This window comes from Streptomyces sp. NPDC034049 (assembly GCF_055575575.1).
In genome coordinates this window covers 169,540-227,210 of the sequence record NZ_JBVISJ010000015.1, presented here as the reverse complement: position 1 = coordinate 227,210, position 57,671 = coordinate 169,540, and the positions used below count along the sequence as shown (strand labels likewise).

At 69.5% G+C, this 57,671-nt stretch carries 44 protein-coding genes and 8 pseudogenes (1 of these 52 running past the window's edge); 28 read left to right on the top strand and 24 right to left on the bottom strand.

Annotated features, from left to right (window positions below):
• On the bottom strand, window positions 1–1,522 hold the 5' portion of the coding sequence (locus ACZ52C_RS34145; RefSeq protein WP_469078408.1) for a serine/threonine-protein kinase. The gene continues 485 nt to the left of window position 1, outside the view; only the first 1,522 of its 2,007 coding nucleotides appear in the window; the start codon lies at window positions 1,520–1,522; its stop codon lies off the left edge, out of view.
• A gap of 896 nt (window positions 1,523–2,418) precedes the next feature.
• Between ACZ52C_RS34145 and ACZ52C_RS34140 the strand changes: the two genes are divergently transcribed.
• Both ACZ52C_RS34140 and ACZ52C_RS34135 read left to right on the top strand, forming a co-directional pair.
• Window positions 2,419–5,346: a glycosyl hydrolase 115 family protein gene (locus ACZ52C_RS34140; protein ID WP_469078407.1), complete on the top strand. Its 2,928-nt coding sequence runs from the start codon at window positions 2,419–2,421 to the stop codon at window positions 5,344–5,346.
• Window positions 5,347–5,642: 296 nt separating this feature from the next.
• Window positions 5,643–6,581, top strand: coding sequence for an NADP-dependent oxidoreductase (locus ACZ52C_RS34135; RefSeq protein WP_469078406.1), 939 nt, complete (start codon window positions 5,643–5,645; stop codon window positions 6,579–6,581).
• 15 nt (window positions 6,582–6,596) lie between these two features.
• Here ACZ52C_RS34135 and ACZ52C_RS34130 read toward each other — a convergent pair.
• A pseudogene (locus ACZ52C_RS34130) lies at window positions 6,597–7,418 on the bottom strand (IS5 family transposase).
• A gap of 221 nt (window positions 7,419–7,639) precedes the next feature.
• Here ACZ52C_RS34130 and ACZ52C_RS34125 point away from each other — a divergent pair.
• Window positions 7,640–7,882 carry a hypothetical protein gene (locus ACZ52C_RS34125; protein ID WP_469078405.1) on the top strand — a complete coding sequence of 81 codons (243 nt, stop codon included), beginning with the start codon at window positions 7,640–7,642 and terminating at the stop codon, window positions 7,880–7,882.
• A 184-nt stretch (window positions 7,883–8,066) separates the two neighbouring features.
• Window positions 8,067–8,900 carry a PIG-L family deacetylase gene (locus ACZ52C_RS34120; protein WP_469078404.1) on the top strand — a complete coding sequence of 278 codons (834 nt, stop codon included), beginning with the start codon at window positions 8,067–8,069 and terminating at the stop codon, window positions 8,898–8,900.
• Between the two features lie 372 nt (window positions 8,901–9,272).
• Here the strand turns inward: ACZ52C_RS34120 and ACZ52C_RS34115 are convergent.
• Window positions 9,273–9,578 (bottom strand): annotated as a pseudogene (locus ACZ52C_RS34115) (IS1380 family transposase); the annotation flags it as partial.
• Window positions 9,579–9,773: 195 nt separating this feature from the next.
• On the opposite strand from ACZ52C_RS34115, the gene ACZ52C_RS34110 reads away from it, so the two are divergent.
• Window positions 9,774–10,199, top strand: coding sequence for a transposase (locus ACZ52C_RS34110; protein WP_469078403.1), 426 nt, complete (start codon window positions 9,774–9,776; stop codon window positions 10,197–10,199).
• An 81-nt stretch (window positions 10,200–10,280) separates the two neighbouring features.
• The gene (locus ACZ52C_RS34105; protein WP_469078402.1) at window positions 10,281–10,757 is read left to right on the top strand and encodes an NUDIX hydrolase; all 477 of its coding nucleotides are present in this window, start codon (window positions 10,281–10,283) and stop codon (window positions 10,755–10,757) included.
• 204 nt (window positions 10,758–10,961) lie between these two features.
• Here the strand turns inward: ACZ52C_RS34105 and ACZ52C_RS34100 are convergent, their stop codons facing one another.
• On the bottom strand, window positions 10,962–12,032 hold the full coding sequence (locus ACZ52C_RS34100; protein ID WP_469078401.1) for a hypothetical protein: 1,071 nt from the start codon (window positions 12,030–12,032) through the stop codon (window positions 10,962–10,964).
• A gap of 142 nt (window positions 12,033–12,174) precedes the next feature.
• The gene (gene tpg / locus ACZ52C_RS34095) at window positions 12,175–12,681 is read right to left on the bottom strand and encodes a telomere-protecting terminal protein Tpg (protein ID WP_469078400.1); all 507 of its coding nucleotides are present in this window, start codon (window positions 12,679–12,681) and stop codon (window positions 12,175–12,177) included.
• A 548-nt stretch (window positions 12,682–13,229) separates the two neighbouring features.
• Here tpg and ACZ52C_RS34090 point away from each other — a divergent pair.
• Window positions 13,230–14,198: an SGNH/GDSL hydrolase family protein gene (locus tag ACZ52C_RS34090; RefSeq protein ID WP_469078399.1), complete on the top strand. Its 969-nt coding sequence runs from the start codon at window positions 13,230–13,232 to the stop codon at window positions 14,196–14,198.
• Window positions 14,199–14,497: 299 nt separating this feature from the next.
• Here ACZ52C_RS34090 and ACZ52C_RS34085 read toward each other — a convergent pair whose 3' ends face one another.
• Window positions 14,498–15,586 carry a glycosyltransferase family 4 protein gene (locus tag ACZ52C_RS34085; protein WP_469078398.1) on the bottom strand — a complete coding sequence of 363 codons (1,089 nt, stop codon included), beginning with the start codon at window positions 15,584–15,586 and terminating at the stop codon, window positions 14,498–14,500.
• 226 nt (window positions 15,587–15,812) lie between these two features.
• A complete protein-coding gene (locus ACZ52C_RS34080; protein ID WP_469078397.1) occupies window positions 15,813–17,309 on the bottom strand; it encodes an NHL repeat-containing protein in 1,497 nt (498 codons plus the stop codon).
• Between the two features lie 902 nt (window positions 17,310–18,211).
• Between ACZ52C_RS34080 and ACZ52C_RS34075 the strand changes: the two genes are divergently transcribed.
• A complete protein-coding gene (locus tag ACZ52C_RS34075) occupies window positions 18,212–19,030 on the top strand; it encodes an IS5 family transposase (RefSeq protein WP_469078396.1) in 819 nt (272 codons plus the stop codon).
• Window positions 19,031–19,401: 371 nt separating this feature from the next.
• Here ACZ52C_RS34075 and ACZ52C_RS34070 read toward each other — a convergent pair whose 3' ends face one another.
• The 4 genes and pseudogenes from ACZ52C_RS34070 to ACZ52C_RS34055 all read right to left on the bottom strand — a co-directional run bounded on the left by ACZ52C_RS34070 (window position 19,402) and on the right by ACZ52C_RS34055 (window position 22,774).
• On the bottom strand, window positions 19,402–19,842 hold the full coding sequence (locus ACZ52C_RS34070; protein WP_469078395.1) for a hypothetical protein: 441 nt from the start codon (window positions 19,840–19,842) through the stop codon (window positions 19,402–19,404).
• Window positions 19,843–20,100: 258 nt separating this feature from the next.
• Window positions 20,101–21,141: pseudogene (locus ACZ52C_RS34065) on the bottom strand (IS1380 family transposase); the annotation flags it as partial.
• Between the two features lie 1,016 nt (window positions 21,142–22,157).
• The gene (locus ACZ52C_RS34060; protein ID WP_469078394.1) at window positions 22,158–22,535 is read right to left on the bottom strand and encodes a fic family toxin-antitoxin system, toxin component; all 378 of its coding nucleotides are present in this window, start codon (window positions 22,533–22,535) and stop codon (window positions 22,158–22,160) included.
• Window positions 22,535–22,774 carry a hypothetical protein gene (locus tag ACZ52C_RS34055; RefSeq protein WP_469078393.1) on the bottom strand — a complete coding sequence of 80 codons (240 nt, stop codon included), beginning with the start codon at window positions 22,772–22,774 and terminating at the stop codon, window positions 22,535–22,537. Before ACZ52C_RS34055 ends, ACZ52C_RS34060 begins: the two co-directional genes overlap by 1 nt.
• A gap of 375 nt (window positions 22,775–23,149) precedes the next feature.
• Here ACZ52C_RS34055 and ACZ52C_RS34050 point away from each other — a divergent pair, with 375 nt between their 5' ends.
• Entirely contained in the window at window positions 23,150–24,640 is a 1,491-nt protein-coding gene (locus tag ACZ52C_RS34050) for a cryptochrome/photolyase family protein (RefSeq protein WP_469078392.1), read from the top strand.
• An 83-nt stretch (window positions 24,641–24,723) separates the two neighbouring features.
• Here ACZ52C_RS34050 and ACZ52C_RS34045 read toward each other — a convergent pair whose 3' ends face one another.
• On the bottom strand, window positions 24,724–25,992 hold the full coding sequence (locus ACZ52C_RS34045; protein ID WP_469078391.1) for an NAD(P)/FAD-dependent oxidoreductase: 1,269 nt from the start codon (window positions 25,990–25,992) through the stop codon (window positions 24,724–24,726).
• A gap of 164 nt (window positions 25,993–26,156) precedes the next feature.
• Window positions 26,157–27,296 (bottom strand): PucR family transcriptional regulator, encoded by a 1,140-nt coding sequence (locus tag ACZ52C_RS34040; protein ID WP_469078390.1) that lies wholly within the window; start codon window positions 27,294–27,296, stop codon window positions 26,157–26,159.
• Between the two features lie 86 nt (window positions 27,297–27,382).
• On the opposite strand from ACZ52C_RS34040, the gene ACZ52C_RS34035 reads away from it, so the two are divergent.
• Both ACZ52C_RS34035 and ACZ52C_RS34030 read left to right on the top strand, forming a co-directional pair.
• Window positions 27,383–28,438 carry a ferredoxin reductase gene (locus ACZ52C_RS34035; RefSeq protein WP_469078389.1) on the top strand — a complete coding sequence of 352 codons (1,056 nt, stop codon included), beginning with the start codon at window positions 27,383–27,385 and terminating at the stop codon, window positions 28,436–28,438.
• 7 nt (window positions 28,439–28,445) lie between these two features.
• Window positions 28,446–29,564 (top strand): fatty acid desaturase family protein, encoded by a 1,119-nt coding sequence (locus ACZ52C_RS34030; RefSeq protein ID WP_469078388.1) that lies wholly within the window; start codon window positions 28,446–28,448, stop codon window positions 29,562–29,564.
• Between the two features lie 251 nt (window positions 29,565–29,815).
• On the opposite strand, the gene ACZ52C_RS34025 is transcribed toward ACZ52C_RS34030, so the two are convergent.
• Window positions 29,816–29,941 carry a hypothetical protein gene (locus ACZ52C_RS34025; RefSeq protein ID WP_469078387.1) on the bottom strand — a complete coding sequence of 42 codons (126 nt, stop codon included), beginning with the start codon at window positions 29,939–29,941 and terminating at the stop codon, window positions 29,816–29,818.
• A gap of 1 nt (window position 29,942) precedes the next feature.
• Here ACZ52C_RS34025 and ACZ52C_RS34020 point away from each other — a divergent pair, with 1 nt between their 5' ends.
• The 6 genes from ACZ52C_RS34020 to ACZ52C_RS33995 all read left to right on the top strand — a co-directional run bounded on the left by ACZ52C_RS34020 (window position 29,943) and on the right by ACZ52C_RS33995 (window position 35,949).
• On the top strand, window positions 29,943–30,854 hold the full coding sequence (locus ACZ52C_RS34020; protein WP_469078386.1) for a LysR family transcriptional regulator: 912 nt from the start codon (window positions 29,943–29,945) through the stop codon (window positions 30,852–30,854).
• A gap of 158 nt (window positions 30,855–31,012) precedes the next feature.
• The gene (locus ACZ52C_RS34015) at window positions 31,013–32,182 is read left to right on the top strand and encodes a CaiB/BaiF CoA transferase family protein (RefSeq protein ID WP_469078385.1); all 1,170 of its coding nucleotides are present in this window, start codon (window positions 31,013–31,015) and stop codon (window positions 32,180–32,182) included.
• 19 nt (window positions 32,183–32,201) lie between these two features.
• Window positions 32,202–32,978 carry a crotonase/enoyl-CoA hydratase family protein gene (locus ACZ52C_RS34010; RefSeq protein WP_469078384.1) on the top strand — a complete coding sequence of 259 codons (777 nt, stop codon included), beginning with the start codon at window positions 32,202–32,204 and terminating at the stop codon, window positions 32,976–32,978.
• 7 nt (window positions 32,979–32,985) lie between these two features.
• A complete protein-coding gene (locus ACZ52C_RS34005) occupies window positions 32,986–33,732 on the top strand; it encodes an acetoacetate decarboxylase (RefSeq protein ID WP_469078383.1) in 747 nt (248 codons plus the stop codon).
• Window positions 33,729–34,730 (top strand): 3-hydroxyacyl-CoA dehydrogenase NAD-binding domain-containing protein, encoded by a 1,002-nt coding sequence (locus ACZ52C_RS34000; protein WP_469078382.1) that lies wholly within the window; start codon window positions 33,729–33,731, stop codon window positions 34,728–34,730. The genes ACZ52C_RS34005 and ACZ52C_RS34000 overlap by 4 nt, the downstream gene beginning before the upstream one ends.
• A gap of 1 nt (window position 34,731) precedes the next feature.
• Window positions 34,732–35,949, top strand: coding sequence for an acyl-CoA dehydrogenase family protein (locus ACZ52C_RS33995; protein WP_469078381.1), 1,218 nt, complete (start codon window positions 34,732–34,734; stop codon window positions 35,947–35,949).
• A gap of 691 nt (window positions 35,950–36,640) precedes the next feature.
• Here the strand turns inward: ACZ52C_RS33995 and ACZ52C_RS33990 are convergent.
• Window positions 36,641–38,494: a S8 family peptidase gene (locus ACZ52C_RS33990; protein ID WP_469078380.1), complete on the bottom strand. Its 1,854-nt coding sequence runs from the start codon at window positions 38,492–38,494 to the stop codon at window positions 36,641–36,643.
• Between the two features lie 68 nt (window positions 38,495–38,562).
• Here ACZ52C_RS33990 and ACZ52C_RS33985 point away from each other — a divergent pair, with 68 nt between their 5' ends.
• Complete coding sequence (locus ACZ52C_RS33985; protein ID WP_469078379.1) at window positions 38,563–38,820, top strand: hypothetical protein; 258 nt, start codon at window positions 38,563–38,565, stop codon at window positions 38,818–38,820.
• A 215-nt stretch (window positions 38,821–39,035) separates the two neighbouring features.
• On the opposite strand, the pseudogene ACZ52C_RS33980 reads toward ACZ52C_RS33985, so the two are convergent.
• The 4 genes and pseudogenes from ACZ52C_RS33980 to ACZ52C_RS33965 all read right to left on the bottom strand — a co-directional run.
• Window positions 39,036–39,323, bottom strand: a pseudogene (locus ACZ52C_RS33980) (M23 family metallopeptidase); the annotation flags it as partial.
• Between the two features lie 114 nt (window positions 39,324–39,437).
• A pseudogene (locus tag ACZ52C_RS33975) lies at window positions 39,438–39,668 on the bottom strand (peptidoglycan-binding protein); the annotation flags it as partial.
• 501 nt (window positions 39,669–40,169) lie between these two features.
• Window positions 40,170–40,901 (bottom strand): dienelactone hydrolase family protein, encoded by a 732-nt coding sequence (locus ACZ52C_RS33970; protein WP_469078378.1) that lies wholly within the window; start codon window positions 40,899–40,901, stop codon window positions 40,170–40,172.
• A 270-nt stretch (window positions 40,902–41,171) separates the two neighbouring features.
• Window positions 41,172–41,894, bottom strand: a complete 723-nt coding sequence (locus tag ACZ52C_RS33965; RefSeq protein WP_469078377.1) for a hypothetical protein — start codon at window positions 41,892–41,894, stop codon at window positions 41,172–41,174.
• A 365-nt stretch (window positions 41,895–42,259) separates the two neighbouring features.
• On the opposite strand from ACZ52C_RS33965, the gene ACZ52C_RS33960 reads away from it, so the two are divergent.
• From ACZ52C_RS33960 to ACZ52C_RS33935, 6 genes and pseudogenes are all read left to right on the top strand, one after another.
• Window positions 42,260–43,090 (top strand): transglutaminase-like domain-containing protein, encoded by an 831-nt coding sequence (locus ACZ52C_RS33960; protein WP_469078376.1) that lies wholly within the window; start codon window positions 42,260–42,262, stop codon window positions 43,088–43,090.
• A gap of 137 nt (window positions 43,091–43,227) precedes the next feature.
• Entirely contained in the window at window positions 43,228–43,761 is a 534-nt protein-coding gene (locus ACZ52C_RS33955; protein WP_469078375.1) for a 2,4'-dihydroxyacetophenone dioxygenase family protein, read from the top strand.
• A gap of 67 nt (window positions 43,762–43,828) precedes the next feature.
• On the top strand, window positions 43,829–45,691 hold the full coding sequence (locus tag ACZ52C_RS33950) for an SDR family oxidoreductase (RefSeq protein WP_469078374.1): 1,863 nt from the start codon (window positions 43,829–43,831) through the stop codon (window positions 45,689–45,691).
• A 102-nt stretch (window positions 45,692–45,793) separates the two neighbouring features.
• Window positions 45,794–46,012: pseudogene (locus tag ACZ52C_RS33945) on the top strand (carboxylesterase family protein); the annotation flags it as partial.
• 52 nt (window positions 46,013–46,064) lie between these two features.
• On the top strand, window positions 46,065–46,238 hold the full coding sequence (locus ACZ52C_RS33940) for a hypothetical protein (RefSeq protein WP_469078431.1): 174 nt from the start codon (window positions 46,065–46,067) through the stop codon (window positions 46,236–46,238).
• A gap of 367 nt (window positions 46,239–46,605) precedes the next feature.
• A complete protein-coding gene (locus ACZ52C_RS33935) occupies window positions 46,606–47,316 on the top strand; it encodes an AAA family ATPase (RefSeq protein ID WP_469078373.1) in 711 nt (236 codons plus the stop codon).
• Between the two features lie 127 nt (window positions 47,317–47,443).
• Here ACZ52C_RS33935 and ACZ52C_RS33930 read toward each other — a convergent pair whose 3' ends face one another.
• Window positions 47,444–48,706 (bottom strand): TolB family protein, encoded by a 1,263-nt coding sequence (locus ACZ52C_RS33930; protein ID WP_469078372.1) that lies wholly within the window; start codon window positions 48,704–48,706, stop codon window positions 47,444–47,446.
• Window positions 48,707–49,056: 350 nt separating this feature from the next.
• On the opposite strand from ACZ52C_RS33930, the gene ACZ52C_RS33925 reads away from it, so the two are divergent.
• The 4 genes and pseudogenes from ACZ52C_RS33925 (at window position 49,057) to ACZ52C_RS33910 (ending at window position 52,153) form a co-directional block, all read left to right on the top strand.
• Complete coding sequence (locus ACZ52C_RS33925; RefSeq protein WP_469078371.1) at window positions 49,057–49,452, top strand: GNAT family N-acetyltransferase; 396 nt, start codon at window positions 49,057–49,059, stop codon at window positions 49,450–49,452.
• 188 nt (window positions 49,453–49,640) lie between these two features.
• Window positions 49,641–49,835, top strand: coding sequence for a hypothetical protein (locus ACZ52C_RS33920; protein WP_469078370.1), 195 nt, complete (start codon window positions 49,641–49,643; stop codon window positions 49,833–49,835).
• A 278-nt stretch (window positions 49,836–50,113) separates the two neighbouring features.
• Window positions 50,114–50,414 (top strand): annotated as a pseudogene (locus ACZ52C_RS33915) (hypothetical protein).
• 710 nt (window positions 50,415–51,124) lie between these two features.
• The gene (locus ACZ52C_RS33910; RefSeq protein WP_469078427.1) at window positions 51,125–52,153 is read left to right on the top strand and encodes a LacI family DNA-binding transcriptional regulator; all 1,029 of its coding nucleotides are present in this window, start codon (window positions 51,125–51,127) and stop codon (window positions 52,151–52,153) included.
• A 35-nt stretch (window positions 52,154–52,188) separates the two neighbouring features.
• Here the strand turns inward: ACZ52C_RS33910 and ACZ52C_RS33905 are convergent, their stop codons facing one another.
• The 4 genes and pseudogenes from ACZ52C_RS33905 to ACZ52C_RS33890 form a co-directional block, all read right to left on the bottom strand.
• Window positions 52,189–53,286 carry an aminotransferase class I/II-fold pyridoxal phosphate-dependent enzyme gene (locus ACZ52C_RS33905; protein ID WP_469078369.1) on the bottom strand — a complete coding sequence of 366 codons (1,098 nt, stop codon included), beginning with the start codon at window positions 53,284–53,286 and terminating at the stop codon, window positions 52,189–52,191.
• Window positions 53,283–54,623 carry a radical SAM protein gene (locus ACZ52C_RS33900; RefSeq protein WP_469078368.1) on the bottom strand — a complete coding sequence of 447 codons (1,341 nt, stop codon included), beginning with the start codon at window positions 54,621–54,623 and terminating at the stop codon, window positions 53,283–53,285. The genes ACZ52C_RS33905 and ACZ52C_RS33900 overlap by 4 nt, the downstream gene beginning before the upstream one ends.
• Window positions 54,624–54,725: 102 nt before the next feature.
• The gene (locus ACZ52C_RS33895; RefSeq protein WP_469078367.1) at window positions 54,726–55,166 is read right to left on the bottom strand and encodes a VOC family protein; all 441 of its coding nucleotides are present in this window, start codon (window positions 55,164–55,166) and stop codon (window positions 54,726–54,728) included.
• Window positions 55,167–55,342: 176 nt separating this feature from the next.
• Window positions 55,343–57,625, bottom strand: a pseudogene (locus ACZ52C_RS33890) (family 43 glycosylhydrolase); the annotation flags it as partial.
• Between the last annotated feature and the right edge of the window lie 46 nt (window positions 57,626–57,671).

Below are 57,671 nucleotides of genomic sequence, written 5' to 3'. Positions count from 1 at the left end.
CGACGAAGTCCTCCTGCCATGTCACCTGCGGGTCGCGGCCCGCCTCCTCGCGCACCGTGACGTAGGTGCGATACGGCAGGCCCGGGTGGACGTTGAGGACCGCATCGCGCAACGCGAGACACATCGCTCTGGCGATCTCTGTCTCCGCGATCAGCGTTCCGTGGGCGTCGGTTTCCAGGCTGTACGAGAAATAGACCTCACGGCGTGCCTCATGGAACGTCACGCTCCCCGGCGAGAGCCGGAGGTCGCTCATCTCCCCGGACAGAACGCTCTGGTCATGCAGGACGGACCGGGCCACGTCGTGTTCGGCCTGCCCCTGGGCCGTACGGGCTTCCGCCCAGCTCACGGCGCTCGCCGCGCCGTCGCTCACGGTTGTGCCCCGCTCCGCCGCCGTGCCCCCCTCGTCGGTGTTCACGGCCCGCGGCCCAGGCCCGGCGGGCGCGGAGGATGAGGTCGATGCCTCGCGCTTCCCGCCGACGGTGGTGTCAGGCATCAGAGCCGTCACTCCGCCGACCAGGCCGCCGATCACCGCCGCCGCCACGAGCACGGCCCCCACCCGGTGCTTCGCCGATCGGCCCGGCGGCGCCTGCCATGCCGGGTCGTCCCCGGCCGGTACGTCCCAGAGTTGGGCGACCATGTCACCGGCCTGGGTCGGCAGCGCGTGGACGCCCACGATCTGGGTGGCCTGGGAGGCCAGCAACGCCCCGCACAGCTGGGCCACTTCGGCGGCCGCCGGACGGGCCCCCGGTTCCTTCGCCAGCGCCTTCTCCAGGATCCCGCGCAGGGACGGGGCGACGCCGTCCAGGTCCGGTCCCTCCGACATCACGCGGAAGGCGACCACGTCGGGCGTGCCGGCGCCGAAGGGCAGCCGTCCGGTCGCCGCGTAGGCCACGAGCGCTCCCCACGCGAACAAGTCGCCCGCCGGGCCCGCGGTGCCCTGCCGGTACTGTTCGGGGCTGATCCAGCCCGGCGTCCCGGTCATGACGCCGGTACGGGTGACACTGGTGCCGTCGAAGGCGTGAGCGATACCGAAGTCCAGAATGCGGGGGCCGGCGGGCGTGAGAATGACGTTCTGAGGTTTCACGTCGCGATGCACCACGCCTGCGGCATGGATGGCGGCCAGTGCCTGCGCGGTGGCCGCCGCGAAAGCGTGCGAGCTTCCTTCGGCGAGCGGACCATGCTCGCGCACCTGCTGGTCCAGGGTCGGGCCGGGGACGTAGGCGGTGGCCAGCCATGGGGTCGGCGCATCGGTGTCGGCGGCGAGCAACGGAATCAGATACGGGCCGGTGACACGGGAGGACAGTGCCACCTCACGTGCGAAACGGGCCCTGAACTCCGGCTCCTGCGCCTGCTCGGAATGGATCACCTTGACCGCCACGCGTGTTCCGTCCGAGGTGACTCCGGCGTGGACCGTGCCCATGCCGCCCGCGCCGAGACGTCCGACGATGCGGTAGGGGCCTATACGGGAGGGATCGCCGGGACGCGCCGGTTGGACTCTTGCGCCGGAGCCGATTGCGCTCACGCGTACTTCCTTGCGCTGAGGGGCGGCCTGGAACAGGCCGACGGGGAGTGACGGATCGACAGAGTGGCGTGTCCGCCGAAAGACCGACGGTCGATGGGTGGACGAGGTGTCGAGTGGGCGCAACCTGCAGCTCCGCAAGCCCGCAGTCGTAGCCGTAGCCGTAGGCGCGTCAGCACCGGCCACCTCGCGCGCACCCGCTTCAGCAGCCGCTGTCGCTGTCTCAGCCGCTGCCGCTGCCGCTGTCCCTTCGGACTCTCCGCAGGGCCCGAGGGGGCACCTCCGATGTCGCCATTCATCGCATCATCGTCCCCGATCCCCTCCCCCGCTGTGGCCTGAACAGCGCGAATAAACGGGTCCGTTGAGGCAGATCGCTCCTCGGCGGCGGTCTCCTGGCGGGTCTCGGCATGGACAGCAAGCCGGCCGGCTGCCCCGTCAGGGGCCCGCCCGCGCCGAGGTGTACGCCGGTGGGCTCGCCGCCGCCTCCAAGCGGGCCCGAGCCGCCGCGCGCCGACCACGCGAGTTCGAAGAAGTGCCGTGCGGCACGCCCGAGTTCGGCGACATGCGGTCCGCGCCCCCGTCTCCCGTGCGCGGCGTACGACGGCGGCCGTGCGACGACGGTCCCCCGTGTCTGGACGCGTCCGCATGCCTGACCTAGGGTACGCAGTAAGCGCTTTCTGGCCTGGTCATGCCAACCCGTGACCAGGCCGTGCCCCACGCCCAGGCCCCGCGCCGACAGCACCGCTCCCCCGCCTCCGCCAGCGAGTCATGCGTCAGCCCTGCCCGACGGCCCGGACGTGGCATCGGTGCGGTCCGACGCGGAAAGGCAGCGCCCCGTGCCGCACGACGAACCACAGAGCCCGTCGCCCGCGTGGACCCGTAAGTCGTTCCTCCGGGGAATGGCGGCCGTCGGTGTGGCCCCGCTGCTCCCCGGGGTGCTGCCCTCGCCGGCCCGGGCCGCCTCGTCGGACGGTGCCGGAGGCTTCCCGCTGCTGCGGGACGGCGTGGTCGTCGACCTGTTCGTCGACCCGGCCGACGATCCCGCCGTGGCCCGCGCGGCCGGGGATCTCCAGGCGGACATGGAGCGGGTCGGCGGGGTGCGTCCGCGACTGCTGCGCGCCCTGCCCCAGGAGGCCTCGCTCCTCGTCCTGGTGGGCACCATCGGCGCGAGCCCGGCCATCGACCGGCTCATCGCGGACCGGCGGCTGGACGTCTCCCGGGTGAAGGGCCGCTGGGAGGCGTCCGTGACGCAGGTCGTGGACCGCCCACTGCCCGGCGTGGCACGCGCCCTCGTGATCGCCGGCAGCGACAGGCGCGGCACCGTCTACGGCGTGTACGACACCTCGGAGCGCATCGGGGTGTCGCCGTGGCACTGGTGGGCCGACGTTCCGGTCGAACGCCGCGACACGGTGACGGTCCCGTCGGGCACGCGGAAGCGGTACGAGCCGTCCGTGCGCTACCGGGGCATCTTCATCAACGACGAACAGAACCTCACCACCTGGTCCCACCGGACGCAGGAGCCGGACAAGAACATCGGCCCGGAGACCTACCGGCGCGTCTTCGAGCTGCTCCTCCGCCTCAAGGCCAACTACCTGTGGCCCGCCATGCATCCGTACTCCGACTTCTTCAACAAACACCGCGCCAACCCCGAACTGGCCGACCACTACGGCATCGTCGTCGGATCCAGCCACCCCGAGGCCATGCTGCGCAACGGCGTCCACGAGTGGGACCCCTGGGCCAGGGAACACCCGGCCGCCGACGGCAGCCTGCCGGTGTACGACTACACGGTGAACCCCGCCGTCATCTCCGACTACTGGCGGGCGAGAGCGCGGCAGAACGCCGGCTACGAGAGCAGCTGGACCCTGGGGATGCGCGGTCTGCACGACAGCGCGCTGGAGACCAAGCACGCCACCACCCTCGCGGAGAAGGTCGTGGTGATGAACGACATCATCGCGGACCAGCGTCGCCTCCTGGCCGAGGAGGTGGGCGCCGCGGCCGAACCGCAGATCTTCATCCCGTACAAGGAGGTCCTGGACCTGTACAACGCGGGTGTCCAGGTGCCCGACGACGTCACACTGATCTGGCCGGACGACAACCACGGCAACATGCGCCAACTGCCCGACGAGGCGGAGCGGCGGCGATCGGGCGGCAACGGCATCTACTACCACCTCTCCTACTGGGGCCGCCCCAAGAGCTATCTCTGGCTGGACACCACTCAACTAGCCAAGATCTGGCAGGAGTTGCGTCGAGTGTACGAGCACGGCGCCGACCGTATGTGGATCTTCAACGTGGGAGACATCAAGTCCATCGAGACCGGGCTGTCCTTCTGCATGGACATGGCCTGGGACGTGGACCGGTGGGGCGCCGGTGATGTGGAGGATTTCCTCGTCGAATGGGCCGGGCGGCAGTTCGGACGCCGCCACGGCACGGAGATCGCCGCGATCCGCACCGAGTACTACCGTCTCGCGGCCGAGCTGCGCCCGGAGTTCGTCGCCCGCGGTCTGCTCTCCGTGGTCCACCACGGCGACGAGGCGGGCCGCCGGATGGCCGCGTACGACCGTCTCCTGCAGCGGGTCCGCGCGCTCGGCGCCAAGCTGCCGGAAGCCTACCGGGACGCCTTCTACGAACTCGTCGAATACCCGGTCCACGGCGCCTACTTGATGAATCTGAAGTTCTACTGGGCGGAGCGCAACGCACTCGCGGTCCGCCAGGGACGCGGGGCCGGCGCGAACCGTTTCGCGGACCTGTCCGACGCTGCCCACGCCGAGGAGGCCGCGCTCACCCGGCGCTACAACACCGAGGTTGCCGGCGGAAAATGGAACGGGATCGTCAACCCGTACCCCACGGAGATCCCCAAGGCGCCGGGCCGTCCGAGCGTCACCAGGGTCGCCCGGCAGGAGACTTCGGGCCTGGGCGTAGCGGCCGAGGGCAACGAGACCGGCACCGCGCGGCCGCTGTCCTTCTCCTCCTACACCCGTGACCGGCGCTTCGTCGACGTGTTCAACACCGGCTTCCTCCCCCTGGACTGGGCCGCCGAGACGAGCCACCCCTGGGTACGGCTGAGCACCTCCGGCGGCACGATGACCGAGCAGACCCGGGTGTCGGTGGAGATCGACTGGGAGCGGGTGCCCGAGGGCGCACACGACGCCACGGTCACCGTCACCGGTGCGGGGAACAGCTTCGACGTGCCTCTGCGGGTGCTGAACGACGGAAGGCGGGCGCGCAAGCGGGCGCGCGGCTTTGTCGAGGCCCACGGGTACGTCTCGATCGACGCCGCGCACCACGACCATCGAGTGGCGCGCGGCGGGGCGCGTTGGCGGACGGTACGCGGGCTCGGCCGCCGTACGGCCGCCATGGAGACGACGCCTTCGACGGCGGCGCCGATCACCGAGGAAATCACCACGCGAGCACCGGAGTTGCGCTACCGGGTCCGTTTCGCGGGCACAGGGGACTTCCGGGTCACCGTCTTCCGGCTGCCCTCCCTCGACGAACGCGGGCGCCGCCGGGTCGCCCTCGCCCTCGACGACCAGCCGGTCACCGTCCTGACGGGACAGGCCGTCGCCACCGGCAACCGCGGTGACGCCTGGGCCCGCAACGTCGAGGACGGCATCGAGAAACTGACCACCACCGTCACTGTCACCGAACCCGGCGAACACGTCCTGCGGCTCTTCATGGTCGACCCCGCGATCGCCGTGGACCAGATCGTCATCGACACCGGCGGGCTGCCCGTCACCTACCTCGCGCCGCCGGAGAGTTACCACCGCTCCTTCAACCCCGATCCCGTGCCGGAGGACGCCCTGGGGCTGCCGGGCACAGCGGGCCGCTAGGCCGTCTCTTTCGGATCTTGCCGGTTGAGCCCGCGTCGTCTGGTGCCGCGCCTCGCCAGGCGGAGAGGCTCCCGATGACCGGACGTACTGGGGGGGGGTCTCGACAACGCAGGGGGCACCTCCCAGCGGTAGCTGGGGGGAGGTGCGGTGCCGGGGCGGCGCGGGTCAGGCAAGATCCGGAAGAGACGCCCTAGTCGGTCGAGTCCGAGGTCCTGGGCGCTGGCGGCCCAGGACCACCGGAGTCCGGAGGCCGGAATCCGTTCGTGTTACTGACCGGCGTGTAGAAAATGATCAACATGACGACGACACGAGTGATCACGCAGCAGGCCATCGGCGGCTCCGACGTACTGGAACTCGCCGAGATCCCCCTTCCCTCGCCGGGGCCCGGTGAAGTCCTGGTCCGGGTACGGGCCACCGGCATGAACCCCGCGGACTGGAAGGTCCGCATAGGCAAGGTGGACTTCTTCGGGCCGCCGCCGTACGTACTCGGCCACGAGTTCAGCGGCACGGTCGAGGCCGTGGGTGAGGGGGCGACCCGCTTCGCGGTGGGGGAGGACGTGTACGGCTGGACCGTCCCGCCGCACGGCAGTCATGCCGACCACGTGGTGGTGACGGAGGACCGCATCGCACCGGGGCCTCGCACCCTGGACCACATCGGTGCCGCCGCGCTGCCGATCTCGGGCCTCACGGCCTACCAGGCCCTCGTCACCCTCGCCGACGTACAGCCGGGCCAGCGGGTCCTGATCCACGGCGCGGCCGGCGGCGTCGGCCACCTCGCCGTACAACTGGCCAAGGCCCGGGGCGCGTACGTCATCGGCACCGCCCGCGCCGCCAAGCACGACTACGTGCGCGGACTGGGCGCCGACGAGCTCGTCGACTACAAGGTGGAGGACTTCTCCACCCTGCGCGACATCGACGCCGTGCTCGACACCATCAGCAACGACTACGGACCGCGCTCCCTGCCCACCCTCAAGCCGGGCGGCATCCTCGTCGACGTGGTCGGCGTGGGCGTCGACCGGACCGAGGTGACGGCGCGCGCCGCCGAACTCGGCGTACGGTTCGTCGAGTTCTTCCTCGAACCCACCCCGCGGGTGCTGGCCGCCTTCGCCGAGCTCGTCGACGCCCACGGGATACGCCCCACGATCGCCGAGACCCTCCCGCTGACGCAGGCCGCGAAGGCCCACGACCTCAGCGAGACGGGCCGGGTCCAGGGCAAGATCGTCCTCGTTCCCTAGGGCGTTTTCTTTGGATCATCTCGCTGACCAGATGAAGATGGCGGCGAGGTGGAGTCCGGCGAGGTAGATGGTGGCGGTCTTGTCGTATCGGGTGGCCAGGCCGCGCCACTGCTTGAGTTTGTTGATGCACCGCTCGACGGTGTTCCGCTGTTTGTAGGCCTCTCGGTCGAACGCTGGCGGCCTGCCTCCGCGACGGCCCAGCCGCCGACGGTTCGCGGCCTGGTCCGCGGGCTGCGGGATCACTGCCCTGATCCCGCGCCGCCGCAGATGCCCTCGGATCGCGGCCGACGGCCGCTGCCAGCCGCTCGCCTTCGTCATCACGCCGGGTCAGGCTGGTGACGCTCCCGCATTCGATCAGGTCATGGCCCGGATCCGGGTGCCCCGGCCGGCAGGCAGACCTCGCACGGCATCGGCAGCTGTCCTCGCGGACAAGGCGTATTCGTCCCGGGCCGCCGCGGGAGCGTCCGAGGGCATGGTCGGCGGGCTCGCCGGCCGGGGCCCCTCTTGACGGGCCCCGGCAGCGTGCTGATGTGCGCGCACGATCGTGGAATCGACCGCGACGACCCAGTCCAGGTCGCCCTCCGCGTCGGCCCGCGCGAGAAGGGCGGTGAAGACCTTCGCCCAGGTGCCGTCGGCCGCCCAGATCCGCAGGCGATTGTGAACGCCCTTCCATGACCCGAAGTGCTCTGGGAGGTCCATCCACGGCGTGCCGGTGCGGTACTTGAACGCGATCGCGTCGATCACCTGCCGGTGATCCCTCCACCGCCCACCCCGCCGGGGTGCCCGGTCCGGCAGCAACGGCTCGATCCGCGCCCACTGGGCATCAGCCAACGACACACATCAACCAACGATCCGATGATCCGAAAGAGACGGCCTAGCCGGCGCCGGGCGGTAGGTGTGCAACGCATTGCCGTCCCTCACGGTGGACGCCGCGACAGCCCATGGCCAGCCGGGGCGTCCCCGTACACCGCCACGAACGTCGTGCGTGACGCCGTCCCTGACGGGCGGGCGGTGGTCCGGTTCAGCTTCCCGGACGTGCCTGCGAGCACCCGGAACTGGTGTTGGTGATCACGCCGGACGACACCGACGTCTGCGACGTGGACCCCGGTTACCCGGTGACGGTCACGGTGACCGCCGACCTGCGCGGCATGATCGAGGTGTGGCGCGGTGTCGTCACCTGGTCGGAGGCTCTGCGGGTGGGCGCGGTCAAGGTGGAGGGCCCGGAACCACTGCGCCGGGCGGTGCCGGGGTGGTTCGCGCTGTCGGTGTTCGCCGCGTGCTTCTTGCGAGCGGACCGATAGGTCGAAAGGGCCCAGCGCCAGCCGGGCCCTCGTCCTCGCCCACCTCTTTCGACGATGCGGCGGTCTCCTTTTACCTCCCCATGGCGAGAAAGCGTTCGAAACGAGCGGCCGTGCTGGGAACAGCCGGTCCGGTCGGCATGGTTACGCAAGCAGACCCAGACGCTTTTCGCAGGAGGACTTGTTCATGGCTGACCGGCCGCTGACGCTCATGGCAGTGCACGCCCACCCCGACGACGAGGCCACCGGAACCGGAGGGGTCCTCGCGCGGTACGCGGCGGAGGGCATCCGGACGGTTCTCGTGACGTGTACCGACGGCGGTTGCGGCGACGGACCGGGAGGAGTCAAGCCGGGCGACCCCGGGCACGATCCCTCGGCTGTCGTCACGATGCGCCGTCAAGAACTCCGGGCGAGCTGTGACGTCCTGAAGATCAGCGATCTGGAGATGTTGGACTACGCCGACTCCGGCATGGCGGGCTGGCCGAGCAACGACGCCCCCGACTCCTTCTGGCAGACACCCGTGCAGGAAGGCGCGGCCCGACTCGCGGAACTCATGCGGCACTACCGACCTGATGTGGTCGTCACCTATGACGAGAACGGCTTCTACGGCCACCCCGACCACATCCAGGCCCACCGCATCACGATGGCGGCGCTGGAGATGACCGCGTTGACACCGAAGGTGTACTGGACCACGGCGCCCCGCTCGATGATGCAGCGGTTCGGCGAGGTCATGCGCGAGTTCCACGAGGACATGCCGGAGCCGGACCCCGCCGAGGCCGCCGCGCTGGCCGAGATCGGCCTCCCCGACGACGAGATCACCACGTGGGTGGACACCACCGCGTTCAGCGGTCAGAAGTTCGACGCGTTGGCCGCGCACGCCAGTCAGGGCGAGAACATCTTCTTCCTCAAGATGGGCAAGGAGAGATTCGGCGAGCTGATGGGCATGGAGACCTTCGTACGCGTCCAGGACCCCACCGGCGCGGCCGTACCCGAGAACGACCTCTTCGCCGGACTGCGCTGATCACCCGGAACCTTCTCGGCGCGGGTACCGCCCGGCAGCCCGCTTCCTGGCCTCCGCCAGTGGCGTCGGCGGGCGAACCGACGCCACGGACGCGACCCATGGTGATCTTGAAACGTCCCTCAGCTGTAGTCGGTGGGCCATGACACCATGGACAGGGGCTGGGACCGGGACGGTACACGGCTTCTGGACCCGCAAGTTGCTGGTAGACGCGGGTGTGGATCCGGACGATCTGCGGCTGGACGTATCCGAACACGTGGACCGAGGGGTCGCGCTCGCCATGGGCGGGTTCGGCTCCACGCGCCCCGAGCTGGTCGAGGGCGCGATCGCCATCGCCTCGGACATTCTGCGGCGATGGCGTACGCCCCGGCCGGAGCCGGTGGTGTTGGTCGCGAAGCACGTGATCCGCATGCCGTCCGCGTCCGTGATCCTCAACTGGGCGCCAGGATGGGGCCGTTCCTTTCGGACGATGAGCCGCATGCCTTTGGGACAGCCGTCCAGGAGCTTGCCGGTGAGCTCGGCGACCCAGGCCCCGTCCCGGGCCTCACCGTCGGCCTCGACGGCCGGGGTCCAGGCCGAGGCGGGGACCTTCAGCACGTGTTCGTGGATCGCTTCGGTGACCGTCATGCCGACCGAGTAGGACAGCCATCGGCCCCGCTTCGCGAGCCAGGACACGAATTCAGCGAACATAAGCTCGCCCGCCGCCTGCTTGCCTCCCTGCGGCCAGGCATACTGCTGCTGGCCGACCGCAACTTCGCCGGTCATGAACTGTGGGGCCTGGTCGAAGCGACCGGCAGCCACCTCGCCTGACGGATCAAGAACAACCGCGTCCTGCCACCCCTGTGGGTTCTGCCCGACGGCTCGTACGTGTCCGTCATGCCCACCCCCGCTGAGAGCGAGCGCCTGGGCAACGCCCGCTTTCACGGCCGCACCTCGACAGGGCTCCCCGAGGGCCACCTCATGCGCGTCATCGACTACACCGTCACCGTCCGGCCCCAGCACGGGCCGGTACAGGCCGAGAAGTTCCGCCTGGCAACCAGCCTGCTGGACCACCGGCACGCGCCCGCACGGCAGTTGGCCCAGCTTTACCACCAACGCCAGGAGATCGAGAACGGCTTCGCCGAACTCAAAAACCGGCTGCGGGGCGTCGGCTTCATCCTGCGCTCCAAGACCCCCGAGCTCATCTGCCAGGAGATCTACGCACGACTCACCGTCTACCAGGCACTGTGCGCCTGTCTCCCCCAGCCACCACGACGCGGCGTTCCGGGGCTTTCACTGATGTCCAGTGACAGCGAACCTTGACCGTTTGCCACTGAAGTTTGACCCGCCGGAGAGCGGGGGCGGAGGGGCTTCTCGCGGAGTCACACGGGGAAGCATCCGACCATGGCCTACCCCGCAGATGAACCGCTTGCAGCCGATGGCCGTGGCAACTCCTTGATCTCGTTCGCGCGGGGCGGCGAGACAGCGCCGCCCCAGGACGCCCCGCTGCCGGCGGCGCTGGTGGCCTTGTGGCGAGCCGGCCGGGTCCTCATGGTCTTCGATCGGTACCGTCAGTCCTGGGAGCTTCCAGGGGGGAGCATCGAAGAGGGCGAAACCCCCCGCCAGGCGGCCGCACGCGAGCTACTGGAGGAGAGCGGGCAGCAGCCTGACGAACGGTTGCGGTTCATCGGCTACGCACGATTCGTGCTGGCGCCTGATCGGCGAGCCGAATATCTGGCCCTGTACGCAGGATCCTGCGCAGAGACCCGCGCCTTCGAGCCCACCGAGGAGATATCGGCCATCCGCTGGTGGGACCTCCTCGAACGCCTCCCAGGGCATGTGCAGCCCCTGGACGCCTACCTCGCCGCGCTCACCCGGTAGCCCAACAGCCGACGCCACTGCGCCAACGAGCAGTGGTCAATGTTCAGTGGCAAACGGTCAAGGTTCGCTGTCACCGGACAACTGACCCGGTCGGCGTGAGCGGAGCGTGAAGACCTGGCCGGGCCGCCGGGCGGGGGTGTCACGCTGTCACGCCGGATCGGGCCCCAGAGGGGGTTCGGGGCCCTCCCGGCACTCAAAAAGCGTTCAATACGGACATCCGGCGGGTGCTGTCGCGTGGTGGCCCGGCGGGCGTGACAGGGCGCGTGACACCTCCGGTGTGACGCACGGTGAGCGTGACAGGCGGCCGGTGCCTCTTCGCCTCCCAGGAGTGCTGGGGCTGGGGTCGGTCAGTTCCGGAGCGGCGGCCAGACGTGCGGGCCGGTGCACTGCCCGCAGGCGGCGCAGCCGGCGCACTCCATGCAGAACTGCTTCGGGACGCGCGGGCACGAGCAGATCGGGTTGTAGTCCGGGGCGTCGTCGCCCTCGAACCAGGGCTCCCCGAGCGGGGGCGTGTAGTCGACGTGGACCTGTCCGTCGGCCGTCAGGTCTTCGTACCGGGTGCCGCAGCCGGTCGCCTGTACCCATGTGGCGACCACGGGGTCGGCGGCGCTCACCGGGTGCTCCGGCCGGGGCCTCGATCCACGCGGCGAGGGCGAGGACGGCGTCCGGGTAGGCCTGCGCCAGGCGCACCGCGTGGACCGCGTCGAAGCCCTCCAGCGGCCCGGCCCGCGCCATGGCCCGCAGCAGCGCGCTGTGCGCCCCGCACCGACGCCGGGACGGCGTCCGCGCCCCTCGGAGGGCCATGCCGTAACCCTCCAGGATGCGGAACATCTCGTAGAACTCGCCGTACTCGTTCAGGTAGTCGAGGGCGTAGCGGTCCTCGGGCTCGTGCAGCACGAGCGGGCCTTCGGCGCCGTAACGCCCCTCGGTCGTGCCGAGCAGGCCGGCCCTCTCCAGGGCCATCAGCATGTGGGCGCGCTCGGGCAGCCCGTTGGAGTGCAGCCGCTCCTGCCGCTCCTGCTCCAGCTCCAGGTCCCGGAGTTCTGCTTCGGCTTCGGCGGCAGCCGCGGCTTCGGCGGCGAGCTCGTCCTGGACGACGGCGTCGGCCTTCGGGTCGTACGTCCCGCCGGTGGTGGCGAGCAGCTGCGCGATGCGCTCCCACTCGCCGACTTCGGCCGGTCCGCGTTCGTCGTCGGCCAGGTCCTCGCGGTCGCGGTCGATGTGCTGCTGCAGTTGGGCGTCCTCGAGGGCGGCCGCGGCCTCGGTGGCCGTCATGCCGGTGGCGCGTCGGCGGACCGAGCTGCGGCCGATCTTCGCCTGGCCGACCGGCTGGCGGGGCGCGGCCGCGCCGGGTGCGGGGATGCGGGGACGGCGGCGGGGATGCGGGGACGGCGGCGGGATCGGGGCGCAGGGGTGCTCACACGAGCCTCTCAATCGTCACGGGAAAAGGACGGGATATTGGTGCCGTCGCACATGAGGCGCAGCGGTCACAGACAGGTTTATCGCAGTCTCGAATTCCGTGCGGCTGAAACGATATGTTGAGCCACTCCACGTCCTTGAATTCCACCTTCAGGCCCGCCCGGCAGGAGATGACCAGCCCTGCGGAGGCCGCCGCACGCTGCCGTGCCTGCGCTCTGACCTGCGGTTGCCACTCCGCTTCGATCTCCTTCACCAGAGCTGTCTGGAGGCGCTTCTGAGGCTTCCTGGACGCTCCGGAGAGGTAGCGCTCCACCGTCTTGCGGGAGACGCCCAGGCGCTCAGCGAGGGTCTTGGTGGAGCCCTTCTCCCGCGTGCGCAGGAATTTCATCTGGGCTCGCGCGAATTTCGGCGCGGGCCGGGTGAACAGGGCACGCTCCGCACGGGCGAAGCCGTCCATGATCTTGGCCCGGATCCCAGCCGTACGCTGCACGTCGTCATCAGTCATGTGATCAGCACACGCGTACCGGCCTGTGGACAGAGGCCGGCGGGCTCTCGCCGCCCGTAGAAGGGGTGCGTCGTTGATCGGTAGTTGGCGAGCCGTGGTCCGTTGACTGTGAGTTGGCGCCTGGCCTCCATCAGCACTGAGCCGACGCCAAGAGGCTGACGAGCTCACCCGCCGAAAGAGGTCCGCGTCCGATAGCTCCTCCGCAGCCACGCGGGTCGAGCCGTCGATGCCAGTGATAGAGGGGCTGCAGAGCATCGGCATCAGCCTCGCGCCGAGTCCTCACTTGTCGGTGATCGAGAACAAGACAGCCGCAACGAACGTGCATCTCAGGCCGTGATCACCCAGTCAGTCAGGGGTCTCTCCGTATCAGGCAAGTGACGCGTCAAGGCGGTCACGAAGAGAGCCCGCCCGGTCGACAGGTCGAACCCAAGTCCCCCACACAGACGCATCCCACAGCCCGCAGACTACTGACCGTATTGGATCTAGTGCTCTGAGTGACGATCGCTTTATGGTCAAAACGATGTCAACGCCGCATCTCTGGAGGATTCGTGGCACGCTTCCGCACCCGTCTGGCCCTGCTCGGCTCGGCCGCAGCTCTCGCCGTCGGCGCTCTTGTCCCCGCGCAGTTCGCCGGCGTCCAAACCGCCACCGCGGCCGAGAAGAAGCAGTGGGTCGCCCTGGGTGACTCCTACACCGCCGGGGTCATCCGGGCCGCAGGCAACATCTTCGAAGTCCCGCGCGACGGCTGCGACCGCACCGACCGCTCCTACCCCCAGGTCATCGACCGCGACCTCGCCGGTCTCTTCGAGCTGACCAACGTCAGTTGCGGCGCCGCCACCGTCGAGAACGTCACCGACACACCCCAGAACCCGATCGGCCGTCACCTGCCGCCCCTCTCCGAAGACCCGGACTACCCCTTCCCCCCGGTGCCCCCTCAGTCCGAGGCGGTGGGCCCCGACACCGACGTCATCACCGTCGGCGTCGGCGGAAACACCCTCGGCTTCGCCGACCTCCTCACCAAGTGCACGCAGCTGGGCGGCGAAAGCAGCGGCAAGGGCACCCCGTGCAAGGACGCCCTGGCCGCCGGCATCCCCGACCGGCTGAAGAACGTGCGCCAGGAATACGACCGGATGCTCGAGGTGCTCCACGAGCGTGCCCCGCACGCGAAGATCCTGGCCGTCGGCTACCCCACAGTCATCCCCAAGGACACCTCCAGCTGCGGCTTCGGCGACCTGACGCAGTTCGGCACGATCACCCAGGGCGACCTGGACTGGCTGCGCGACGACGTCCTGGAACCCCTCAACAAGGCCATCAACAACTCCACCGGCACCCAGGAAGCCGCCAGCTTCGTCGACCTCTACACCCCCTCCCGCAACCACAGCGTCTGCGACGACTCCAAGTGGGTCGAGGGCTTCGTCACTCTCCCTGACCAGCTGTCCTTCGTGCACCCCAACGCCCTTGGCCACCGCAACGCCGCAGACCACGTCGAAGAAGCGATGTTGAACGCCATCCTCTGAGCCCGCACCCGGCACCCCGCTGACGAACCCACAGTGAACTGGCTTCCGGTACCAGCCAGAAGCCAGTTCCGCGTTGCTAGCACACCCGCCCTTGGCCGAAATCAGGCATGAGAGCCAGGGCGTAGTTCGCTACGGAAGTGACCGTCTACTCGCCAATCAGCGTTCAACAGAGCCGCCAGTTCGGGCTCGGATGTCCTGCACGGTGATGGGTGAACGCTGGGATGGGGGCCTTGTCCGTTGCGGACGGTGACGTCGTCACCCGAACTGGCCACGCGGAAAGAGCCCAGTGAGTGGGCTGCCTAGCGGAGGAAGGGGAGCAGGCGCTTTGCGAGGGCTGGAGTATCCGGGAGCGGTTCACGTGGGGTCGGCTGGTTTGCTGTCGGGGAGCTGGTCCGTCGCTTTGTGTGGTGCAACGTCTCGATGGCGTCGCACCAGATGTCCAGGTCGGGAGCTGCGCTCAGCTCGATGGAGCGGGCTTTGGCACGGCGGGAGGCCCGGGCCCAGGTGGCCGGGTCCCGAAGGGAGGTCAGAGCATGGTTCCAGGCGTTGAGGTCGTCGCGGTAGGCGAAGATCCCGGCTTCGCCCAGGGACTCGACGAGCCCGGGTGTGGGATGGGCGATCACCGGGATGCCCGAGGCGAACGCCTCGACCGCTACCCGTCCCCAGGACTCGTACAGGCTCGGCATGAGCATCACGCGCGCCCGGCTGTAGACGTGTTCGCGCATCTGGCGACCGGGCACCCCGTCGACGACCTCGCAGTTGGGCAGTCGGGGCGGCGGCATGATCTGCTGCCCGTAGGCGCCGCGGACACCGAGGAAGTTCCATTCCGGTGTCCAGGCGGCGATCTGCCAGAACAGTTCGCCGCCCTTGTCGGAATTGAGATTGACGAGGGTCGCGCAGTCGCCGGGCTGTGTACGGTATTCCTCCGCGATCACCGGCGGTCGGACGACGATGCTGTGCCTGGGCAGGAATTCTCGGGGGTAACGGGCGTAGAAGATTTCGGCGTCCCGTCTGATCCACTCACTGTTGTAGACGACGAGTTCGGCGCCGGCCGCGTTGTGGAAGCTGGTGGCAAAGTTGTCGTGGCAGATCACTGCCAGGGGAATGCGGCGGTCTCGTGCGAGCCCCGCCACCAAGGGCACGTTTTCGAAGTGGGACAGCAGCACGTCCGTCTTCTGGGCCTGGGCGGCGAAATCCATGCCTTCCTGGAAGGGGACGACCTGTACGCCGTCGATCTCGTAACTCTTGTCGATCCTTCCGGGGTGTGACAGCCAGACCTCCACCTGGTGACCACGCTCGGCCAGCGGACGGAGCATCGAGTGGAGCATCCATTCGGATCCCGCGTTGTGGTCGGGTGGGTATCCGTACACACGGGCCATGATGTGCATGGTCCGCGACCTGGCCGGTGCGGTCGGTGCGGGCCTGTGCGGGCGAGGCGCCACCATGTCCACCTGTGGGTACTCCCTTTGTTTGAGGACAAGACGACAACACGGCGCCGGAGGGGCGCCCTCGAACGTCCGGCCCGCGGGTCCGCAGGCCGCGGACCTGCCGCGGCCTGCGGAGCCTGCGGGCGGGATGTCTGTCGTGGCGGCCTTCCGGTGGGAAGGCCGCTGCTCACCCGGCCGTCGGATCCTCGACGCGGATGGTGGTGGAATCCGAGGTCCGGGCGCCGATGCGGAACGTCAGCCTGGCGTCTCCCAGCCGGGCGCCGGCGGAGGCTTTCACCGCGACCCAAGCCGCGGACACCGAACCCCTTCCCGACAGGGCCAGATCGACGTTGTCGAAGGTGAGGCTCTGCCCGTCCGCCGACACAGTCCCGTAGTAGGCACGCGAGGTCCCGCCGGCAGCCAGCACGGTCAGCTGGTACTGGGGTTCGGCCACGAACTGCAGACCTGCTCCCGCGGGAAGGTCCACGCGGACGCTCTGCGCAGGGACTGTGCCGTCTTCCTCCGCACGCAGTTGCACCCCGGGGTAGCCGGTGTTGCCGCCTCGTTCCAGTCGCACATCCGGCGGTCCGCCAGGCGCCACCGAGAACTGGACCGTGGCAGCGACGCCACTCACCTTCCGCACCCGCTGGTTGCTGGTGTCGGCGATGAAGAGGTTGCCGCCGGAGTCCACCGCGACACCGACGGGGGAGCTGAGTCGGACATCGATGGCCGGCCCGCCGTCGCCGTTGAAGCCGGCGGTGCCGTTGCCGGCGACCGTGGTGATCTGCCGGGTCGCCGCCTCCACCTTCCGCACCCGGTGGTTGCTGGTGTCGGCGATGAAGAGGTTGCCGCCGGAGTCCACCGCGACAGTGTGTGGATAGTAGAGCCGGGCGTTGACGGCGGGCTGGTTGTCGCCGTTGAAGCCGGCGGTGCCGTTGCCCGCGACCGTGGTGATCTGCCCGGTCGCCGCCTCCACCCTGCGCACCCGGTGGTTGTTGTAGTCGGCGATGAAGAGGTTGCCGCTGGAGTCCACCGCGACACCGACGGGGGCGTTGAGCTGGGCGTTGACGGCGGGCTGGTTGTCGCCGTTGAAGCCGGCGGTGCCGTTGCCCGCGACCGTGGTGATCTGCCCGGTCGCCGCCTCCACCCTGCGCACCCGGTGGTTGTTGTGGTCGCCGATGAAGAGGTTGCCGCTGGAGTCCACCGCGAGACCAATGGGGGTGTGGAGCTGGGCGTTGACGGCGGGCTGGTTGTCGCCGTTGAAGCCGGCGGTGCCGTTGCCCGCGACCGTGGTGATCTGCCCGGTCGCCGCGTCCACCCTGCGCACCCGCTGGTTGGAGTTGTCGACGATGTAGAGGTTGCCGCTGGAGTCCACCGCGAGACCGCGGGGACCGTTGAGCTGGGCGTAGACGGCGGGCTGGTTGTCGCCGTTGAAGCCATTGGTGCCGTTGCCGGCGACCGTGGTGATCTGCCCGGTCGCCGCGTCCACCTTCCGCACCCGGTGGTTGCTGTAGTCGGCGATGTAGAGGTTGCCGACGGAGTCCACCGCGACTTTGCGGGGGCCGTTGAGCGGGGCGCAGACGGCTGGCCCGTAGTCGCTGCTGTAACCCGTGGTGCCGTTGCCAGCGATCACGTAGATGGCAGGCTCACGCTCGGCGACACGCGGGCTTTGAGGATTGGTCACAGCATTTGTCCTTTGTCTCCAGAGGGCAGGGGAATGCACCAGCACAGCCCAACGTCACACGCCGCAGAAGCCAGGGACGCGCGATGGGCAAGCTGGCGGGAATGGGGAATGGAAACGCCTGGTACGGGCATCCGGATTACGCGGCCGGATGGCAATCAGCGTTCCAGCGTTACCCCAAAGAGCGGGCTATCGGCTGCGCTATGTCGCTCTCACTCATGCGCACACCTCCTATTGCCCGAATTTATAGACGACTGCGGGAATGTTCGAATTGTGCAGTCACTGTCGCGCTCGAAAAGGCTGCCCTATCCCGGGCTTCTACAAAAGGAGATCTGTCCGTACGAACGTCGTTCCCGCCACACGGTTGTCGACCGAGGCCCGCATCAAGTGGCGGCACCTGCCACACGCACACCGGGCGAACTGCGCTCACGTTCCCAAGCATCCCGCAGCACACTCCACCCCTCCATGCCACCGGACGCCCCACGGGTGAAGCGATTCACAATGGCCGGAAAGCCACTCGCAGATGACGACCGCAGGACAGGGGCGCTGGCCCTGTCTTCGCTCTGCGTGACGACCATCCGGGCGGCGCATCGCGCAGGCTCATCTCCCTCCCCCAGGGCGGGGGCTGGCAGGTGCTGCCGGCGCCATTGGCCCGCCAACACGACGCAGGCCCGGTCTTGTCGTGGTCCAGGACGAGGGCGGGCCGGGGCTTCGGGGAAGCATCAGCAGCGTCACGGCGCCGCTGCCCAGCTTGTACGACGCGCCCTGCAAGCGAGCTCGCCCGGGACGTATCGTCCCTGGGCGGCGCACTGTTGGGTGACGATGTGGCTTAGGAGTCCTTGCAGAAAGATCGTGTCGTGGCACGGTGGAGAGGTACGTGATCCCGTCTTTTGTGGGGTGTGACCATGGCGCGGCGGAAGCCGTGGGAGGTCAGTGACGAGTTGTGGGCGGTGATCGAGCCGCTGTTGCCGAAGCACGAGCGGCGGTTCCGGTACCCGGGGCGCAGGCGGATCGATGACCGCAGGACGCTCCAGGGCGTGCTGTTCGTCCTCTACACAAGTGTCCAGTGGGAGTTCCTGCCGCAGGAGTTGGGGTTCGGTTCGGGGCCGACGTGCTGGCGTCGGCCGGCCGAGTGGCAGGAGGCGGGGGTGTGGGAGGAACTCCAGCGGGTGCTGCTGGACGGGTTACGGGCGGCGGACCGTCTCGACTTCTCCCGTGCCACCGTCGATGCCTCGCATGTGCAGGCCAAGCGGGGGCGAAGCAGCCCAAAAGTCGGTCCGAGCCCGGTTGACCGCGCCCGGCCGGGCTCGAAACACCACGTGCTGACCGATGCCCGCGGCACTGCGCTGCGGGTGTCGCTGACCGGCGGTCACCGTCACGATGTCACCCAGCTTCTGCCGCTGGTCGACAGCCTTGGGCCGGTACGGGGCAAGCGGGGCCGGCCCCGGCGCAAGCCCCGCACGTTGTATGCCGACCGCGGCTACGACTACGACATCTACCGCCGCCGTCTGCGCGAGCGCGGCATCACACCGAGGATCGCCCGGCGAGGCCAGCAACACGGCTCGGGTCTGGGCAAAGTCCGGTGGGTCGCCGAGTCGGCCATCGCCTGGCTCCACGGACCCCGCCGCCTACGGACCCGCGGGGAAACCAGAGACGACATGCACAACGCCCTCCTCCAGCTCGCCCACTGCATGACCCTCGCCCGCAAGCACCCGGCTTTCTGAAAGCACCCCTTTACGGGCGCCCCTGCTCGGGAAGCAGCCCGAGACCATCACTGCCGGGCAGATGTCCTACGACCTGCGCCGCCTGTGTGTCCACGGAGTCATCCAACGCATCCCGCGCACTCACCGCTACCTGCTCACCCTTGCCGGCCATGAACAGACCCTCTCCTCACCCGGGTCCATGACCGGCTGATCCGAACCGGGCCGGCCGACCTCGCCGACCCCGACCAGCCCACGCTCCGGACCGCCACCCGCGCCTACGACAAGGCCGTGGACGACTACCTCCGACGAGCCGGACCAGCCACCTGAACAGCCAAAATCTGCACCATCACGCAAACTTGACCCGATCAGGACGGCTAGCTCGTCCAAGCCTTCTAGGGGATCCTGACCGTGTAGGTGCCGTTGGAGACGTCGGCGGCCGTGGGCTTGACGGTCACGCCGCCGAGGGACTGCATCCCCCCACCCGAGCCGCAGTTGCCGCCCTCCCAGGCGGAGATGTTATAGGTGGTGCCCGTGGTGATCTTGTAGTCGGTAGCGAGTATGATCCGGCCGTTGCCGCCGGAGACGTCGGCGTCCCGCGCGCCCAGGCAGGTGACGGAGGTGCCGTCGTCGATCCGGAGAGTGCCGAAATACACGACGGACATGCCGGCCCCTCGGGCGGCCATCGGTACGTTGGCGGTGAGTGAGGCCGTGGTGGCTGCGGACGCCGTGGGCGCTGCGGCAAGGGCGGTGGCACCGGTGAGGGCGAGCAGGGCGGCCAAGGAAGCGGAACGGACCGTGCGGCGCGTGCGGCTGTGGGGGGTCGTGAGGCGCATGCCTTCTTCCAATCGCCGAAGGGTTGTCCAAGTCTCAAGTAACTTACGTGACCAGTGATACCCGAGGGAATATCAGCACGGGACCCCAGTTTCGGCCATGTTTGAGCTCCGTCGGGACCCGGACGTACGGAGGAACCGCCGACCCCGTTCCGGCCTGTGGATAAGAGGTCGCGCGGATAGGCGTGATGGACGACCCCGGCAGCAGAACGGGCACAGATCCCGGCTCAACGCCGTCCCAGCGACCGCCTATTCGCGAGACCTCTTAGGGGTGCTTTCAGAGGTCAGCCGCAGCCCGTCGAGGTCGGTGAACCGCAACTGGGCGCCGGGGTGCGGCCGTTCCTTGCGGACGACCAGCAGCATCCCCTTCGGCCACGTGCTCAGGTCGGGCATGTCGGTGATCTCGGCGACCCAGGCGCCGGGCCGTTCGGTGCCGCCCGCGTCGTAGGCCGGCGTCCATGCCTTCTTCGGGATCTTCAACACGGCCTGGTGGATGGCGTCGGTGATGGTCATTCCGACGGAATACGACAGCCACCGGCCCGGCCTGGAGAGCCAGTCGAGGAAGGCGTGAGTGCCGCCGGCGGAATCGGTGCGGATCGGCGTCTGGTGTCCCCGCCGCAGGTGTCTGGGGAGTTGGGCCAGGGCGAGCTGGGCGGTTTCGATGTGGTCGGCGGCGGTGTTGGAGCCGGCGTTGCCGGGCCGCAGCAGGGCAGCCACCGGCTCTCCGGACCCGGCCGGGCCGTGGTCGACGAACGCGACGAGCGGATGATGGCCGAAGGTCTTCTTCCAGGTCGCGGTGGCGTCCTGCTTCTCGGAGTGCGCGAGGACGAGGACACCGTCTATGTCCACGGTCACGCTGCCGTCGGCCGCCGGGCCGCTCGTCCCGGCCAGCTCCCAGACCCGCGTGCGTACGTCGGCTCGGGCCGTGCGGATCGCGGTGAGGGCCTTCGGTCCGGCTGCGGCGAGGGCGTCGACGAGCCGGGAGACCGTGGGGTCGGATGCCACCGGGCCGAACACGTCGGGCTCGGCCCGCAGTATGGCGACGTCGGCGAGGCAGTCCCCGCCCAGAGCTGTCGCGAGCGCGACATCCAGCAGGCCCCTGCCCGGGTCGTGCACCGTCAGCGGCCTGCGCCACGGCGCCATGGCCGCCGATACCGCGGTGTCCAGACCCACCTTGCGGACCGTCTCGACCAGCAGCACCGACCCGGCCTGCGAGACCACCCCACGGCCGCCGCCCTCGACACGGACACGCGGGTACAACCGACATGCTTGCTCACCTGGAAAGTGCTTCTTTCCGTGCAGCCAACAGGACCCTGGACAAGTCCCATCGTTGCAGGTCAGGAGCACTCTCCGCTTATTTGATCAAGACGTGGACGAGCACGCCCGTGAAAGCGCGAGGCTAAGGCAGCTGGCCGGACATGCCGACGAGTTGCTCCCCGGAATCCGTCGCATGCTCGTCGACTCGGCCGACAGCGAAGGGCTGCGTCCGGTCCTCGCCGCACTGTCCGCATGGGCCCCGTCGCGAGTGCGACGGTCCCGGAGCTGGTGTCGGCACTCGCCACCCGCAACGCACGATGGGCCTGCGATGCGCTCGGCAGTATCGGCGCGGCGGCGGCGCCTGCGGCGGACATCCTCAGCAGCATCGTCCGCGGCGTCAGACAGCCCCCGCGTCATGACGGCGGCCCCTGGTGTCGAACGGCAAACGACGATGGCATGGTGCCCAGAACGCCGCGTGGGCCCATTGGTGCATCACGGGTGACGCACGTATCTTCCTGGCTTTCCTGGAGGACGCGGCATCCCGGGACCTGGCGAACGCGGACCTCGGCCGGTTGGCGGAACTGGGGCCGCAGGCGACGAGATACGCCGCCGCTGTTCGGCCGCTGCTGCGGCCCCCGGCCCGTGGACCCGTGTCCAGGCCGTCTATGCCTGGTGGCGGATCACCGGCGACACGGACGCCGCCGTCCCGGTACTGCTGGCGGCGCTGGAACCTCTGAAGTCGGGTGATGCCGACGAGTCCTGCCGCGCGGCACTCCGGTACATCGCCCAGATCGGCACCCCGGCCGCCACCGCGGCGCCTCTACTCGAAGCGACGCTGTCGTCTGATCGGTGCTTTCCAGCGGACGTCTACCCTGCGGCTCGCGCGGCGCTGGCCGCCTTCGGCACCGGCCTCAGCTCCCAGGTCGGGCGCAGCGCGGCACCGTCGGGCCGAACGGCTCGGGCCTGAGGCGGGCAGGCGTGGCCGGCGGCGTTGCTGTGGCGGTGCCGAGCAGGCGTGCCGGTTCGGATCACCGGGCCCGGGTGTCCGCAGCCTTGCCCGCTCAGGTGGCGGTGGGCCAGGTCCGCAGCAGAGCGGCGATCTTTCCGGCCGTGCAGGCGGGGTTGAGGAGCAGGTCCTTGAGGGCGACGGCGTCTTCGCGGCCGGGTTTGACCGTGATTCCGGCGGCCTCCAAGTACATGACACCGGACGCGGCGGCGACAGCCATGTTGGAGCGCTCGAGCCAGCGGCACCGGCCGAGCGTGTGCACCAGGGCGGCGGCCTTGGCGTAGGGGCCGTCGTAGACGGGCTGTTCGAACAGTTCGGCCCGGTGGCGGGTCACAGCGGAGACGGGCACGCCGTAGTCGTCGGGGGCCGGGTCGTCGGCCCCTGCGGCCTCGGCGACCTGGAGGATCCAGGGGACGTCGATGTGCAGGTCCATCAGGCCGCGTGGGCTCCGCGCACCGTCTGCTGGGTCTCCTCGGCTTCGTCGAAGACCGCCTGGTGCTCGGCGAGGAAACGAGCGGCCGCGTCCACCGCGCGGGCGCGCAGCCCGCTGGCGTCGTCCTGCACCAGCCTGGCGAGGTAGTCCCCGATACTCAGTCCCAGATCGGCGGCGCGCTTCCTCGCGAGTTCCGCGACGTCCTCGTCCACCCGGGCACCCAGCTGTGTCTTCGCCATACCAGCATGGTAACAGCGGTTACCGGGCGGCGAAGCCGGGCGAGTACGGACGTCGGCCCCGTACCGGCACACCCGGGCCATCCGAGCCATCCGGGCCATCCGGCGATCGACGGGAAGTTCGCCGCGCAGCCTCATGTCGTGCCGTCCGTTGCGTGGCCGAAGGCACCCGCCTCGCACTGGAGCCGACACCCGGAGCACTTTCATCACCTTTTTCTCCGGTATGGGGCATACGGTTACAGCGTCCTCCCGGACGCATCCGGCGTACCGCCCGGTCCGGAAGCACCTGTGGCACACCCAGGCAGGCCCCGCACGGGAAACCCGAAGGCGGCGCGCAGGCGCGCAGGTTCTCCGGCTCGGGAGATGAGGAGACGTTTCATGTCGGTCCCCCACTGGCTGTTCGGCGATCAGCTCGGGCCGCACTTCCTGACCGGCCGATCCGACACACCCGTGGTGATGATCGAGGCCCGGTCGGTCTTCCGGCGCCGCCGCTTCCACCGCGCGAAGGCGCACCTGGTGCTGTCCGCGATGCGCCACCGCGCCGCCGAACTCGGTGACCGGGTTCGTTACGTCCGCGCCGGCACCTACCGTGAGGGGCTGCGTGAGGCGATCGGGGACGGGCCGGTGACGGTACGTCACCCGACGTCGTACGCGGCGCTGCGGCTGGTGAAGTCGCTGGACCAGGTGAGGGTGCTGCCCACCCGCGGTTTTCTCGTCACGCACGAGGACTTCCGTGCCTGGGCCGACGGGCACGCGGGACAGCGGCTGCGGCAGGAGGACTTCTACCGGTGGGTGCGCCGCTCGCACGACCTGCTGATGGACGGCGACCAGCCGGTGGGTGGCCGGTGGAACCACGACCACGACAACCGCGAGCCCCCGCCGAAGGGAGCGCGCACCCTGGGTGCCCCGCCGCCGTACCGGCCGGAGGAGGACGAGATCGACGACGAGGTACGCGGTGATCTCGACCGCTGGGAACGCGAGGGCTCCGTCGCCTTCGTCGGCAGGGACGGCCCCCGGCTGTTTCCCGCCTCCCGGCGTGAGGCACTGGCCGCACTGCGCCGGTTCGTCGAGCACCGGCTCGCCGGCTTCGGGCCGTACGAGGACGCGATGCTGGCGCGGGACCCGGTGATGAGCCACAGCCTGCTGTCCTCCTCCCTCAACCTCGGCCTGCTGGACCCAACCGAGTGTGTAGGACGCGCCGAGGACGCCTGGCGGGCGGGTCGCGCCCCGGTCAACAGCGTGGAGGGGTTCGTCCGCCAGGTCGCGGGCTGGCGTGAGTACGTCTGGCAGCTCTACTGGCACTTCGGCGAGGACTACCGCCTCCGCAACGCCCTGCGGCACCACGACCCGCTCCCACGGTGGTTCCTGGAACTCGACGCGGACGCGGTGGGGGCGCGCTGCCTGGCCACGGCACTGGCCCAGGTGCGGGACACCGGGTGGACGCACCACATTCCCCGGCTGATGCTGCTGGGCAGCCACGCCCTGCAACGCGGCTGGGACCCGGCGGCGGTGACGGACTGGTTCCACCGCTGCTTCGTCGACGGCTACGACTGGGTGATGGTCCCCAATGTCGTCGGCATGTCGCAGTACGCCGACGGCGGGCGCATGACGACCAAGCCGTACACCTCCGGCGGGTCCTACGTGAACCGGATGAGCGATCTGTGCGGCGGGTGCGTCTACCGGCCGGGCGAGCGGACCGGTGACCGGGCCTGCCCGTACACCGCCGGGTACTGGGCGTTCCTGCACCGGCACCGGGCCCGTCTGGAGCGCAATCCCCGGATGGCCCAGCCGGTGCGCGGGCTGGACCGGCTCACGGACCTGGAGGAGCTGCTGCGCCAGGAGAGCCGGCGTGGCGACGGCCCGCCCTGACGACGATGCCGGCTTCGGCGACGGCCCGCGCCGACGCCGGTGGCTCCCGGTGGCCTGCCGCCACGGGACGACGGACATGCGCCTCAGCGTCGTAGGTCCCGCAGTACCTCGCGCGCCGCCCGTGCCCCGGAGGCCAGTGTGCCCTGGACGGAGCCGGTGGCGCGGTGGTCGCCGCACACGTAGCGGCCCGGTGCCACGCGCGTGGTGCGGGTCAGCGGCTGCGGCGGCGCCATGGCGGGCAGCGCGTCCTCGACGGTGCGGACGGTCAGCAGGGTCCAGCCTTCCGTATCGGTGCCGTACGCCTCGCCGAGCGCCACCCGGATCCTCCGCTCCCGCGCCCCTCGGTCCCCCCGGCCCTCCGGTTCCTCCTCCTCGCGGCCGAGGACCGACGTGGCGACGAGAGCGTGGCCCGGCGGGGCGAAGGTGGGCACGACGTCGCTGAGGACGCAGGTGTTCAGGAACCGGCGCCGGGTGTCCACGAGCAGGGTCGGCTCACCGACGGGGGACCGTGGAGCGACGTGGTAGTACGTCGTCACGGTCCGGTAGCCGGGCAGGGCGACCTCGGGCAGCAGCACGCCCACGGAGCCGGGGCCGGTGGCGATCACGACCGCGCGTGCGGGGATCTCCCGGCCCCCGGCCGTCAGCACTCCGTCGCCCGTGAGCCCCGCCACGGGGCTCTCCAGCCGCACGGCGCCCTGGGGCAGGGCGGCCGCGAGAGCCCGGGGAACCGCTCCGACGCCCTCGGCGGGCAGGCACAGGGTGCCGCGCAGCATGCTCCGCCACACCAGGTGGAACATCCGGGCGGAGGTCTCCAGGTCGTCCTCCAGGAAGACTCCGGACAGGAAGGGGCGGAAGAAACTCTCGACGAAGGTCTCGGAGAACCCGGCGTCCGCGAGCGCGGTGCGGGTGGTGGTGTCCGCGAGCCGTTTCAGCCGACGGGGGGACGAGAGCATGTCACGGGCGGACAGCAACCCGAGGGCGGCCAGGTCGCGTGGTCCGGCGAGACGGCCCGGCAGCAGGTCGGGCAGCGTACGGGGGCGGCGAGTGGGGTCGCTGAAGCGGAGTCGGCCCGAGGGGCTGTGGACGAGGACGCCCGAGGTGAAGGGCCGAAGTCTCAGGTCCTTCAGGGTGACGCGGCGCCGGAGCTGGGGGTACGACGTGTTGACCACCTGGAACCCGCGGTCCACCACGAACCCCTCGACCCGGTCCGACCGCATCCGACCGCCGACCTCGTCACCGGCCTCCAGCACCCGCACCCCGACACCGGCCGCCACCAGATCCCGGGCGCACGCGAGCCCGGCCACACCGGCCCCGACCACCATCACGTCCGTCGCGTCCTCGGTTCCGGACACACGACCACCTCTCCCGACTGCCCCGGCGCGGCCCACGCCGCCCCTCACCCAAGCCTTCCGCGCGTGACCGGCCGGCGGATGCGCCACCGGCCCTCGGACACACCCGCGGCGGAGCTTCTTCGACGTCAGCTCGCGGGCGCGGTCATGGGCGGTCGGAGGACGCGTCAGCCGGCCCGAAGACCGACCGCCAAGGTCAGTTCGAGGACCCGGTGCGGCGACGCGAGATCCGGGAACAGCTCCCGCAGCTGCGACATCCGGTACCGGACGGTCTGGGGGTGGACGAACAGCTCCGCCGCCACCTCGTCCCGCCGGCCCTGGTGCAGCAGCCACGCCCGCAAGGTCTCCTCCAGCCGCCTCGCGGTCGCGACAGGCAGAGCCCGCAGTGGTGCGAGGGCTCGGGCACGCAGGTCCGCGTACGCGTCCGCGTCGGCGCTCAGCACCAGCTCGGGCAGGTGGTCCTCGGTGTCGCGGATGTCGGAGGAGAGGGAGCGAGCGCGTAGGGCTCGTGCGTACGAGGCGGACGCGCGCATCCATGGCCGGGCCGGGCCGACCACGGCGGTGCGGTCGGACAGCTGCCGCAACAGATGCGCTCGGTCGGCATCGGGGACGAGGAGCACGCCCAGGGCGTCCGGCAGATCGTCGAGGACGAGCGTGCCCGGGTCGAGCGTGCGGTAGGCGGGCCGGGCCTGGACCGCGGGCAGCAGGACAGCGGTCAGCGAGACCGGAGGCTGCCACCCTGTCCGTTGGACAGAGGCCTGGAGCACGTCCGGACTCGCGTCGGCAAGGAGGTCGCGGACCAGTTGTTCCAGGTGACGCTCATGAACCCGGCCCCGGGCGGCCAGTTCGTCTGCGTGACCTGCGGCGCTCGCGGCGGAGAGCTCGTCGATGTAGGCGAAGGTCAGCTCGGCGAACTTGGCGACCTCGGCGGCGGGCAGACCCGCCGGTACGGCACCTGCGGCCAGGCATCGCCAGGCCACGCGGGCGCCGACGCGGTAGGCGCTGAGCAGGGCGTCCATCGAACGGCCGTCGCGCACCTCGCCGCGGCCCAGTTCGTAGGCCGCGTCACCGGCGTCACCGCCCGTGGCGTTCCCGCTCGCCACGTCCAGGTAGTGGCCCAGGGCGGTGCGGACGGCTCGGCGGATGGTGCCGCCCATGCGGCCCGACAGGGCGCCTGCGTAGGGAGGGACCTCGTCGATGATCGCCTGGACGACCTCGTCGGCGGTGGTCCTCAGCGCGGCCCGAAGCACGGTGACCGTCGCCTCGTCCAGGGCCAGTTCGGTGGCCCTCCGGATGACATGGCTCATGTTTTGTTCCCTGCGAACAATTCAGCCGATCAGATTCACGTCCTGCGGACAGGACTTTACGCCCTGAGGCGCATCAAGCTGGAGTCATGACGAGTGCAGCCCTCCGCAGCAGGGCCTGGAAACTGCTGGAGATGGTCACGACGCCCTTGCTGCCGTCGGACTACCTCGACCTGGTCAGCCCGCTGCGCGCGGGCGCCGACCTGCGTGGGCGCATCGAGGCCGTGCACCCCGAGACGCCTGACGCCGCGACCATCGTGATCAGACCGGGACGGGGCTGGCGCGGCCACACCGCCGGTCAGTACGTGCGGATCGGGGTCGACGTCGACGGGGTGCGCCTGTGGCGCGCCTACTCGCTCACCTCGCCGACGCACCGCGAGGACGGCCGCATCACGATCACCGTGAAGGCGATCCCGGACGGCAAGGTCAGCAACCACCTGGTCCGCAGGGCGAAGCCGGGCACGCTGATCCAGCTCGACCAGGCGACCGGTGACTTCGTGCTGCCGCAGGCCAAGCCCGCCAAGGTGCTCTACCTGACGGCCGGCAGCGGCATCACGCCCGTGATGGGCATGCTGCGCGACACCGAGTTCGGCGACGTCGTCATGGTCCACTCCGCGCCCCGGCCGCACGACGTGATCTTCCGCGACGATCTGCACGCCCTGGTTACGGACGAGAAGCTGCGCCTCACCGAGCTGCACACCGACACGGACGGCATGCTCGACATCGCCCGTCTCGACGAACTCGTGCCCGACTGGGCCGAGCGCGAGACCTGGGCCTGCGGGCCCGCGGGCCTGCTCGACGCCGCCGAGAAGCACTGGGCCGAGCACGGCGTCCCGGAGCGCCTGCACACCGAACGCTTCCGCCCCGCCGTCGTCGCCACCGGCGACGGTGGCGAGGTCACGTTCAGCACCACCGGCAAGACCGTCGACGCGGACGGTGCCACGCCGTTGCTGGACGTCGGCGAGGAGGCCGGCGTGCTCATGCCGTCCGGGTGCCGTATGGGCATCTGCTTCGGCTGCGTCACGCCGCTCAAGGCGGGCGCCGTCCGCGACCTGCGCACCGGCGAGATCACCGAGGCCGAGCCGGGCGTCCTCATCCAGACCTGTGTGTCCGCCGCCGCGGGCCCCTGCGACATCGAACGGTAGGAGCACCTTGACCGCCATTGACCCCACCGCCCACCTGACCGCGGAGCAGATCGAGGAGCTCGGCCGCGAGCTGGACGCGATCCGCGACGAGGTGATCGCCGACCGCGGCGAGAAGGACGCCGCCTACATCCGCAAGGTCATCTCGGCGCAGCGCAAGCTCGAGCTGGTGAGCAGGGGCGTACTGCTGTTCTCGATCTTCCCGCCCGCGTGGCTGATCGGCACCGCCGGCCTGTCCGTGGCGAAGATCATGGACAATATGGAGATCGGCCACAACATCCTGCACGGCCAGTGGGACTGGATGCGGGACCCGAAGATCCACTCCACCACCTGGGAATGGGACCACGTCTCGCCGGCCGACCAGTGGAAGCACTCGCACAACGAGCTGCACCACACGTACACCAACGTGATCGGCAAGGACAACGACCTCGGCTACGGCATCATGCGCGTCGACGAGGACCAGAGGTGGCACCCGTTCCACCTCGGCCAGCCGCTGTGGAACCTCATCAACGCCTGCTTCTTCGAGTACGGCATCGCGGCGTACGACCTGGAGCTCGGCAAGAACCTTCACAAGCGCCGCCGCAACAACCCGGAGTTCCGCGCGCGGGCCAGGGCCGTGGGCCGCAAGATCCGCAAGCAGGTGCTCAAGGACTACGTGATCCACCCGCTGCTGTCGGGCCCGTCGTTCCTCCCCACGCTCGCCGCCACGTTCACCGCCAACCTGGTCCGCAACCTCTGGACCCACTCGGTGATCATGTGCGGGCACTTCCCCGAGGGCGTGCAGGTCTTCGAGCGCCGGTCGATCAAGGGCGAGACGCGCGGCCAGTGGTACCTGCGCCAGATGATGGGCTCGGCGAACATCAGCGGCAGCAAGGCCATGCACTTCATGACCGGCAACCTGTCGCACCAGATCGAGCACCACCTCTTCCCCGACCTGCCGAGCAACCGGTACGCCGAGGTCGCGGTGAAGGTGCGCGCGCTGTTCGAGAAGTACGAGCTGGAGTACGTCACCGGGCCGCTGCCCAAGCAGGTGTTCTCCGCGTGGCGCAAAGTCGTCCGGCTCTCGCTGCCGAACAAGAAGCCCAAGGTCAAGACGCCGGACCGCGAGCAGGAACTCGTCGCGGCCTGATTCCCGGCATGGGTGCGGACCTTTCACCGCTATGGGCGGGACCGCCGATAGCGGTGACATCCGTAGCGGTGACATCCATGGAGGGTCCGTCCTCGACCGTCCCGCGAGGCCGAACATGACGTCCCTGAGGGCCGGGGCGGACGGCGTCGCCACGCGGCGACCGCGGTGCCGCCGACGGCAGCGGCGTCGTGGCGAGGGCGGCACCACGGCGGGCGGCGGCATGGCGGTGGTCTCCGGTCCAGGGCCGTCGGTCACCGGTCGCCGATCGCCGGTCGCCGTCCATCGGCCTCGGCCATCGAGCGGCCGTACCGGCTCGTACCCGGCCGCTCGGCAAGGCCCTTGATCACTCCCGCCCGGCAGCCCTCTACGGTGGGCACCGTGGAACTCCTGCATCTGCGTTACTTCGTCGCTGTCGCCCAGGAACTGAACTTCTCCACCGCGGCCCGCAAGCTGCACATGGCGGCCTCCCCCCTCAGCAGACGGATCAAGGATCTCGAAAACGAACTCGGGCACCGTCTCTTCGACCGCAGCACCCACCACGTGGCCCTCACGCCTGCCGGTAACGCGCTGCTGCCGATCGCGCGCGGTGTGCTGGAGCAGGTGGACTCCATCCGTTGGCGGCTGGACGAGACGGCACGGCCGCAGCTGACCACCCTGCTGGTCGGCGTGCCCACCGGCATCCATCCAGATCTGCGGGAGCGGATGGACACCCTGGCCGAGCACCTCGGCGACCGGTACGAGATCAAGCGCTGGCCTGGCGGCAACGACCGTCTCGTCGACGCGGTCTGCGACGGCAGGCTCGCACTGACCCTGGCCCGCCTCCCGGTCGGCGGCGACCCGGCGCTGGAGCTGCTGCCGGTGATGTCCGAGCGGCTCGGAGCGGTCGTCCCCCGGGACCGGTTCGCCGGGCGGGAGTCCGTCGCCCTGACAGAGCTGGCCGACCTCTCCTACGTGGTCTCCCCCGCGGGGGTCACCACGGCGTACTTTCGCGGACTCGACCAGCAGCTGTCCGAGCTCGGCATCAAAAAGCGCATCGAGATCAGCAGCACCACATTCGACGGAATTTCCGAGATAGTGTCCAGTGGACTCGCTTTCTCCATTTCCATGCTGGATGACAGGAGTCCGGTCAGGAATTTCCATCTGGACAATGTGACGATCCTGCCGATCACCGATTTCCATCCGCGCCTGGAGACCGGGTTACTCTGGCGCAAGGATCGAGGCGAAGGCGGCGACCTGCAAGAAGTCGTGCAGGAGGTCCGTGAGGTGTTCGCCGAGCCACTCCATTCATAAACACCACCTATTCCCCAGGAAAGACGGTATGACCGCTGCGGTCATACCGTCTTTCGTCGATCGGTCATTCCCTCAGCTTCATTTCCGGCACCTTCCGAAGTAACTTAGTTGGCAGATACACGGACTTCATGACGAAGAAGCAAGGAGTGAGAGAAGCCATGACGGACCTCGCAGACACCGTCACCGGCCCCCTGGCGGGCACCCGCGTGATCGACCTGTCGACCGTGGTGATGGGCCCCTACGCCGCCCAGATCCTCGGGGACCTCGGCGCCGACGTGATCAAGATCGAGTCGCCCGCCGACACCGTCCGCGTCGGCGACTACCGCACCACGCCGGGCATGACCCCGCTGAACCTCAACGTCAACCGGAACAAGCGCAGTGTCTCCCTCAACCTCAAGGACGACACCGACCGCGAGCGGGCGCTCGAGCTGATCGACACGGCGGATGTGCTGATCACCAACATGCGCCCCGGCGCGCTGCACCGCCTCGGCCTGTCCTACGACGACATCGCCGCCCGCAATCCCGCACTCGTCTACGCGCACGCCCAGGGCTTTCGCAGCGACTCGGACCGGGCCGGCAACGCCGCCTACGACGAGAGCGTGCAGGCCGCGTCCGGCCTGGTCGACATCGCCGACCGGGCGTTGGGCGAGCCCGTCTACCTGCCGACGATCATCGGCGACAAGGTCTCCTCGCTGACCATCGCCTACAGCGTGCTCGCCGCTCTGCTGCACCGCGACAGGACCGGTCAGGGGCAGCTCGTCGAGATCCCGATGACCGACACGATGATCGCGTTCAACATGGTCGAGCACCTCGCGGGCCACACCCATGTGCCCGAGACGGGCCCCACCGGCTTCCGTCTGTCGATGCTCAAGGGGCACAGGGCGGTGCGCACCAAGGACGGCCTCGCCTGCGTCATCCCGTACAACCCGCGCAACTACCGGGACTTCTTCACCGCCGCCGGACGCCCGGACCTCGCCGAGGACCCGCGCGTGGCCGGGGAGGCCATCGACGGCGCCGACCAGGAGGACCTGGCCCAGCTGGTCGCCATGTGCGCCCCGGAGCTGACCACCGACGAGTGGGCCGAGGTGTGCGCCAAGCACAGCATCCCCATGGCGCCGGTGCTGGAGCTGGACCGCGCGCACGAGGACCCGTACGTCCAGGACGGCCACCTCCTCGACACCGTCGAGCACCCCACCGAGGGCACGGTCCGCACCATCGGCATCCCGGTGCGGTTCTCCGCCACCCCCGGCTCGATCCGCCGCCTGGCCCCGGTCGCGGGCCAGGACACCGAGGACGTACTCGCCGAACTCACCGCCACCACCCGCTGACCGGACTGGAGAACACCCCATGACCACCCCCCTCACTCCCGTCGTCCGCACCGAACGCATCGGCTCCACTCTCCTCATCACCCTCGACCGGCCCGAGGCCCGCAACGCCGTCGACGCGGCCGTCGCCGCCGAACTGACCTCTGTCCTCGACGAGTTGGAGGCCGACCCGGAACTGCGGGCCGGCGTCCTGACCGGCGAGGGCGGCACCTTCAGCGCCGGTATGGACCTCAAGGCCGCGCTGCGCGGCGAATCACCCGAGGTGAAGGGCCGCGGCTTCGGCGGCCTGACAGAAGCCGAGCCGACCAAGCCCCTCATCGCCGCCGTCGAGGGCTTCGCCATGGGCGGCGGCTTCGAACTCGCCCTGGCCTGCGACCTGATCGTCGCCGCCGAGGACGCCCGGTTCGGCCTGCCGGAGGTCAAGCGCGGCCTGATCGCGGCGGGCGGCGGAGTGATCCGGCTGCCCAAGCGCATCCCGCACCACCTGGCGATGGAGCTGCTCCTGACCGGCGAGCCCGTCGAAGGGCGCCGCGCAGGGGAGCTGGGCCTGGCCAACCGGGTCGTCGGCAAGGGACAGGCCGTCGCCGAGGCCCTGCGGCTGGCCGAACAGCTGGCCACGAACGCCCCGTTGGCGCTGGCCGCCGTCAAGCGCGTCGTCCGCGCCGCCGACGGTGTCCCGGACGGCGAGGCCTTCGCTTTCCAGCGCGGCGAGATGAAGACCCTGATGGCCTCGGACGACGTACGCGAGGGCATGACGGCCTTCGCCGAGCGCCGCTCGCCGCGCTGGACGGGACGGTGAGGCCGGTATGAGGACCGAGGACGTACGACAGCACCTGACCACCCCGCTCACCCGCCCGGCGTACGCGCCGACGGTCCCGCGGTTCACCGACCGCGAGTACCTCAACATCGTCTACCGCACCGAGCCCGAAGCCCTGCGGGCCGTCGTCCCCGAACCGCTGCGGACCGACGAGCCGCTCGTCCGGTTCGAGGTGATGAAGATGGGCGACGTCAGCGGCTTCGGCCCCTACACGGAGTCCGGCCAGGCGATCCCCGTCAGCTTCGAGGGCGAGCGGGGCGAGTACCTGCACGCCATGTATCTCGACAACTTCCCGGCCACCGCCTCCGGCCGCGAGGTCTCCGCCTACCCGAAGGTCATCGGTTCCCCGGCGCTCTTCGTCGACTCCGGCGCGCTCGTCGGCACCCTCGATCACGGCTCGCTGCGGGTCGCCACGGCCACCATGGGCTACAAGCACCATGAACTGGACCTGCGCGAGGCCGAGGCGCAGATCTCCGTACCGACCTTCATGCTCAAGACCGTCCCCGGCTACGACGGCCTGCCCCGCGTGCAGGAACTCGTCCGTACCCGCATCACCGACCTCACCGTCAAGGGGGCCTGGACCGGGCCCGCCCGGCTCCAGCTGTTCCAGCATGTGCTCGCACCGCTGGCGGACCTGCCGGTGCTGGAGGTCGTCTCCGCCAGCCACATCCTCACCGACCTGACGCTCGACCGCGTAGAGCCGGTCCACGACTACCTGAAGGGAGTCGCGTCATGACCCGCACCCCCGCCTTCCGGACCCCGGCCTTCCGCACCCCTGCCTTCCGGACGGTCGCCGTCATCGGCGCCGGAACCATCGGACTGTCCTGGACGGCCCTGTTCGCCGCACACGGCCTGACCGTGCGGGTGAGCGACCCTCGCGAGGACCTCGCCGAGGCCGTCGCCGACGCCCTGGCGCGGTACGCCCCGCATCTGGCCGCCCGTGGCCTGGACGTGCGCGGTCTCGCCGACCGGGTGCACCTGGCGACCGACGTGCCGGAGGCGGTCCGGGACGCGGACGTCGTCCAGGAGAACGGGCCCGAACGCGTCGGGTTCAAGCAGGACTTGTTCGCCGCCGTCGTACGTGAGGCGCCCGCGCACGCACTGCTGCTCAGCTCCTCGTCGGCGATCCCCTCCACGGCGTTCACAGGTGAGCTGGCCGACGAGGACGCCGCCCGCGTCCTGATCGGCCACCCCTTCAACCCGCCGCACCTGCTCCCCCTGGTCGAGGTCGTCCCCGGCGAACGGACCGGCGAGGACGCCGTACAGGCCGCGCTGGACTTCTACACCTTCCTCGGCCGCACCCCGGTCGTCGAGCGCAAGGAGATCCCTGGCTTCGTCGGCAACCGCCTGCAGAACGCGCTCAGCCGCGAGGCGGTGCACCTCGTCGAGCAGGGCGTGGTGACCCCCGAGGACCTGGACCGCGTCGTGACCGACTCGCTGGGTCTGCGCTGGGCCACGGTCGGCCCGTTCCTCGGCGCCCACCTCGGCGGAGGACCCGGCGGCTACCGGCACCTCGTCGCACACATCGGCGCCTCGATGCGGGCCCTGGAAGACGGCCCCGGCCGCGCCGCGCAGACCCCCGACCAACAGGAACGGCTCATCGAAGCCGTGGAGAAGGCTTACGGCTCCTCCACGTACTCGGAACTCGCCGAGACGCGCGACCGCAAGCAACTGGCGGTCCTGGACGCGCTGGACGGCGCGGCCCGGACGACCACCCCGAAGGAGGAGAACTGAGATGACCACCACCACGCAGCCCACGACCCCCGGTCCGATCGCCGACGAACTGACCGCCGACTTCTACCACTTCGAGTCGCTGCTCCCGGACGACGAACGCAAGATCCTCCTCAAGGCCCGTGCCCTCATGCGCGACGAGGTCAAGCCGCTGGTGAACGACAGCTGGGCCAAGGGCGAGTTCCCCACGCAGCTCATCGGCCTCTTCCGCGACAGCGGCCTGGCCGGCCTGCCCTACGAGGGCTACGGCGAGCACAAGCCCGCCACGAGCAACCTCCTGTCGGGCATGCTCGCCCTGGAGTTGGCCCGTACCGACGCCTCGGTCTCGACCTTCTTCGGCGTCCACAACGGCCTGGCCATGTACTCCATCCACTCCGGCGGCGACCAGGAGCAGCGCGACCGCTGGCTGCCGGCGATGGCCGCGATGGACAAGATCGGCGCCTTCGCGATGACCGAGCCCCTCGGCGGCTCCGACGTCGCCGGCGGCATGCGCACCACCGCCCGGCGCGAGGGCGACAGCTGGGTCCTGAACGGTGCCAAGAAGTGGATCGGCAACGCCACCTTCGCCGACTACGTCGTCGTGTGGGCGCGGGACGTCGACGACAACCACGTCAAGGGCTTCGTCGTCGAGAAGGGCACCCCCGGCTTCGCCCCGGCGAAGATCGAACACAAGGTCGCCTTCCGCATCGTCGAGAACGCCGAGATCACCCTGACCGACGTCCGCGTCCCGGAGAGCAACCGCCTCCAGCGCATCGACTCCTTCCGCGACGTCGCCGAGATCCTCCGCGCGACCCGCGCCGGGGTGGCCTGGCAGGCGCTCGGCGTCATGATCGGCGCCTACGAACTGGCCCTGGACTACGCCCGGGAGCGCGAGCAGTTCGGCCGTCCCATCGGTGGCTTCCAGCTCGTGCAGGACCTTCTGGTCAAGAGCCTCGGCAATGTCACCGCCTCCTGGGCGATGCTCGCGCAGCTCGCCCGCCTCCAGGACGCCGGTATCTACCGTGACGAACACTCCTCCCTGGCCAAGGCGTTCGTCACCTCGCGCATGCGAGAGGTCGTGGGCTGGAGCCGGGAGATCTTCGGCGGCAACGGCATCCTCCTGGACCACGACATCTTCCGGTTCTTCGCCGACGCCGAGGCGATCTACTCCTTCGAGGGCACCCGCGAGATGAACACCCTGATCGTGGGCAAGTCGATCACCGGGCAGAGCGCCTTCGTGTGAGATTGCGCCGAGACCCGGCGGTCTGACGGTGGACCGCGCCTGCGAATGCCCCCGGGCCATCAGCCCCGGGGCATTCGTCGCGGGGACGGACGGTAATCTGCAACGGCCATGGCACCCACCGGCCAACCGTGCGTGTCTCTCGACGTGCAATCGATCTTTACCATCAGCGCTACGCACAGCTTCACCCACAGCCGGTCCCAGCCCGGGAAGGTCCCCGGCCGCGCGTGCTGCGGTACGAGCAGGACGGCTCCTTGGTTGTTGATCCGGAGTGAGTGTTCCCGGTGGTCGTGGCCGGCATCCTCGCCGACGGACGGGTGATGATGACGGTTCGCCGGCCCGACGGCTGGGACGGCTGGGACCGACTGCCTCGCCGCGATCGGACGCCCCGATCTCGCCGGGAGGATCGTCGACGTTGCCCTGGCACGCCGCGTTCCGGAGTTCCTCGAGGAGACCTCACCCGCGCTCTACGTGTTCTTCGCGCTCCGCACGCCACAGGTGCCTTCGGCCAGGCCAGCTCGACCTTGTACATCGCCGCGGTGACTGGCGACGGCCGCGCCCGGCTGGCCGGCGACGCTGAAAGCCAGCAGGCCCGGGAGCGGGCCGCCGAGCACACGGTGTCGCCCGACCCGCACCCCTGGCCGTCGGTATGTGTGCGGCGTCGGCCAGGAGGCACAAAGACCATGTCTACAGGTCAAGGGATGGCGTCGACCGCCGCTGCGGCGTCCACCTTGCCCGCTCCCCAGTCGTCGCCGGGTGCCCCGCCGGTGAACGGGTCCAGCCGGGCCGAGCTGGTCAGGAGCAGGACGAGGTCGTCCTGGGTCAGCGTGGGACTCGACTGGAGCATGAGAGCACACACCCCGGTGAGATGCGGTGCGGCCATGCTCGTACCGGACATGGGCTGGTACTGGCTCGACCCTGCGGCTCCTACCAATGCCGAGGTGATGGCCTGGCCCGGTGCGGCGAGCGTCGGTGCGTGGCGGCCGTCGCGGGTGGGACCTCGGCTGGAAAAGGTGGAAAGGTTCCCCTGTCCCGCGCCTTTGGTGATGTAGGAGGCGGCGGTGACGACCTTCCGACTGGTCCCGGGCACGGAGATGGTGGTCTCGTCGTTGCGGTGCGCACCGATGAACTGGGGAACGGTCCGTCCCCTCTCCATCCAGGCGTGCCAGCGGCCGCTGTCGGCAACGGTCTGGCCGATGAGCGTCAGGCTCCAGGTGCCGGGCCGGATCGCTGTCTGGCTTCCCGGGCTCAGCTGCACGTAGATTCGGTTGTCGCCGTTCAGGGAGTGGTGCACGACGGAGTCGACGAAGGCCTTGTTGCCGCCGGAGAGATCCACCTCCGCACTGGTGGTGCCGGGGTCGATCTCGACGCTCGCCGTTCCGTTGGGGGGTGTGATCCGCAGGGAGAGACGGTCGGCGCCGGAGTACCAGATGTCCAGCGTGTCCGGGGTGTCGTCGCCGACAGGTACCAGGAACGAGACGACGTCGCTGTCCCCCTCCGCCACCTGCCCTGTCGCGTGTACGCCGGCGTTCGCCGCGTTGCCCGCGGACTTCACCAGCGCACGCCCCGGAGTGTCGAGCAGGTTGTCGATGCCGCGTTCCAGCAGGCTGGACCCGTCGTGCGGTCCCAGATTGTCGCCCTGGCTGATGTTGACGACTGCCGGACGCCCGAGGGTCTCGGCGACCTTGAAGACGTAGCCGACGGCCTCGAGCGTACCCATGGAATCGCCCAGGGCTTCGGTCGTGACCCGGTTGGCAACCACGACCAGCTCCGCCTCGGGGGCGACGCCGACAAAGGTGAACTCCGGTTGGCCGTTCCCGGCCGATGACCCGTCACCGGCGGCGATACCGGCCACATGGGTGCCGTGGCCGACGCTGTCGTCCATGTGCCGCACCATGCCCAACGGGTTCGGGGAGCTCAATGCGTCGTCGATCGCGGAACGTTGGTATTCCACTCCGTGGCCGAACGGCGCCGGTGAGGCTTCCCCCGCTTCAGGAGTGAGGTTCTGGTCCCAGATGCGCAGGATGCGGGTCTTCCCGGTCGGGTCCCGGAAGCAGCCGTGGCGCCAGTCGATGCCACTGTCGACCACACCCACGATCACACCGGCGCCACGCAGTCCGGGTGGTCCGGTGTGCACCTTGTCGGCATGGGTCTCGGGCACGGCGGCGTCCAGCTCCGTGAGAGTGGGTCGGGACGCTTCGACGTAGCTGACGGCTTCCGACTCGTCGAGCTCCGTGAGACGGTCGATGCCGATCTCGCCGCCGACCACATCGCCGGACCGGATGTGCACCGTCAGTCCCGTGTGCTGCGACAGCTCTGCCAGGTCGTCGGCGCCGTGCCCCTCCGCCATGCGCACCAGTACACGCACACGAGGTGTCCTCACCCCTTCGGTCGTGAGCGCGAAACGGCCGGTGGCCTCCAGGCCCACCAGCTCAGCCGGGCCGTCCTCAGCCCGGGACTGCAGGAACTTCAGCCGTGAGTCGAGCATGAGCATCCTTCTCTCTGACGAATATCGCCAGCCCTCCAGTCCTCGCAGGACAGGCGACAACGATTAGGCGATCAAGAATTCCGTGGCCGAATGCCCGTCTCGGGGTGGAGGGGTTCAGACAGCTCTACGTGGTCGACACAGTCGACCTCCGTCAGGCGCCCGATATCACCGGGGGCGACCGTCGCGGTCAGGACATCGCCAGCAGCCATACCGACCCGTGCGCCGGCGTCGGCGATCTGCCGTCGCTGTTCTTCACCGGGTTCACCTTTCACCCGGATGAGCACCTGGAAGGGGGTGGAGTCGACCGCCTCGCCGGCATCCGACAGCGCACGCCGCGCGGCGGAGCCAAGTTTGTGAGAGTGCATCTTCCCCACCTGATCCGGTGAGCGGCACCGTCCGTACGAACTCGTTGCGCCGACATTGCTCTCACGTCGGCGACCCTTCGCGCCGCATTGCCTCTGATACCAGCGTAGGCATCACGGGCGGCACACGCCATTTCGCCCCTGACGCACCTTGAGCGGCCCTCTCGCGAACGGTGATGAAATGCATGGGCATCATTCGTCGCTTCGCAGGCGGACGAGGACCGGATTGTGTCCGAGAGCTACCAGTCGGGATGCACGTCGGATCCGAAGCCGCCGCCGGCCGGGCGCTTTTCGAAGTGGAGGTGAGGGCCGGTGGCGTTCCCGGTGGAGCCGACTTCTCCGATCTTCTGCCCAGCTTTCACGGAACCGCTGTTCACCGTTCGCTCGGAGAGGTGGCAGTACCAGAAGTCGAATCCGCCGGCGCGTAGCACGAGAAAGAGGCCGAAACTGCTGTCCTTCCCGCTTCGGACGATGGAACCGCTGCGCACCGCGACACATGGTGTGCCCTCCGGCGCGGCGTAGTCCGCACCGGTGTGGTAACCCAGGCTCCAGTGGGGCCCCTTCTTCCGGTAGGGGGTGGTGACGCCCTTTCCCTGCACAGGGGACGCGACGCGAGCACCAGGAGAAGGAGGCGGCGCTGTCGGGACGCGGAGTCGGTCCCATGAGGTCTTGCCCGGAATGCCGTTGGCATCGGCCCCCTGGAACTTGAGCTTGCGCTGCCATGCGGCGTACGACTGTTGATCGGCAACGGTCCACTCGGGACCAGGACCAGACTGGTACTTCCCGCATCCCTCCGCCACCAGACGTTTGCCCATCGCGCTGATCACGGGACTGCGTTGTCCCTTGTGGAAGAAAGCCGCTCCTGGGAAGGGTGCCAATGCAGACATAGCCTTTCCTCCCTTCATGAATACTGCGGCACTGTTCGCCGCTGTCCGGGGCACTGTTCGCCGCTACCCGGTGAACCGCGTCGACTGAACCGCTTCTCGCGAAACGCAGGGAAATCTTGGTGATGGCTTCGGGATGGCGCCAGTCCACGTCGAACCTGGGCTCTGGCACGAGCTTGATCAGCGAGGAGAAGCCAGGGAGTCCATCTACCTCATGGCCGGCCCCGACAGAGGGCCGGCCTGGCAGATGCGCACCTTCCCGGACATTGCGCCGCTTATCGTCACAGCCACTCTGTTTCCACCATGCGCCCGCTGGAAGTCGTGCGCAATCTCGAGCGATGTGCAGCATTCGGATGCCTGGACGAACAGTCCGTCAACGCGCTTGGACTGCGAGGTCCTTTCGGACGCGCATTCTCGCGACGATGGGCGATATGCGTCCCGCCTGAAAGGATTGATCGGCGCGTGCCGGTCGCCGCAAGGCGGCTGGCTTCAGGTGAGGTGGCGGGAGAAGAACGTCAGCGAACTGTCCAGCTCGTGCCCGGGCATGTCCCCGTGTTTGCCAGGGTTCGCATGGAGTGTCTTGTCGGCCGAGGCGAAGGCGTCGAACAGTGCCAGACTCTGCTCTCGCGGCACGCGCTCATCGTCCCACTGCACCAAGAACTTCACCGGAATCGTGATCCGTGCCGCGTCTGCGCCCGAGGCCAAGGCTCCGCCCAGGCCCAACACGGCCGCGCGGATGCGGGGTTCGGCAGCGACGAAGGGGACGCCGAGCCCGCATCCCAGCGAGACTCCCCAGTAGCCCACGGGGCCGGCACCGACGTCATCGAGCTGCTGGACCGCGTCCAGGACCCTGCGCCACTCCGGAACGGTCTGGCGGGCCACGAGGGCCTGAAAAGCGGCGATGAGCGGCGCCGGCTCCTCCCCGGCCTCCACACGCGCCTGGTTCTCGGCTGCGATGCGGTGGTACTTCTCGTCCACGGGCCGCTCCCCATGGTTCGGCACGTCGACGGCCACCACAGCGAAACCGGCCTCCGTCACAAACCGGCGGCCAAGATTCAGGATGTCGGATGCTTTCTTGTGCTGACCGCCACCGTGGCCCATCACGATGAGGGGACGGGTACCGGCAGCAGCGCCCGGCGTCCACAGGACACCCGGAACGTCGTCGATGACAAAGAGCCGTTCGCGGACGCCGTCGCGGAACATCTCAGAAATGAAGTGCATAGCGATTCCAGCCTTTCAGGATGGATCGCGGGCGCTCCCTAGGCCATGCGAGGAAGGGAGACCCGACGTGTCACGGTATTGATCGGTCTCACCTCCCTGGGTGCGCGGTCATGCACGGCGGCACGAAAGTATCACGGCGGCCTTCGGCAGGGTCCAGCCATGAACGTCGCCAGTTGTGGGCCTGGCTGACGGAGCGTAGGCCGCCGGCCCGCCGCCATCTTGTCGAGTGGCGGAGGGGCCGGGCGGCCCGCCGTGCCATGGTGGGGGGCGTCAGGCCTCTGGCTGGGCCGCCCAGGTCCGCAGTGCGGCTTCGGCTTCCTCGCGGGACACCGGGCGCCCGCGGTCGATGTGCATGTGCTGGAGGTGACGGATGGCTGCCCCGATCCTGCGGCCCTGCGGTATGCCGAGCAGGATGCTGATTTCCTTGCCGTCGAGGGGCACCGGGATGTCGGGCAGCCGCTGAGTGACGGCCCGCTCGGCCGCCGCGCGCTCCGCGGACTCGCGTCTGGCCTGCTCGCTCGCGTACCACTCGTCGTAGCCGGTCGCATCGCGGGCCTCAGCGGCGGCCCGCCGCCAGTCCTCCTCGTCCCGTCCTTGGCCCAGGCCCACTTCCATGAACAGATCGCGGTAGTCCGGCGCGCCGGGACCGGCGGGCGCCGCGCCGAGCCGGGCGAGCGCCGCGTTGATGGGCCAGTCCTCCCGCGGACCGCTGAACTCAGAGGTATGCGCCGGCCCCCATTCCTGTGCACCAGCCCACCACACGGTGGCGGTCTGTTCCCCGTCGCCGCCCCAGAAGTCCGCTTCCACATGCGCCATCGGTCCGCTCCATGAGAGGTCGCGCAGTATGCGCGGCAGGTCCCTGCGGAGCCCGGCGGAAAGCGGCAGCAGCCCCAGGCGCTGGGCAAGCGGGGCGACCACCGCTCCCGCCACTCCGTCCGCCCAGCTTCGCAAGCGGTCGAAGTCACCTATGACAGCGTCGAGTCGGTACGACATGCGCGCACAGTAACCACGCTTCAGCGGCGCCAGCCACTACTTCCGTCGCCGCCACCACCGACGAATGCGCCGAGCCGGGCCCCAGCAGATGTCCGACACGACACCTTCACGGCGGTCTTCCAGCGGTCCTCCAGTGACCTTCCAGCCATACCAGGACGTCCGGTTGCGCACTTCCAGCCGCACGTGACACGTACGCAAGGGCTCCGTGCGTCCGCGCATTCCTCAGAACAGCGCCTCGGTCATTGCTTCGGGGCCTCGGCGACCACATCGGCGCCGTCGCAGAGCCGCCGCCGTGTTCCGGTGACCGGCCCCACCGGGGCTGAGCGCTGTCCCGGTGTCAGTCCCGGCCCGTACGCTGCACCGTCATGGCCAATGACGTGTTCGACTACGCTCAACCGGGGCCCTTCACAAGCCTGGAGTCGGCCCAGCTCCGGCTCCTCGAAGGGCTGCCGGAGGATCCGGTCGGTATCTGTGCCGCCGTACGCGGTCTGGTCATCCAGCCCGCGGACGCCGCGGCGTCGGAAATTCCCGAGAGCCGGATCGCGGAGAAGAACATCCGGCCGGTCAGCGAGCTGATCAGTGCGTTGACCGCTCTGGACCCCGCCCCGCTTCGCCAGCCCCGCACGCCCGAGACGCGGGTGGTCGGCACCTGCCGTCACTTCGCCACGATCGCCTGCGCGATCCTGCGGGCACGGGGTATCGCCTCCCGGGCCCGCTGCGGTTTCGGCACCTACTTCCTCGCAGGCCGCGGCGTCGATCACTGGATCACCGAGTACCGGGACGACCACGACGGCCGCTGGGTGCGTGTCGACACCGAGCATCTCGGCCAGGGCTACGTGGACCGTCCGGACGACCTCGCTCCGGATGAGTTCCTCACCGGGGGCGAGGCGTGGCTCCGGTACCGCAACGGCTCGATCGACCCGGCCCTGTTCGGTGTGGCCGGCACCGAACATGCCTGGGGGCGGGCCGAGATCAGCGGGAACGCGGTCCGCGACCTCGCCGCGCTCTGCAAGCAGGAGACACTCAACTGGGACGAGTGGGGCCGTATGACCGCCGCCTACGAAGGCAGAACCGGCACCGACTACGACCAGCTCATCGATGAGGTCGCCGACGCCTGCGCCAAGGACGATTCACCCGCCCTGGCGCGTCTGTTCTCCCACGAGGATCTGGCGGTTCCGCCGCGTCTCGCGGCTTGACCGCTACGAGGGCGGGCCGGGGCAAGACCGCGGCGGGGATGTCCCGAACAGGCAATCGGTGATGTCTGCCGGAGGCAAGACCCTGCCCCTGGTTCTCGGGTTCACTGTCGGCCACCCACCACGAAAGGGAGGCAGGCATGCCGGAAGAAGCCAGGTCCGAATTCTGGAAGGGGCTGAAGCCGATCCAGAACTCGTTGAAGCCGGACGCACTGCCGGAGGTGTATCTGTCCCAGGTGGCCACCGACGACGACCGGTACTACGCGCCGCTGAGCGAGACCGTCGGCTCGCGCCCGCTGTGGATCAACGTCAAGGACAACTCCTGGGCCGACATCCTGCGCGCCAAGGAGGCCGGACTCGTCAACCGGCACTACCACCCGCACGAGGTGTTCGCCTACACGCTCTCCGGCAAGTGGGGATACCTGGAGCGGCCCTGGACCGCGCGTGCCGGAGACTTCGTCTACGAGGCGCCGGGCGAGGGACACACCCTCGTGGCCTACGAGAGCGACGAGCCGATGAAGGCGTTCTTCATCGTCAAGGGGCCCCTGATCTGGCTGGACGAGAACGGTGAGCCCGACGGCTACTTCGACGTCCACGACTACATCGAGCTGTGCCGCGCCCACTACGAGAAGGTCGGCATCGGCGCGGACTACGTCAACTCGCTGTTCCGGTGACCTCGATCCTTCCCCCCGGCCCGGTCCCGGGAGCCGGAGCGCCGGGCGCCGCCGGACGAGGGCCTGAGTGCCGGTCCCGGACCGCCGTATGAAGGCCGCCGTCTGGTACGGAGCCAAGGACGTCCGCATCGCCGAGGTGGACGTGCCCCGAGCCCGGCCCGGGGAGGTGCTCATCGAGGTGGCCTACTGCGGCATCTGCGGCAGCGATCTCCACGAGTACGCCGACGGGCCGCACGCCATCCCGGTCACCGAGCCTCACCCGGCCTCCGGCTCCACGGCTCCACTCGTCCTCGGCCACGAGTTCTGTGGGACGGTGGCGGCCCTCGGGCCGTCGGTGACCGGCCTCGCCGTCGGCGACCGCGTGGCCATCGAACCGAACTACCGATGCGGGACCTGCCCCCGGTGCCGAGCGGGCGAGTACAACATCTGCCGCCACTTCGGGTTCGCCGGGCTGATGGGGAACGGCGGGATGGCCGAGTACGCCGCCGTCCCCGCCTACATGGCACACCGCCTCCCCGAAGCCGTGTCACTGGAACAGGCGGCGCTCTTCGAACCGGCCTCGGTCGCCCTGCACGCGCTGCGGCGCGCCGGGGCCACGCCCGAGACCGTCGCCGTCGTCGGTCTGGGACCGGTGGGCCTGCTCTGCGTCCTGCTGGCCGCGGCGCGTGGGGTGCGCCGGATCGTCGCCGTCGACGTGTCCCCCGCCCGCCTGCGACGCGCGGGCGACCTCGGCGCCACGGACCTGGTCGACGGGCGGGAAGCGGACACCGGGGAGCGGATCCTGGAGCTGACCGGCGGGGAGGGCGTCGACACCGCGTTCGAGGTGGTCGGGTCCCAGAGCGCACTGCACACCTGCCTGGCCGCGACCCGGCGTGGCGGCCGGGTCGTCCTTGTCGGCCTCGCCCAGGAGGTGTCCCTGGACGCCTTCGCACTCGTCAACAACGAGCAGTCGATCGTCGCCAGCGTCGGTTACCGCGACACCTATCCGGAACTGATCCGGCTCGTCGCCGAGCAGGGCCTGGACCTGACCGCGGTCGTCACCGTCGACCATCGCCCTCGCCGACCTCGTACCGGCCGGCTTCGAGGCTCTGCTCGACGGCCCCGGCGACCAGGTCAAGATCCTGGTCAGTCCCGCGTCGCACCGCCCCGGAGCACCGGTCCCCCACCCACCCTCCGACCGAACGGAACAACGAAGATGACCCCCGTGCTCGCCGCCGACACGTTCGCCGGCCAGAGCGTTCTGGTGACCGGTGGAACCTCCGGCATCGGCGCGGCCACCGCCGACCTGCTCGCCGACCTGGGGGCCGAGGTGTACGCCCTCGGTCTGCCGCCGACCGACGACGCCGAGCTGACCCGCCACGAGCGGGTGCGTGTCGTGCATCAGGACGTGACGGACCGGGACGCCCTCACCCGACGGATCACGGCGTACGACCGTCTCGACCATCTCGTCACCTGCGCCGGCATCAGCGCCGACCGCGACGAATACGGTCTCGCACGGTGGGACCAGGTACTGGAGGTCAACCTCACCTCCGCCATGGTCGCCTGCCAGGCGGCGCGGCCGCTGCTCGCCCGCCGGGGTGGCAGTGTCGTGACCGTCTCGTCGATGTTCTCCTTCTTCGGCAGCCGCGACCGGCCCGCCTACAGCGCCAGCAAGGGCGGAGTCTCCCAGCTGACCCGGTCCCTGGCGGCCGAGTACGCCGGGAACGGCATCCGGGTGAACGCGGTGGCACCTGGCTTCGTGGCCACCCCACTGGCCCGCGGCGTGCTCGACGACCAGGAAGCCGCACAGGCGGTGCTGGCACGCGTCCCCCTCGGACGATTCGGCCGACCGCAGGAGATCGCGACAGCCATCGCCTTCCTGTGCTCACCCGCCGCCTCGTACATCAATGGCGCGATCCTCCCGGTCGACGGCGGCTATCTGGCCGTTTGACCTTGCTCGCAACGGCACGGGGCCAGTAGGGAAACGTTCCAACCCTCGTGTGCCGACGCATCCGGAGCGCGGCCGGCTGCGCCCTCCCGAAGAGAAGGTCTGATGGTGGACCCGGAAATGAACCGCAGGGCGATCATGGGCGGTTCGCTGTCCGCAGTCGCCGCGCTGAGCACGTCCCTCCCCGCACAGGGACGGCCCGTCGGGAGCACGGTCGTCGCGGCGACCCGGTACGGGACGGTGCGCGGGAGGCGCGAGGACGGCATCGCCAAGTTCCTCGGCGTGCCCTACGCCACGCCGCCGCTCGGCGAACTCCGGTTCAAGGCCCCGAAGCCGCCCACGACGTGGTCCGGCGTACGCGACACGGTGACGGCACATGAGCGAGCTGTGGGCGGGCTTCGCCCACACGGGCCGGCCCACTGCGGCGGACGTGCCGAGACGGTTCGCCTACACCCTCACCGACCGAGCCACGATGTGGCTCGACGCCAGCTGTCGCATCGTCACCGATCCGGACTGGGACGAGAGGCTGTTCTGGGAGAACCGCGCCTGAGCCGGCCGAACCGGTCACCGACTTCGGCGCAGTGGGTCCGTCCGTCGGCCGAGGGCACGGCTCCTGTCACGAGAAATCCGCTGAGGAGCTGAGGAGTTGAGCAGTGGAGGAGGCTGTGACGGCTCCGGAACGCCTCGATCCGCCTGCGCTGTCCGTCGATGGGCGCGGGCGGTCACGTCGGCTGGACCGGCCCGATCGGCTGGATCGCCAGGTCGGCCAGGTCGGCCAGGCTCGGCTCCGCGAGAGATGCGCATACGGACCCTCGACCGGTCGTGTGCGGGCGCGCAACTCGGCAGCAGAGCGCTGGCGAGCATCAAGGGCTGCGCGCTCTCCCGCTTCCGAGTCCTGTCTGAGGGACACTGATCGCGTGATTGTCGAACGCGCGTATGCCCATCTCTCCCCGTACGACGAGAACACCTGGCCCTGGTCGGTGCCCTGCGTCCGCCAGTTGCTCGACGAGGGGCTGCGGTTCACGGCACCGGTGACCTTCGTGGTAGGTGAGAACGGGTCGGGCAAGTCGACCCTGGTCGAGGCGCTCGCCGAAGCGTTCGGTCTGGACTCCTACGGCGGCTCCCACGACTGGCGGTACGCCTCCCCACGGGGCAAGTCGGAGCTCGGCGAGCGGATGAAGTTCGACGCGGCCCCACGCGGGCGTCGCATGATGACCAGTTGGTCGGCCCGCCAAGGCTTCTTCCTGCGGGCCGAGACCGCGCTGGACGCCCTGGACAGAGAAGGGTTCTCGCCGGACTCGGTCAGTCATGGCGAGGGCTTTCTCGCCGCGCTGCGCGGGAAGTTCCTGCACCCCGGGCTCTATGTCCTCGACGAACCGGAGGCGGCCCTCTCCTTCTCCTCCTGCCTCGAACTGATCGGTCACATCGACCGGTTGGCCAAGGAGGGCGGCCAGGTCATCTGTGCCACCCACTCCCCCTTGCTGACCGCCCTCCCGGATGCGGACATCATCGAGGTCGGCGAGCACGGCATACGGAGAACCGCCTGGCAGGAACTCGCGATCGTGGACCACTGGCGCCGCTACCTCGCCGACCCACACACCTACCTGCGCCACGTACTCGAGCCGTAGACCGCCCGCACGCGCCCCCGCCTCCCTCGCACATCAGGTGGGGTGATCACACGGTGATCACCCCACCTCAGGTTCGGTCGTCATGTACGGCCGCTGACGAGCGGCGCACGTGCGTCCTGCCTGCGTCCTACGCGAGGCGGCGGACGAAGACGTCGCCCGTCTCGTTGGTGTCGCCGGGTACGAGGTCGTTCTCCGCCGAACCAAAGGCGACCGTCCGCCCGAAGGCGTCGACCAGGGGCGAGGAGCGCTGAGCCGTGTCGCTCTGCGCTCCGTCCCGTGTGACGTTCAGCCGCTGCACCTCGCCCGTGACGAGATCGCGCACAAAGGCGTCGGCATCGCCGTTCGTGTCGCCCGGCACGAGGTTGTCGGCGGACGAGGTGAACACCACCCGCCGGTTGTCGGCGCTGAGCGCGGGCCCGCGCTGGTTGACCTGGCCCGCCGAGTGGTCGTTCGGCTCCGACCCGTCATGGGCGAGGGCGAGGCGCCGGGTCGCTCCGGTACTCAGGTCCTTGGCGAAGACGTCTCGCTTGTCGTTGGTGTCATCCGGCACGATCCCTCCCCATTCGCTGGCGTAGAGGGCGTAGCGACCGTCCGGGCTCAGCCCGATCTCGCCCCGGACGGCCACGGAGATGCCGTCGCGGGTGTGTGCCGCCTGGACGGTCCGGCCGGTTCGGGTGTCACGCACGTAGAAGAGGAAGGCCTGAGGCATCTTGGCCTCGGAGGTCGCGGAACTCCCGGAGGTCCCGGAGGTCCCGGAGTCCTCGGCGGTACCGGGGGTCCCGGAGTCCTCGGGCCGGGCCCCCTCCTCCTCGCCGCCGTCGAGCAAGAACTGGGTTCGGAAAGCGATTCGGGTCCCGTCCCAGCTGATCGCCGCGCCTTCCGAGAATCCGTCCGTCTGCGACCCGTCGTCCGCCACACTGATCCGCTCGGTGGTCTTCTTCCACCGGTCGCGGACGAAGACGTCCCCACGGTCGTTGGTGTCCCCCTCCACCAGGTCGCTCCTGCTGGAAGTGAAGGCCACATAGCGGCCGTTGGCGCTGATGGACGGCTCGTACGTCTGCGCCCAGGTGGTCCCGGCCGCCACCAGGAGCTCGGTCCGCCCCGTCAGGCGATCGTGGACGAAGACGTCCTGGGCGTCGGGGGTGTCGCCGGGCGCCAGGTTGTCGGCGTAGGAAGTGAAGGCGACGTAGCGGCCGTTCGCGCTCAGCGAGTACGTCGTGGTCTCGTTGTCGGCCTGGGTGCCGTCGTCGGCCACGTTGACCCGCTCGATCGCGCCGGTCCGCAGATCCTTCACGAAGATGTCGGAAAATCCGTTGGTGTCACCGGCCACCAGATTGGTCGCCGAGGAGTCGAAAGCGACGTACCTGCCGTTGGCGCTGATTCCGCCCACGTCTGAGTAGTCGTTGGCCTGAGAACCCTCAGCCGTGACGCTGATCCGCTCCGTCCGGGGCCGGGGCCCCTCACCTGCTGCCGCCACCCCGGTCACAGGCAGCACGGCCACACAACTACCGACCAGGACCGCCCACAGCGCGGCCCGTCTCCCACAACGCATCGTTCCCCCTCCACAAGCCCCGTGGCCTCTGGCAATACAGGCCGGACACAGCCAATAGCGGGGATACGCCGTGGGCAACAGGGCGGGAGGGCAAACCAGCCGTTCTCACATCTGTGCGGCGACGGCGAGCACGCTCTCCGTGCGCTGCGCGGACGCAGCACCGGGCGGCACGAGCATACGATCGCCACGTGACGATCACGTACGAGTGGCGGGGCGACTTCGACAACGGCTCCCTCAACGCGCTGCATGCCGACGGCTTCGGCCACCCGGTCGCGGAGACCGACTGGCGAGCACGACTGGAACGCCACAGCCTCGGCTGGGTCTGCGCCTGGGAAAACGGCTCTCTGATCGGCTTCGTCAACGTTGCCTGGGACGGCGGCGTGCACGCCTTCGTCCTGGACACGGTGGTCGCGCAGCACGTCCGGTCGACAGGGGTCGGAACCGCGCTCGTCGCGACGGCCGCCGAGCGAGCCCGCGACGCCAAGTGCGAGTGGCTCCACGTCGACTTCGAGGAGCACCTGCGCACGTTCTACTTCGATGCATGCGGCTTCGAGGAGACGGCAGCCGGATTGATCGCCCTCTGAACACACACCTGGAACGCCCTGGCCGTGGTGCACGGGCGTCCGGCGCGGTGTCGGTCGGCCCCATCCGGGGTCACCCGCCACCCGGCGACGACGCACACCCGAGCCGTGGCAGTGCTGCACAGCGAGGCGATACTCGAAGCGGACGGCGGTGAGCTTGACTCAGCCAGGTTGTCAGTCATGCTGTCCGGGTGACTCACCGCGTCAGCGCTCTGATCTCGGCCTTCGGCGTACTCGCCGGCACGGTATTGCTCGTGGGCACCGTTCACGCATACCGCTCCGGGGCAGCAGCACTCTGGATCGTGGCCGCAGCCGCGATCCTGCTCAGTGCCTCGTACACGCTCGTACGGGATGTGCGCCGACTGCGTACCGGGCAGACGACCTGACGAAGTGTGCCGGTCCAAACCGTACCTCGGCAGGGCGGTCCAGGTGGCAGGTGCCGTGCGTCCCGCTTTCCTGCCGGCTCTCGCGCCCGAAGATGACTTCCCGCGGTCTGAGCAGGGCTGTGCTGCGTTGGGAGTGCTGCCTTCGGCCGGACGGCGGCCGGTGTCGGTCGAGCGGGGGCCGCTACGTGGCGGGACGCGGTCAGCCGAGTGATCGCACGACACTAATCACGACAGTAATCCGGCGACATCGGCGAAAAGCCCCGGGATACTGGTCGCCCATGGATGAGGTCGAAGTCGTCGTCGCTCATTCCGAGCATGCGACTCTGCGCGTCGGTGACATGTTTCTGAAGGTGGACGCCGATCAGGCGCGTATCGATGTCGAAGTCGAGGCGATGGCCCTCGCGCCGGTGCCGACTCCGTGACGACGTCATCACCGGCTATGGGACCGACGTCGGCCTCGGCGTGATCCGTGCGCGGTGGTCGTTGCGTAGTTTGCTGGTGGTTCGCTGGCTGAGCGAGCACGGCTTCGACCCGTTCGCGCCGGGCTGTGAAGTCGACGTGCTGATGTCACGGACGTGAGGCTGCGCCGGCCGGTCGGTCAGGTGCGTGGTGTGACGCATCGGGCAGGGCCTCACGCCATTCCTCGGGCGCAGCGCCTGCCCTGACTCCCAGCACAGTGCGGTGCGCGCCCGTCTCCCGACCACGGCCTCGCACCGCGACTGCGGAGAGGGCCAGCATCCTGTCCCGCATCAGGCCCGGTCCGGGACTACGACCTGTGGGCGCGCCATGGGGTCTGGCGAGCGCTGGGTACGACACCTGCTGCCCCAGCCCCCCGCCCTCCGTCCGCCCTCCCCCGCGTACGGGGCTTCGGTCCACTGCTGCTCGGCTTCTGTGGCCGAGCAGCCAGTCGGCGCCACCACGGCGGCGGATCGTCCGGCTCCACGGGCGCGTCCGGCAGGGCCGAGAAGACGCCCGCCTTCGCATGCCAGCCGCCGAACACGCCACGGAACATCGGGTGGGGCTCGTGCGGTAGAGGGCCCCTCGTCGAAGCCACTGTGTTCTCCCTCGCTATCGCCGTTACCGTTAACGTGACCGTTAACGAGATTCTTGTCCAGGAGGGCGGATCCCGTCAACGCCCCCACCGGACGGCTCACGAAAACGGCCGCGGCGTTCCGGCACCGTCTGCTCCCGCGGCGGTGCCGGGCTGGGGATGGCGTCGTGGGTCGGTGAACCTGATTGACTTGCCCATACGGCGGCACAGGATCAGAAGTGAAGTGAGTGGGCAGAGAGTGGCCGGACAGCCGGAAACGGAAGACCAGCGGGCGCGGCGTGCGCGGACCGGCAAGCGCGTCACGCTCCGCGACGTCGCCCAGGCGGCAGGCGTGTCCCATCAGACCGTCTCCCGGGCCATCAACGGCAAGGGGGAGATCGACCCGGGGACGCAGCAGCGGGTGCTCGAAGTCGCCAGGCAGTTGCGGTACCGGCCCAGCCGGTTCGGCCGAGGGCTCGTCCGCCCGGACGTCGTGTCCGTCGGGCTCATCGTTCCCGACGTGGTCAACCCCTTCTTCCCGGAGTTCGTGGCAGGGGTGATCGCGGCCGCGGACGAACGCGAGTGGCAGGTGCTCGTGGCCAGCGCCGAGAACGACCGGTCCCGGGAACTGGACCTGGTCCGCTCACTCGGCCAACAGGTCGACGCTCTCGTCGGCTACATCAGCCATCCCGACGCGGAGCTGGAGCCGTACGTGGGCAACGTGCCGCTGGTGGTGGTCGATCGGGGGCTGGACTCGTCGCATCACGCGTTGGTCCACGTCGACACCGCTACCGGAGTCCGGGCCGGGATGCAGCACCTCGTCGACCGGGGTCACCGCCGGATCGGTCTGATCGACTGCGAGTGCGCGAGCGCCCCGATGGTCCGGCGCCGCGCCTTCCTCGCACTCGTCGACGAACACGCGCTGCCCGTCGACGAGGACTGGATCGTCATGGGTGAGCAGTCCCCGGCCGGGGGCGCCGCCGCGTTCGAGGCGCTGCACGCCGCGCACCCGGATCTCACCGCCGTGGTCGCCTTCAACGACCTGGTGGCGATCGGCGCGCTCCGGGCCGCCCGCCGGCTCGGCGTCCGAGTGCCGGACGACTGCGCGCTGGTCGGCTACGACGGGCTGAGCGTCGTCGATCTGATCGATCCGCCACTGACCACACTCCACCTCGACAAGCGACGGCTGGGCGCACTGGCCATCCACCAGGTCGACCGACTCCTCGCAGGCGAACTGCCGCCCCCTATCGTCCTGACACCGACCTTGGACGTCCGCGGCACGACGTGACCCCCGGTGGCCTCGATCTGTCGGCGGAGGTGCTGTCAGCGTGCGGCCGTCGGCGTCGGGCCGAAGGCGTCCGCGAGGCTGGTCAGGACGGAGCCGGGCCAATCGCTCTCCCCGAACACGCTGACCGGCAGGGCGAGCACTCCGTACTCGTGCTGGAGTGTCTCCGCCGGTACTTCGGCCGGGAAGAAGTAGTTGCCGGGGCAGGTTCGGCTCGCTGTGGGAATCGCCTTGAGCACTTCGTCCGGCAACTGCGCGAACAAGCGTTCAGCCCGTACGGCCAGTTCGTCGACGACCTGCCGGGGCACGTCACCGTGTTCGGTCAACAGGCTTTCTGCCAGCCGCAGTTGGGGCGGTGTCGGAGGATCCGCACGGAACGCCGCGGCCAGTCCCGCCAGTTCTGCCAGTGCCGCCAGTTCCGTCCGTTCGGCCAGCCCCGTCCGTTCCGTCAGGTCCGTCAGGTCCGTCAGGTCGGCCTGTGCCGGGCCCAGGAGGACCACGCCGAACGTCCGTGGCCACAGCCATCCCTTGGTGACCGAGTGCAGCAGGACCGTACGACCGGTCTCCAGCAGTCGCCGTGTGCCGGCGGCGAACGGGGTGCCCAGGTCGTAGACGCTGTCGATCAGCACGCGGCGGTGTGGTGACGCGCTCAACCACGCGACCACCGCGGCGCACTCGGCGTCGGTCAGGTATCGGCCGAGCGGCTTGCTGGGGTTGGCGAGCAGCAGGTACTCGGGCCGGTGGTCCGCCGGTGACCCGGGCAGCACCGGTGCCGGTAGCGTCGGGTAGGACTCGGGCTCCAGACCAGCGGCGCGGGCCAGCTCGAAGTACACCGGGTACACGTCGCCGGGCAACCACAACCGCGCTTGCACGGTGCGCAGCCAGTCGAACACCGTCCCCAGTCCGTGCCGGACGCCTCGGCAGACCATGGCGCGACCGGACCATTCCTCCGGCAGGTCGAAGCGCCGCAGCCAGGCTCGGGCGAGATCGCATCGGTGCACCGTGCGGATGTCCGTCGGGTGTTCCGGTCGCAGCGCGGCGAGCGCCCGGTACACGTTGGTCTCGGCGGCGTCCAGCAGCGGCGCGGACGCGCTGAGTCGCTGCCGCCGGAATTCCTGGAACTCGTCGAACCTCATGCCGTCGCGCCTTCCGGCACGATCTCGCTGGCCCGGTCCTCCAGGGAGGCGTAGCAGCGTCCGTCGGCCATGACGTTCCAGCTGCGTGCGATCCCGTTGGTGCGTTCCCAGAGCAGGCTGGGCTCGGTGTAGGCGGCGATCCGTATCGGGCGGTCGTCCCAGGTGCCGTGGTAGACCGGCGCGCCCCAGGGCAGGCGGTCCGCGAGGGCGAAGCCGTTCCGTTCGGCGAACGCGGTGACGACGGACAGTGACACCTGGTGCTCCCGGCTCCAGACGTTGGCGGCGCGGTCGAAGTAGAGCGACTCCGTGCTGGTCGAGACGTAGAGCTCCTTGAAGCAGACCTCCTCGACACCGAGAGCCGCGGCCCAGGAGAGGTAGTCGGCGACATCGGCCGCGTCGGCGACGCCCCCGTGCTGGAGCACGCAGATCAGCCGCATCCGCAGCCCCGGCCAGCGGTCACGTTCCGTGCGCCAGGTGTCGATCACGGAGTTCACCGGCGTGCGCAGCATCATGAGCCGCTCGTTGACGTCGTCGTCCTGATGATGACGGGAGACGGCCAGCACGCTCAAACCCGCTGCGCCCAGGGCCGCGAGGCGGTCGGCCCGGTCGGCGTGCGGGCCCTTGGCGAGGGTGTGGGCGTTGGTGATCAGGACGACCTTCGGGAAGGCCGCCGAGCATGCGGACACCAGTCGCAGCTGCTGTTCGAACGGTATGAGCGTGGGCTCCCCGCCACCGGTGATCACCGCACGCTCGGCGCCCGCCGCGCGGGTGCGCTCCAGCCAGTGGGCGACCGCGTCCCACGGGACCCGCGCCGGCGCCTGGTCGCTGGAGATCGAGGCCGAGGAGAAGCAGAACGAACAGCGGGCCTGGCAGGCGGAGGCGACCGGCAGGAGCGAGACCGAGCGCGGTCGTGTGTCGGCGTAGCGACGCAGGTCCGCACCGTGCAGGTGCAGGGAGGCCGCCATCGCGTCCTCGACGGTTGTCGGGCACAGGGTGAACTCGTCGCCTGCTTGGTCGAGTTCGTGGACCGCCGACAAGCGGATGCGTGCCTCGTGCAGTTCCATGCCGAGGCCGGTGGCCGTGTTGGGCACCAGCGTGTCGGGGTCCACCGTGGTTTCCAGCACCAGCAGCCGGTCGCCCGGTATGGCCAGACGCTCCAGCAGGCGTCGCGCCTTGCCGATGCCGATCCCCAGCTCCGCGCGGGTCAGCAGGTGGAACCGGTCGGGATAGGTGCTTTCCGGGATGCCCGCCTTGCCGTAGGCGAACGCGTACTTGTCGAAGCCCTTCGCGAAATTCGACAGCACGATGACGTGGAAGCGCTGGTCACTGTGGTTCATCCCGTCATCATGCAGGAACGGTTCCCGGACGGCAGGGGATAAAGCGCAGGCGAAGCACGGTGCCCCGTGGCGAGCCGCTGTGCGTGGTGGGTTCGGTGCCGGTCAGCTCAGTTGCTCGGCCAGTCCGACGATGATGCCCTCCGGGCCGCGGACGTAGCAGAGCAGATAGCTGTCCTCGAAGCGGGCGATCTCGCCGACGAGTTCGGCGCCGTGGGGGCGCAGGCGGGCCACGGTGTCCTCCAGGTCGTCGACGGCGAACATGACGCGGTGCGTGCCCACGATGTTGTGCGGCCGGTCGTGCGGTCCGGCGCTGATCACCTCGGGGCTGCGGTACTTCGCCAGTTCGAGCCGGCTGTGACCGTCCGGGGTCCGCAGCATCGCGATGTCACAGCGGACGCCGTCGAGTCCGGTGCACCGGTCGGCGAAGGAGCCCTCCACCTGCCCCCTCCCCTCCAGCTCCATACCGAGTTCCGCGAAGAACGCGACAGCGGCGTCCATGTCCTCGACGACGATGCCGACGTTGTCCATCCGCTGAATTGCCATTCCGGTTTCTCCCTCTCCTCGTTCGGCCGCCGACGGCCGCTGAGGTCCATGGAACGCCTTTGCCCACGGCTCGGCACGCGGTTGCTGGAAGGCGAGCGCCGTGGCGTAGGCATGCTGACGTGCGGCGACCCGCACGGCGGTGCCGTGCGGGTCGTCCGTCGATCGAGGGAGTGCGATCAGGTCAGCGGGCTGACCGCCGTGAAGGAACTGTCGGCGCGGAAGGTGGCGCTGTCCTGGTAGGGGTCGACGCGCAGCTCGTAGTTGTAGTGGCGGAGGTAGCGGCCGGGGTAGTTGTACGACTCGAGGCTCACCGAGCCGGACGTCGAACCCGGCCGGGCGCAGTAGGTGGCGTCCTTGTTGAAGAGCGTGGTGCCGTTGCCGGCGTCGAAGCGGATCCGGAAGTCCTTGTGCCGCAGGTAGCGGCCGGAGGAGTCGCGGAAGGAGTAGCAGTTCGCGTCGGCCAGACCCGGGATGACGGTGAAGGTGGCGCTCTGCTTGACCGCCGTGGTGCTGGATGACGTCACCGGGTCGAGGTAGCCGAGGCTGTCGGACCGTACGACGGCGTAGCGGCCGGGGAAGTTGACGGACTGGAGCGAGCGGGTGGTGTTCGTCGGCAGGGAGGTTCCGTTGGTGACCGGCTCGACGCTGCTCAGGGTGGGTACGACCTTCTTGATCAGGCCGCCCGAGTCGAACTCCATCTTGTCGATGGTGGTTTCGCGGTGGGTGCCGTCTCCGCCGGGGATGGCGAAACGGTGGTAGACGATGTACCAGTCGTCGGTGTTCGGCACCTGGATCACGGAGTGGTGGCCGGGGCCCTTGATGCCGAGCGAGAGGTCCTTCTCCAGGATCACACTCCGCTTGGTCCAGGGACCGGTGGGCGAGGAGCCGGTGGCGTAGGCGACGCGGTAGTTCTCGTCACGTGTGTCGTTCTCCGACCACATGAAGTAGTAGGTGCCGTTGCGCTTGACGACGAAGGAACCCTCGCGGAAACCACTGGTGGTGATGTCGGTGGCCTTCGAGGCGTCGAAGGAGATCATGTCGTCGCCCAGCGGGACGACGTACGCCCGGCCGTTGCCCCAGTAGAGGTAGGACTGGCCGTCGTCGTCGGTGAAGACCGCCGGGTCGATCATCTGGCCGGTGAAGGCGCCGCTCGCGATCAGTGGTTTGCCCAGGGGATCCGTGAACGGGCCGGTGGGCGAGTCGGAAACCGCCACCCCGATGTTCGCGTCGGCGGAGTAGTAGAAGTAGTACTTCCCGTTCTTCGCGGTCATCGCCGGCGCCCACGCTCGGCCGTCGGCCCAGCTGACGTCGGGACCGAGGTCCAGGATGACGCCGTGGTCCGTCCAGTGGACCAGGTCCTTGGAGGAGTACGCCTTGAACTTCGTGCCGCTCCAGCCCGCGAAGCCGTCGGTGGTCGGGTAGATGTAGTAGGTGTCGCCGAATCGGACGATGTTCGGGTCGGCGGTGAGCCCCGGAAGGACCGGGCTCCTCATGATCTGCGCCGCGACGGTCCAGGTGCGCTTGGCCCCGTCGGAGCCGGTCACCTCGTACGTCAGGGGCGTGGTGAAGTTGCGCGTGGCGCCGGAGGCAGGGCTGATGGACGCGCCCTGGGCGAGGGTGAACTGCGGGGCGAGCGTGGTGAGGTCCGTGCCCTCCTTCACCGGCAGCGTGATGGTGCTGTTGGCGTCGTCGATGAGGGCGTCGGTCTTCAGCGCGGGGAGGGTGACCTTCGCGATGCCCGTGGTGTTGCCGCTGACTTCGAGTACCTCACCGGGGGCCAGCGCACGGTTGTAGACCCGGAAGTCTCGGATCCTGCCCTTGAAGAGCTTGTCGCTGGAGTAGAGCGACTTGCCGATGTAGTTGGCTGTGGTGGTGCCGGATCCGAGGGAGCCGGGGGTGATGGTGACCGACGTGTTGCGGGCCACCTCCACACCGTCCTGGTAGAGGACGCCCGTCGTGCCGGTCTGGGTGTAGGTGACGTGCTTCCAGACCGAGCGCGGCAGCGCGGCCGAGGTCGAGGTGTTCTGCTCGGTGGAGAAGTTCCCGGAGGCGATGGCGGTCCGCAGCGAGTTGCCGGTGCTGAACAGGTACCCGTTGCCGGCGCCGTTGGTGGAGTTGCCGAAGCCGTAGAGGAAGTACGGGGTGGCCTGGGTCGCGTCGATCCGCACGTCCATCGCGACGGTGATCGAGTTCATGCCGCTCATGATGTTGTCCGGCACCTTGATGTAGGTGTCGGAGCCGTTGAAGGTGAGCCCCTCTCCGGCGCCCGCCCAGCTCGCGGTGCCGTTGACGGTTCCGTCGCGGCCGTTGCCCGAGGCGTCCGCGGCCACGGTGCCCGAGGTGGCGTCGAGTTTGTACCAGAGGGCCAGGCCGTCGGTGATGTCCGCCGCCTGGGCCGGGGACGCCGGGCCGACGACACCCATCAGGAGCGAGGCGGTGGCGGTGGCGGCCAGGGCGCCCAGCCGGAATCTTCGGCGACCGTGAGGTCTCACGCTGTGCATGGGT

Excerpts from the sequence above, each read along its gene's own strand:
- ACZ52C_RS33965 (WP_469078377.1), bottom strand. The coding sequence starts at position 41,894 with ATGTCGTACCGACTCGACGCTGTCATAGGTGACTTCGACCGCTTGCGA.
- ACZ52C_RS34055 (WP_469078393.1), bottom strand. The coding sequence starts at position 22,774 with ATGGCGAAGACACAGCTGGGTGCCCGGGTGGACGAGGACGTCGCGGAA.
- ACZ52C_RS34105 (WP_469078402.1), top strand. The coding sequence starts at position 10,281 with ATGGCCTACCCCGCAGATGAACCGCTTGCAGCCGATGGCCGTGGCAAC.
- ACZ52C_RS34120 (WP_469078404.1), top strand. The coding sequence starts at position 8,067 with ATGGCTGACCGGCCGCTGACGCTCATGGCAGTGCACGCCCACCCCGAC.
- ACZ52C_RS33895 (WP_469078367.1), bottom strand. The coding sequence starts at position 55,166 with ATGGCAATTCAGCGGATGGACAACGTCGGCATCGTCGTCGAGGACATG.
- ACZ52C_RS33995 (WP_469078381.1), top strand. The coding sequence starts at position 34,732 with ATGACCACCACCACGCAGCCCACGACCCCCGGTCCGATCGCCGACGAA.
- tpg (WP_469078400.1), bottom strand. The coding sequence starts at position 12,681 with ATGACTGATGACGACGTGCAGCGTACGGCTGGGATCCGGGCCAAGATC.
- ACZ52C_RS34135 (WP_469078406.1), top strand. The coding sequence starts at position 5,643 with ATGACGACGACACGAGTGATCACGCAGCAGGCCATCGGCGGCTCCGAC.
- ACZ52C_RS33960 (WP_469078376.1), top strand. The coding sequence starts at position 42,260 with ATGGCCAATGACGTGTTCGACTACGCTCAACCGGGGCCCTTCACAAGC.
- ACZ52C_RS34110 (WP_469078403.1), top strand. The coding sequence starts at position 9,774 with ATGCCCACCCCCGCTGAGAGCGAGCGCCTGGGCAACGCCCGCTTTCAC.
- ACZ52C_RS34005 (WP_469078383.1), top strand. The coding sequence starts at position 32,986 with ATGAGGACCGAGGACGTACGACAGCACCTGACCACCCCGCTCACCCGC.
- ACZ52C_RS34015 (WP_469078385.1), top strand. The coding sequence starts at position 31,013 with ATGACGGACCTCGCAGACACCGTCACCGGCCCCCTGGCGGGCACCCGC.
- ACZ52C_RS34060 (WP_469078394.1), bottom strand. The coding sequence starts at position 22,535 with ATGGACCTGCACATCGACGTCCCCTGGATCCTCCAGGTCGCCGAGGCC.
- ACZ52C_RS33905 (WP_469078369.1), bottom strand. The coding sequence starts at position 53,286 with ATGAGGTTCGACGAGTTCCAGGAATTCCGGCGGCAGCGACTCAGCGCG.
- ACZ52C_RS34010 (WP_469078384.1), top strand. The coding sequence starts at position 32,202 with ATGACCACCCCCCTCACTCCCGTCGTCCGCACCGAACGCATCGGCTCC.
- ACZ52C_RS33940 (WP_469078431.1), top strand. The coding sequence starts at position 46,065 with ATGAGCGAGCTGTGGGCGGGCTTCGCCCACACGGGCCGGCCCACTGCG.
- ACZ52C_RS34075 (WP_469078396.1), top strand. The coding sequence starts at position 18,212 with ATGGCGCGGCGGAAGCCGTGGGAGGTCAGTGACGAGTTGTGGGCGGTG.
- ACZ52C_RS34050 (WP_469078392.1), top strand. The coding sequence starts at position 23,150 with ATGTCGGTCCCCCACTGGCTGTTCGGCGATCAGCTCGGGCCGCACTTC.
- ACZ52C_RS34070 (WP_469078395.1), bottom strand. The coding sequence starts at position 19,842 with ATGCGCCTCACGACCCCCCACAGCCGCACGCGCCGCACGGTCCGTTCC.
- ACZ52C_RS33970 (WP_469078378.1), bottom strand. The coding sequence starts at position 40,901 with ATGCACTTCATTTCTGAGATGTTCCGCGACGGCGTCCGCGAACGGCTC.
- ACZ52C_RS34085 (WP_469078398.1), bottom strand. The coding sequence starts at position 15,586 with ATGCACATCATGGCCCGTGTGTACGGATACCCACCCGACCACAACGCG.
- ACZ52C_RS33900 (WP_469078368.1), bottom strand. The coding sequence starts at position 54,623 with ATGAACCACAGTGACCAGCGCTTCCACGTCATCGTGCTGTCGAATTTC.
- ACZ52C_RS33955 (WP_469078375.1), top strand. The coding sequence starts at position 43,228 with ATGCCGGAAGAAGCCAGGTCCGAATTCTGGAAGGGGCTGAAGCCGATC.
- ACZ52C_RS34000 (WP_469078382.1), top strand. The coding sequence starts at position 33,729 with ATGACCCGCACCCCCGCCTTCCGGACCCCGGCCTTCCGCACCCCTGCC.
- ACZ52C_RS34035 (WP_469078389.1), top strand. The coding sequence starts at position 27,383 with ATGACGAGTGCAGCCCTCCGCAGCAGGGCCTGGAAACTGCTGGAGATG.
- ACZ52C_RS34040 (WP_469078390.1), bottom strand. The coding sequence starts at position 27,296 with ATGAGCCATGTCATCCGGAGGGCCACCGAACTGGCCCTGGACGAGGCG.
- ACZ52C_RS34100 (WP_469078401.1), bottom strand. The coding sequence starts at position 12,032 with ATGACGGCCACCGAGGCCGCGGCCGCCCTCGAGGACGCCCAACTGCAG.
- ACZ52C_RS34140 (WP_469078407.1), top strand. The coding sequence starts at position 2,419 with ATGGCGGCCGTCGGTGTGGCCCCGCTGCTCCCCGGGGTGCTGCCCTCG.